Annotated in this window: 52 protein-coding genes and 2 tRNA genes (2 of these 54 cut by a window edge); 40 read left to right on the top strand and 14 right to left on the bottom strand. The window is 65.1% G+C overall.

Annotation, left to right across the window (positions count from 1 at the left end; genetic code table 11):
* From amiB to PNI01S_RS16375, 11 genes are all read left to right on the top strand, one after another.
* Nucleotides 1-631, top strand: partial view of an N-acetylmuramoyl-L-alanine amidase AmiB gene (gene amiB, locus PNI01S_RS16425; RefSeq protein WP_083196183.1) — the end only. Its footprint begins 800 nt before the window's first position; only the last 631 of its 1,431 coding nucleotides appear in the window; its start codon lies off the left edge, out of view; its stop codon occupies nt 629-631.
* Complete coding sequence (gene mutL, locus PNI01S_RS16420; RefSeq protein WP_084358620.1) at nt 628-2,529, top strand: DNA mismatch repair endonuclease MutL; 1,902 nt, start codon at nt 628-630, stop codon at nt 2,527-2,529. Before amiB ends, mutL begins: the two co-directional genes overlap by 4 nt.
* A gap of 78 nt (nt 2,530-2,607) precedes the next feature.
* Nucleotides 2,608-3,570 carry a tRNA (adenosine(37)-N6)-dimethylallyltransferase MiaA gene (gene miaA, locus PNI01S_RS16415; protein ID WP_065085564.1) on the top strand — a complete coding sequence of 321 codons (963 nt, stop codon included), beginning with the start codon at nt 2,608-2,610 and terminating at the stop codon, nt 3,568-3,570.
* A gap of 106 nt (nt 3,571-3,676) precedes the next feature.
* Nucleotides 3,677-3,925: an RNA chaperone Hfq gene (gene hfq / locus PNI01S_RS16410; protein WP_017520393.1), complete on the top strand. Its 249-nt coding sequence runs from the start codon at nt 3,677-3,679 to the stop codon at nt 3,923-3,925.
* Between the two features lie 12 nt (nt 3,926-3,937).
* On the top strand, nt 3,938-5,239 hold the full coding sequence (gene hflX / locus PNI01S_RS16405; protein WP_024764326.1) for a ribosome rescue GTPase HflX: 1,302 nt from the start codon (nt 3,938-3,940) through the stop codon (nt 5,237-5,239).
* Between the two features lie 95 nt (nt 5,240-5,334).
* Nucleotides 5,335-6,507 carry an FtsH protease activity modulator HflK gene (gene hflK / locus PNI01S_RS16400; protein ID WP_024764327.1) on the top strand — a complete coding sequence of 391 codons (1,173 nt, stop codon included), beginning with the start codon at nt 5,335-5,337 and terminating at the stop codon, nt 6,505-6,507.
* Nucleotides 6,507-7,376, top strand: coding sequence for a protease modulator HflC (gene hflC / locus PNI01S_RS16395; RefSeq protein WP_024764328.1), 870 nt, complete (start codon nt 6,507-6,509; stop codon nt 7,374-7,376). Before hflK ends, hflC begins: the two co-directional genes overlap by 1 nt.
* Nucleotides 7,377-7,483: 107 nt before the next feature.
* Nucleotides 7,484-7,669: a DUF2065 domain-containing protein gene (locus PNI01S_RS16390; protein WP_037012084.1), complete on the top strand. Its 186-nt coding sequence runs from the start codon at nt 7,484-7,486 to the stop codon at nt 7,667-7,669.
* Nucleotides 7,670-7,703: 34 nt separating this feature from the next.
* Nucleotides 7,704-8,882, top strand: coding sequence for an ATP phosphoribosyltransferase regulatory subunit (locus PNI01S_RS16385; protein WP_024764329.1), 1,179 nt, complete (start codon nt 7,704-7,706; stop codon nt 8,880-8,882).
* A gap of 64 nt (nt 8,883-8,946) precedes the next feature.
* Nucleotides 8,947-10,242 carry an adenylosuccinate synthase gene (locus PNI01S_RS16380; protein WP_038803347.1) on the top strand — a complete coding sequence of 432 codons (1,296 nt, stop codon included), beginning with the start codon at nt 8,947-8,949 and terminating at the stop codon, nt 10,240-10,242.
* Between the two features lie 148 nt (nt 10,243-10,390).
* Nucleotides 10,391-12,325 carry a methyl-accepting chemotaxis protein gene (locus tag PNI01S_RS16375; RefSeq protein WP_024764330.1) on the top strand — a complete coding sequence of 645 codons (1,935 nt, stop codon included), beginning with the start codon at nt 10,391-10,393 and terminating at the stop codon, nt 12,323-12,325.
* 176 nt (nt 12,326-12,501) lie between these two features.
* On the opposite strand, the gene PNI01S_RS16370 is transcribed toward PNI01S_RS16375, so the two are convergent.
* Nucleotides 12,502-12,588 (bottom strand) — tRNA-Leu (locus PNI01S_RS16370).
* 145 nt (nt 12,589-12,733) lie between these two features.
* Nucleotides 12,734-12,820 (bottom strand) — tRNA-Leu (locus PNI01S_RS16365).
* A 205-nt stretch (nt 12,821-13,025) separates the two neighbouring features.
* Between PNI01S_RS16365 and rnr the strand changes: the two genes are divergently transcribed.
* From rnr to alr, 8 genes are all read left to right on the top strand, one after another.
* Complete coding sequence (rnr, locus tag PNI01S_RS16360) at nt 13,026-15,767, top strand: ribonuclease R (RefSeq protein ID WP_084358619.1); 2,742 nt, start codon at nt 13,026-13,028, stop codon at nt 15,765-15,767.
* Nucleotides 15,764-16,516 (top strand): 23S rRNA (guanosine(2251)-2'-O)-methyltransferase RlmB, encoded by a 753-nt coding sequence (gene rlmB / locus PNI01S_RS16355; RefSeq protein WP_084358618.1) that lies wholly within the window; start codon nt 15,764-15,766, stop codon nt 16,514-16,516. Before rnr ends, rlmB begins: the two co-directional genes overlap by 4 nt.
* 203 nt (nt 16,517-16,719) lie before the next feature.
* Nucleotides 16,720-17,136, top strand: coding sequence for a 30S ribosomal protein S6 (gene rpsF, locus PNI01S_RS16350; protein ID WP_015479136.1), 417 nt, complete (start codon nt 16,720-16,722; stop codon nt 17,134-17,136).
* A 29-nt stretch (nt 17,137-17,165) separates the two neighbouring features.
* Nucleotides 17,166-17,396: a 30S ribosomal protein S18 gene (rpsR, locus tag PNI01S_RS16345; RefSeq protein ID WP_003095634.1), complete on the top strand. Its 231-nt coding sequence runs from the start codon at nt 17,166-17,168 to the stop codon at nt 17,394-17,396.
* Nucleotides 17,397-17,430: 34 nt separating this feature from the next.
* Complete coding sequence (locus tag PNI01S_RS16340) at nt 17,431-18,300, top strand: hypothetical protein (protein ID WP_037012089.1); 870 nt, start codon at nt 17,431-17,433, stop codon at nt 18,298-18,300.
* A 21-nt stretch (nt 18,301-18,321) separates the two neighbouring features.
* Nucleotides 18,322-18,768 carry a 50S ribosomal protein L9 gene (gene rplI / locus PNI01S_RS16335; RefSeq protein WP_015479134.1) on the top strand — a complete coding sequence of 149 codons (447 nt, stop codon included), beginning with the start codon at nt 18,322-18,324 and terminating at the stop codon, nt 18,766-18,768.
* Nucleotides 18,769-18,909: 141 nt separating this feature from the next.
* The gene (gene dnaB / locus PNI01S_RS16330) at nt 18,910-20,304 is read left to right on the top strand and encodes a replicative DNA helicase (RefSeq protein ID WP_038803348.1); all 1,395 of its coding nucleotides are present in this window, start codon (nt 18,910-18,912) and stop codon (nt 20,302-20,304) included.
* A 68-nt stretch (nt 20,305-20,372) separates the two neighbouring features.
* Nucleotides 20,373-21,449 (top strand): alanine racemase, encoded by a 1,077-nt coding sequence (gene alr / locus PNI01S_RS16325; RefSeq protein WP_084358617.1) that lies wholly within the window; start codon nt 20,373-20,375, stop codon nt 21,447-21,449.
* Here the strand turns inward: alr and PNI01S_RS16320 are convergent, their stop codons facing one another.
* The gene (locus PNI01S_RS16320; RefSeq protein WP_376784693.1) at nt 21,450-23,336 is read right to left on the bottom strand and encodes a diguanylate cyclase domain-containing protein; all 1,887 of its coding nucleotides are present in this window, start codon (nt 23,334-23,336) and stop codon (nt 21,450-21,452) included.
* A 200-nt stretch (nt 23,337-23,536) separates the two neighbouring features.
* On the opposite strand from PNI01S_RS16320, the gene PNI01S_RS16315 reads away from it, so the two are divergent.
* The gene (locus PNI01S_RS16315; RefSeq protein ID WP_038803350.1) at nt 23,537-25,786 is read left to right on the top strand and encodes a YgiQ family radical SAM protein; all 2,250 of its coding nucleotides are present in this window, start codon (nt 23,537-23,539) and stop codon (nt 25,784-25,786) included.
* 36 nt (nt 25,787-25,822) lie between these two features.
* Here the strand turns inward: PNI01S_RS16315 and PNI01S_RS16310 are convergent, their stop codons facing one another.
* Nucleotides 25,823-26,233 (bottom strand): bacteriohemerythrin, encoded by a 411-nt coding sequence (locus PNI01S_RS16310; RefSeq protein ID WP_084358616.1) that lies wholly within the window; start codon nt 26,231-26,233, stop codon nt 25,823-25,825.
* Nucleotides 26,234-26,410: 177 nt separating this feature from the next.
* On the opposite strand from PNI01S_RS16310, the gene PNI01S_RS16305 reads away from it, so the two are divergent.
* From PNI01S_RS16305 to PNI01S_RS16270, 8 genes are all read left to right on the top strand, one after another.
* A complete protein-coding gene (locus PNI01S_RS16305) occupies nt 26,411-27,658 on the top strand; it encodes a parallel beta-helix domain-containing protein (RefSeq protein WP_024766011.1) in 1,248 nt (415 codons plus the stop codon).
* Nucleotides 27,655-28,791: an SO2930 family diheme c-type cytochrome gene (locus PNI01S_RS16300; RefSeq protein ID WP_024766010.1), complete on the top strand. Its 1,137-nt coding sequence runs from the start codon at nt 27,655-27,657 to the stop codon at nt 28,789-28,791. The genes PNI01S_RS16305 and PNI01S_RS16300 overlap by 4 nt, the downstream gene beginning before the upstream one ends.
* A gap of 110 nt (nt 28,792-28,901) precedes the next feature.
* Nucleotides 28,902-29,753: a mechanosensitive ion channel family protein gene (locus PNI01S_RS16295; RefSeq protein ID WP_024766009.1), complete on the top strand. Its 852-nt coding sequence runs from the start codon at nt 28,902-28,904 to the stop codon at nt 29,751-29,753.
* A gap of 259 nt (nt 29,754-30,012) precedes the next feature.
* Nucleotides 30,013-30,486, top strand: coding sequence for a type IV pilus modification protein PilV (gene pilV / locus PNI01S_RS16290; protein WP_084358615.1), 474 nt, complete (start codon nt 30,013-30,015; stop codon nt 30,484-30,486).
* A gap of 1 nt (nt 30,487) precedes the next feature.
* Nucleotides 30,488-31,441, top strand: a complete 954-nt coding sequence (locus PNI01S_RS16285) for a PilW family protein (RefSeq protein WP_159457348.1) — start codon at nt 30,488-30,490, stop codon at nt 31,439-31,441.
* Between the two features lie 26 nt (nt 31,442-31,467).
* Nucleotides 31,468-31,908 carry a pilus assembly PilX family protein gene (locus PNI01S_RS16280; RefSeq protein ID WP_256576674.1) on the top strand — a complete coding sequence of 147 codons (441 nt, stop codon included), beginning with the start codon at nt 31,468-31,470 and terminating at the stop codon, nt 31,906-31,908.
* A 20-nt stretch (nt 31,909-31,928) separates the two neighbouring features.
* Nucleotides 31,929-35,300, top strand: coding sequence for a PilC/PilY family type IV pilus protein (locus PNI01S_RS16275; protein ID WP_084358612.1), 3,372 nt, complete (start codon nt 31,929-31,931; stop codon nt 35,298-35,300).
* Between the two features lies 1 nt (nt 35,301).
* The gene (locus PNI01S_RS16270) at nt 35,302-35,697 is read left to right on the top strand and encodes a type IV pilin protein (protein WP_024766003.1); all 396 of its coding nucleotides are present in this window, start codon (nt 35,302-35,304) and stop codon (nt 35,695-35,697) included.
* A gap of 7 nt (nt 35,698-35,704) precedes the next feature.
* Here PNI01S_RS16270 and PNI01S_RS16265 read toward each other — a convergent pair whose 3' ends face one another.
* Nucleotides 35,705-36,292, bottom strand: coding sequence for a cytokinin riboside 5'-monophosphate phosphoribohydrolase (locus PNI01S_RS16265; protein WP_084358611.1), 588 nt, complete (start codon nt 36,290-36,292; stop codon nt 35,705-35,707).
* 393 nt (nt 36,293-36,685) lie between these two features.
* On the opposite strand from PNI01S_RS16265, the gene azu reads away from it, so the two are divergent.
* Together azu and trhA are read left to right on the top strand one after the other, a co-directional pair.
* The gene (gene azu, locus PNI01S_RS16260; protein WP_024766001.1) at nt 36,686-37,132 is read left to right on the top strand and encodes an azurin; all 447 of its coding nucleotides are present in this window, start codon (nt 36,686-36,688) and stop codon (nt 37,130-37,132) included.
* A gap of 124 nt (nt 37,133-37,256) precedes the next feature.
* Nucleotides 37,257-37,883: a PAQR family membrane homeostasis protein TrhA gene (trhA, locus tag PNI01S_RS16255; RefSeq protein ID WP_024766000.1), complete on the top strand. Its 627-nt coding sequence runs from the start codon at nt 37,257-37,259 to the stop codon at nt 37,881-37,883.
* Between the two features lie 45 nt (nt 37,884-37,928).
* On the opposite strand, the gene nadE is transcribed toward trhA, so the two are convergent.
* The 3 genes from nadE to PNI01S_RS16240 are packed head-to-tail and all read right to left on the bottom strand — an operon-like array spanning nt 37,929 to nt 40,637.
* Nucleotides 37,929-38,756: an NAD(+) synthase gene (nadE, locus tag PNI01S_RS16250; RefSeq protein WP_024765999.1), complete on the bottom strand. Its 828-nt coding sequence runs from the start codon at nt 38,754-38,756 to the stop codon at nt 37,929-37,931.
* A 31-nt stretch (nt 38,757-38,787) separates the two neighbouring features.
* A complete protein-coding gene (gene pncB, locus PNI01S_RS16245) occupies nt 38,788-39,987 on the bottom strand; it encodes a nicotinate phosphoribosyltransferase (protein WP_084358610.1) in 1,200 nt (399 codons plus the stop codon).
* A gap of 2 nt (nt 39,988-39,989) precedes the next feature.
* Complete coding sequence (locus tag PNI01S_RS16240) at nt 39,990-40,637, bottom strand: nicotinamidase (RefSeq protein WP_084358609.1); 648 nt, start codon at nt 40,635-40,637, stop codon at nt 39,990-39,992.
* Nucleotides 40,638-40,806: 169 nt separating this feature from the next.
* Here PNI01S_RS16240 and PNI01S_RS16235 point away from each other — a divergent pair, with 169 nt between their 5' ends.
* On the top strand, nt 40,807-41,499 hold the full coding sequence (locus PNI01S_RS16235) for an NrtR DNA-binding winged helix domain-containing protein (protein WP_024765996.1): 693 nt from the start codon (nt 40,807-40,809) through the stop codon (nt 41,497-41,499).
* Nucleotides 41,500-41,534: 35 nt separating this feature from the next.
* Here the strand turns inward: PNI01S_RS16235 and PNI01S_RS16230 are convergent, their stop codons facing one another.
* Nucleotides 41,535-42,428, bottom strand: coding sequence for a LysR family transcriptional regulator (locus PNI01S_RS16230; protein ID WP_024765995.1), 894 nt, complete (start codon nt 42,426-42,428; stop codon nt 41,535-41,537).
* 120 nt (nt 42,429-42,548) lie between these two features.
* On the opposite strand from PNI01S_RS16230, the gene amaB reads away from it, so the two are divergent.
* From amaB to PNI01S_RS16185, 9 genes are all read left to right on the top strand, one after another.
* Nucleotides 42,549-44,039: an L-piperidine-6-carboxylate dehydrogenase gene (gene amaB / locus PNI01S_RS16225; protein ID WP_024765994.1), complete on the top strand. Its 1,491-nt coding sequence runs from the start codon at nt 42,549-42,551 to the stop codon at nt 44,037-44,039.
* A gap of 86 nt (nt 44,040-44,125) precedes the next feature.
* Nucleotides 44,126-45,409: an L-pipecolate oxidase gene (amaA, locus tag PNI01S_RS16220; RefSeq protein ID WP_024765993.1), complete on the top strand. Its 1,284-nt coding sequence runs from the start codon at nt 44,126-44,128 to the stop codon at nt 45,407-45,409.
* Between the two features lie 419 nt (nt 45,410-45,828).
* Nucleotides 45,829-46,965, top strand: a complete 1,137-nt coding sequence (locus tag PNI01S_RS16215) for a branched-chain amino acid ABC transporter substrate-binding protein (RefSeq protein ID WP_024765992.1) — start codon at nt 45,829-45,831, stop codon at nt 46,963-46,965.
* A 135-nt stretch (nt 46,966-47,100) separates the two neighbouring features.
* Entirely contained in the window at nt 47,101-48,015 is a 915-nt protein-coding gene (locus PNI01S_RS16210; RefSeq protein ID WP_024765991.1) for an ABC transporter permease subunit, read from the top strand.
* A gap of 5 nt (nt 48,016-48,020) precedes the next feature.
* Nucleotides 48,021-49,322: a high-affinity branched-chain amino acid ABC transporter permease LivM gene (gene livM / locus PNI01S_RS16205; RefSeq protein ID WP_084358676.1), complete on the top strand. Its 1,302-nt coding sequence runs from the start codon at nt 48,021-48,023 to the stop codon at nt 49,320-49,322.
* Nucleotides 49,319-50,194, top strand: coding sequence for an ABC transporter ATP-binding protein (locus tag PNI01S_RS16200; RefSeq protein ID WP_024765989.1), 876 nt, complete (start codon nt 49,319-49,321; stop codon nt 50,192-50,194). The genes livM and PNI01S_RS16200 overlap by 4 nt, the downstream gene beginning before the upstream one ends.
* Nucleotides 50,191-50,907, top strand: coding sequence for an ABC transporter ATP-binding protein (locus PNI01S_RS16195; RefSeq protein WP_037012012.1), 717 nt, complete (start codon nt 50,191-50,193; stop codon nt 50,905-50,907). The genes PNI01S_RS16200 and PNI01S_RS16195 overlap by 4 nt, the downstream gene beginning before the upstream one ends.
* A 75-nt stretch (nt 50,908-50,982) precedes the next feature.
* Nucleotides 50,983-51,906: a bifunctional Delta(1)-pyrroline-2-carboxylate/Delta(1)-piperideine-2-carboxylate reductase gene (gene lhpI, locus PNI01S_RS16190; RefSeq protein ID WP_024765987.1), complete on the top strand. Its 924-nt coding sequence runs from the start codon at nt 50,983-50,985 to the stop codon at nt 51,904-51,906.
* A 515-nt stretch (nt 51,907-52,421) separates the two neighbouring features.
* A complete protein-coding gene (locus tag PNI01S_RS16185; protein ID WP_084358608.1) occupies nt 52,422-53,186 on the top strand; it encodes an SDR family oxidoreductase in 765 nt (254 codons plus the stop codon).
* Between the two features lie 149 nt (nt 53,187-53,335).
* Here PNI01S_RS16185 and PNI01S_RS16180 read toward each other — a convergent pair whose 3' ends face one another.
* From PNI01S_RS16180 to PNI01S_RS16160, 5 genes are all read right to left on the bottom strand, one after another.
* The gene (locus PNI01S_RS16180; protein WP_084358607.1) at nt 53,336-53,908 is read right to left on the bottom strand and encodes a HupE/UreJ family protein; all 573 of its coding nucleotides are present in this window, start codon (nt 53,906-53,908) and stop codon (nt 53,336-53,338) included.
* Nucleotides 53,909-53,934: 26 nt separating this feature from the next.
* On the bottom strand, nt 53,935-54,549 hold the full coding sequence (gene ureG / locus PNI01S_RS16175) for an urease accessory protein UreG (RefSeq protein WP_037012004.1): 615 nt from the start codon (nt 54,547-54,549) through the stop codon (nt 53,935-53,937).
* Nucleotides 54,550-54,559: 10 nt separating this feature from the next.
* Complete coding sequence (locus PNI01S_RS16170) at nt 54,560-55,228, bottom strand: urease accessory protein UreF (protein WP_084358606.1); 669 nt, start codon at nt 55,226-55,228, stop codon at nt 54,560-54,562.
* Nucleotides 55,225-55,725: an urease accessory protein UreE gene (gene ureE, locus PNI01S_RS16165; protein ID WP_024765983.1), complete on the bottom strand. Its 501-nt coding sequence runs from the start codon at nt 55,723-55,725 to the stop codon at nt 55,225-55,227. The genes PNI01S_RS16170 and ureE overlap by 4 nt, the downstream gene beginning before the upstream one ends.
* A gap of 205 nt (nt 55,726-55,930) precedes the next feature.
* Nucleotides 55,931-56,384, bottom strand: partial view of a TetR family transcriptional regulator gene (locus PNI01S_RS16160; RefSeq protein WP_024765982.1) — the 3' portion only. The gene runs 182 nt beyond the window's last position; 454 of the gene's 636 nt are visible here — the last part of the coding sequence; the start codon falls outside the window, past its right edge; the stop codon is at nt 55,931-55,933.

Genomic DNA, 56,384 nt, shown 5'->3' with positions numbered 1-56,384 from the left:
GGTATTCGCCCTGTCCGACCGTGGCGCTACCTCCGAGACCGCGCGCTGGCTGGCCGACACGGAAAACCGCTCCGACCTCATCGGCGGCGACGGCGGCGTGAACCTCGACGACAAGGACAAGATGCTCGCCGGCGTGCTGCTCGACCTGTCGATGACCGCCACCATGTCTTCCAGCCTGGACGTCGGCCACAAGGTGCTGACCAGCGTCGGCCGCGTCACCCCGCTGCACAAGCGCCGTGTGGAGCAGGCCGGCTTCATGGTGCTGAAGTCCCCGGACATCCCGTCGATCCTGGTGGAAACCGGGTTCATCTCCAACCCGAACGAATCGGCCAAGCTCGCCAGCGGCTCGCACCAGCAGGCCCTGGCGCGCTCCATCGCTGCGGGCGTGCGTCAGTACTTCGTGCAGACCCCGCCGCCGGGCACCTACATCGCCTCGCTGCGCGACGGCGGCCAGTTGGCTTCCGGTCCGCGTGAATACGTCGTGCGCAGTGGCGACAGCCTGGCGATGGTTGCCAGCCGCTTCGATGTCAGCACGGCCTCGATCCGCAGCGCCAACTCGCTCAAGAGCGACGAGCTGAAGATCGGTCAGGTGCTGAAGATCCCGGGCACCTCCCTGGCGTCGCAGCAATGAGTGACGTTCGCCGAATCCAGCTGCTGACTCCGCGGCTGGCGAACCAGATCGCTGCCGGCGAAGTGGTCGAGCGGCCCGCCTCGGTCATCAAGGAACTGCTGGAGAACTGCCTGGACGCCGGTGCCAAGCGCATCGACATCGAGGTCGAACAGGGCGGCGTCAAGCTGCTGCGCGTACGTGACGATGGCAGCGGCATCCCGGCCGACGACCTGCCCCTGGCGCTGGCGCGCCACGCCACCAGCAAGATTCGCGAGTTGGAAGACCTGGAGCGGGTGATGAGCCTGGGCTTCCGCGGCGAGGCGCTGGCTTCGATCAGCTCCGTCTCGCGTCTGACCCTGACCTCCCGCACCGCCGATGCCGAGCAGGCCTGGCAGGTGGAGGTCGAAGGCCGCGACATGGAGTCCACCGTGAAGCCGGCGGCACACCCGGTGGGCACTAGCATCGAGGTACGCGACCTGTTCTTCAACACCCCGGCGCGACGCAAGTTTCTGCGCGCCGAGAAGACCGAATTCGATCATCTGCAGGAAGTCATCAAGCGTCTGGCGCTGGCGCGCTTCGACGTGGCATTCCATCTGCGCCATAACGGCAAGACCATCCTCTCGCTGCATGAAGCCAAGGACGAAGCCTCCCGTGCCCGCCGCGTCGGCGCCGTGTGCAGCGCTGGTTTCCTTGAACAGGCCCTGCCCATCGAAGTGGAGCGCAACGGCCTGCACCTGTGGGGCTGGGTCGGTCTGCCGACCTTCTCCCGCAGTCAGCCTGACCTGCAGTACTTCTACGTGAACGGCCGCATGGTGCGCGACAAGCTGGTCGCCCACGCCGTGCGCCAGGCCTATCGTGACGTGCTGTACAACGGCCGGCATCCGACCTTCGTGCTGTTCTTCGAAGTCGATCCCGCGGTGGTGGACGTCAACGTCCACCCGACCAAGCACGAAGTGCGCTTCCGCGACAGTCGCATGGTCCACGACTTCCTCTACGGCACCCTGCACCGGGCGCTGGCGGAAGTACGCCCCGACGACCAGTTGGCTCCGCCGGGCGCCACCACCCTGACTGCGCCGCGCCCCACGGGTGCGGAGGCCGGCGAGTTCGGTCCGCAGGGCGAGATGCGCCTGTCCGAGACCGTGCTGGAGGCTCCGGTCGCCGCGCGTGCCTGGCAGCCCAGCCCATCTTCCGGCGGATCCGGTGGCGGTGGCTTCAGCTACCAGCCGACGCGCCCGGAAATACCGCCGATCCAGGAGGCCCAGGGCGCCTACCAGGCCTATTTTGCTCCGCTGCCCGACCAGGTGCCGCAGGCGTTGCCGGAAAGCAGCCAGGATGTGCCGCCGCTGGGCTATGCCCTGGCGCAGCTCAAGGGTATCTACATCCTTTCGGAGAACGCCCACGGCCTGGTGCTGGTGGATATGCACGCGGCCCACGAGCGCATCATGTATGAGCGCCTGAAGACCGCCATGGCCAGCGAAGGCCTGCGTGGTCAGCCGCTGCTGGTGCCTGAATCCATCGCTGTCAGCGAGCGTGAGGCGGACTGCGCGGAGGAGCATGGCAGCTGGTTCTCCAAGCTCGGCTTCGAACTGCAACGGCTCGGTCCGGAGACCCTGGCGATCCGCCAGATTCCCGCGCTGCTCAAGCAGGCCGAGGCCACCCAGTTGGTGCGCGACGTGCTCGCCGACCTGCTGGAGTACGGCACCAGCGACCGTATCCAGGCGCACCTCAACGAGCTGCTCGGCACCATGGCCTGCCACGGCGCCGTGCGCGCCAATCGCCGCCTGACGCTGCCGGAGATGAACGGCCTGCTGCGCGACATGGAAGTGACCGAGCGCAGCGGCCAGTGCAACCACGGCCGGCCGACCTGGACACAACTGGGGCTCGACGAGCTGGACAAGCTGTTCCTGCGCGGACGTTGATTTCCGTAAGGTTGCGTTCAGGAAAGTGCAGTAAACTGCGCGCCAATCGATTCAGCAGTGCGCAATAACGAGCTCCCGATGTCCTTGCCTCCCGCCATTTTCCTCATGGGCCCCACCGCCGCCGGCAAGACCGACCTGGCGCTGGAGCTGGCGCGTCTGCTGCCGGTGGAGCTGATCAGCGTGGACTCGGCGCTGATCTATCGCGACATGGATATCGGCACCGCCAAGCCACCGCGCGAGGTGCTGGAGGAATTCCCGCACCGACTGATCGATATCCGTGACCCCAGCGAGGCCTATTCGGCAGCGGAGTTCCGCGCCGACGCCCTGGCGGCCATGGCCGAAATCACCGCGGCCGGAAAGATCCCGCTGCTGGTCGGCGGCACCATGTTGTATTTCAAGGCGTTGCTGGAAGGCCTGGCCGATATGCCCAGTGCCGACCCCGTCGTACGTGCCGAACTGGAAGCCTGGGCGGCCGCCGAAGGCTGGAGTGCCCTGCACTCGGAACTCGCCCGCGTCGACCCGGAGTCGGCGGCGCGCATCCACCCCAACGACCCCCAGCGGCTTGTCCGGGCGCTTGAGGTCTTCCGTGTCAGCGGTATGTCCATGACTGCACACCGCCTTCGCCAGGCTAGTGAAAATGCGGGTCTTGGCGCGCAAGGCGGTGGACAATTACCGTATACTGTGGCTCACCTGGCGATTGCGCCTCTGCAGCGCCAGGTGTTGCACGAGCGTATCGCGCAACGTTTTGACCAGATGCTGGAACAGGGCTTCATCGCCGAGGTCGAACGCCTTCGCGCAAGAAGTGACTTGCACGTGGGGCTGCCGTCCATAAGAGCGGTGGGTTACCGACAGGTATGGGATTACCTCGAGGGCAAACTGTCCTACGCTGAGATGGTGGAGCGTGGCGTCATCGCCACGCGGCAGCTGGCCAAGCGCCAGTTCACCTGGCTCCGCAGCTGGAGCGATCTACACTGGTTGGACAGTCAGGCAAGCGACAATTTGCCGCGTGCCTTGAAATACTTTGAGGCGGTCTCCATATAGGCTCGAGACCTTAATTCCGGCCGTCTATCCTTGGGGTTCAGGACGGCGTTAAGCCAAATTCGACTACTACTAAATCAGTATTTTACCCTTACAAGGAGTGCGGCATATGTCAAAAGGGCATTCGCTACAAGACCCTTACCTCAATACCCTGCGCAAAGAACGCGTTCCGGTTTCCATCTACCTGGTCAACGGCATCAAGCTGCAGGGTCAGATCGAATCCTTCGACCAGTTCGTCATCCTGCTGAAGAACACTGTCAGCCAGATGGTCTACAAACACGCTATTTCCACCGTGGTCCCCAGCCGCCCCGTGCGCCTGCCCACCGGTGATCAACCGGCCGAGCCGGGCAACGTTTGACGGGAGTCCGCCTTGTTCTTTGAGCGCCCGGGTGGTGGGGAACGGGCCATTCTGGTCCATCTGGAAGGTCAGGACCCCGAGGCGCGCGAAGACCCGCAGGAATTCCAGGAGCTGGCCCGTTCGGCAGGCGCGGAATCGGTTGCTTTCGTCAGCATTTCGCGCCATCAGCCCTCAGCCAAGTACCTGATCGGCAGCGGCAAGGTCGAAGAATTGCACGACCTCGTCCACGCCGAGAAGGTCGAGCTGATCATCTTCAATCACACCCTCACGCCGAGCCAGGAGCGCAACCTCGAGCGAGCGCTCGAGTGCCGCGTGCTCGATCGTACGGGTCTGATTCTCGATATCTTCGCCCAGCGCGCCCGCACCCACGAGGGCAAGCTGCAGGTGGAGCTCGCCCAGCTGGAACACATGAGCACGCGTTTGGTGCGCGGCTGGACTCACCTTGAGCGCCAGAAAGGTGGTATCGGCCTGCGTGGCCCGGGTGAAACCCAGCTGGAAACCGACCGCCGCCTGCTGCGTGGGCGTATCCGACAGATCAAGTCGCGCCTGGAAAAGGTTCGCAGCCAGCGCGAGCAGGCCCGCCGTGGCCGCCGCCGTGCGGAGATTCCGGCGGTGTCCCTGGTGGGTTACACCAACGCCGGCAAGTCCACGCTGTTCAATGCGCTAACCACATCCGAGGTCTACGCGGCCGACCAGTTGTTCGCCACCCTCGACCCGACCTTGCGCCGTCTGGAACTCGATGACGTTGGGCCGATCGTGCTGGCTGACACCGTAGGCTTCATTCGCCACCTGCCGCACAAGCTGGTGGAGGCGTTTCGGGCTACCTTGGAAGAGTCCAGCAACTCCGACCTGCTGCTGCATGTGATCGACTCCCACGAGCCGGATCGCGATGCGCAGATCGAGCAGGTGCTGGCAGTGCTCAAGGAGATCGGCGCGAACGAGTTGCCGATGCTTGAGGTGTACAACAAGATCGACCTGTTGCCGGACCTGCAGCCGATGATCCAGCGCGACGAGTTGGGTAAGCCGGTCCGTGTCTGGCTGTCGGCGCGTGAATCGCGTGGGCTGGAATTGCTGGAGCAGGCGATTTCCGAGTTGCTGGGGGAGGACATGTTCGTGGGAACGCTCTGCCTGCCGCAGCGCCTGGGACGACTTCGGGCTCAGTTCTTCGAGCTGGGTGCGGTACAGTCTGAGAATCACGACGAACAAGGACGCGCCGTTTTGCAGGTCCGCCTGCCGCGTGTCGAGTTGAACCGCATGGTGAGCCGCGAAGGCTGGCAGCCGTCGGAGTTCATTGCGCAACACACTTTGCAATAAAGCCCGGCACACTGTTTTTGGCAGGGTAATGGGCATTCGGTAGCATAGGTGGGCGCGCCGTAGGCGCGTTTTCGCGTTATCAGATGGAGAGCGCTATGGCTTGGAATGAGCCGGGTGACAACTCGAACAAGAACGACCAGGACCCCTGGGGTGGACGCCGTGGTGGTGGTCGCCAGGGCCCGCCTGATCTGGATGAGGCCTTCCGCAAGCTGCAAGACAGCCTGAATGGAATTTTCGGCAAACCCAAGCGCGGCAGTGGTTCGGGCGGTGGCGGCAGTGGTCGGGGCGGTAGCCTCGGTCTGTTCGGTATCGGCTTGGCTATCCTCGCCGTGCTGTGGCTGTACAACGCCATTTACGTCGTGGATGAGCAGGAGCAGGCGGTGATCCTGCGCTTTGGCCAGTACCACGACACCGTGGGCCCCGGCCTGAACATCTACTTCCCGCCGATCGACAAGAAGTTCCAGGAGAACGTCACCCGCGAGCGTGCCTACAGCAAGCAGGGTCAGATGCTCACCGAAGACGAGAACATCGTCGAGGTTCCGCTGACCGTGCAGTACAAGGTCAGCAACCTGAAGGACTTCGTGCTCAACGTCGACCAGCCGGAAGTGAGCCTGCAGCACGCCACCGAAAGCGCCCTGCGTCATGTGGCCGGCTCCACCACCATGGACAAGATCCTCACCGAGGGCCGCGAACAGATGGCCACCGAGGTGCGTGATCGCCTGCAGCGTTTCCTCGATACCTACAAGACCGGTATCACGGTGACACAGGTGAACATCCAGAGTGCCGCCGCGCCGCGTGAAGTACAGGAAGCGTTCGACGACGTGATCCGTGCCCGCGAGGACGAGCAGCGCGAGAAGAACCAGGCCGAAGCCTACGCCAACGGCGTGGTGCCCGAAGCCCGTGGCCAGGCCCAGCGCATCATCGAGGAAGCCAACGGCTACCGCGATGAAGTGGTTTCCCGCGCCCAGGGTGAGGCAGACCGCTTCACCAAGTTGGCCAGTGAGTATCACAAGGCTCCGGAAGTCACCCGTCAGCGTCTGTACCTGGACTCCATGCAGGATGTCCTGAGCCAGACCAGCAAGGTGCTGGTCACCGGCCAGCAAGGTCAGAACAACCTGATCTACCTGCCGCTGGACAAGATGATGGATGGCCGTGGTTCGGCAGCTCCGAGCACCGCGCCCAGCGCGAGCAGCAGCACGCCGGATATCGGTTCGCGGGTCGCCAGCGACCTGCAGCAGCGTGACACGCGTACCCGGGAGAGCCGCTGATGAGTAACAAGTCCCTGATCGCCCTCATCGCGGGTGTGGTGGTTGCTGTTGCCGTCTGGAGCAGCGTCTACGTGGTGCAACAGACCGAGCGCGCCGTCATGCTGCGCTTCGGTCGCGTGGTCGAGCCGGACGTGAAGCCCGGTCTGCACTTCAAGATTCCGTACGTCAACACGGTGCGCAAGTTCGATGGCCGCCTGCTGACCCTGGACTCGCCGACCCAGCGCTTCCTGACGCTGGAGAAGAAAGCGGTGATGGTCGACGCCTACGCCAAGTGGCGCGTCTCCGATGCCGAGCGCTTCTACACCGCGACTTCCGGCATGAAGCAGATTGCCGACGAGCGTCTGTCCCGTCGTCTGGAAGCCGGCCTGCGCGACCAGTTCGGCAAGCGCACCCTGCACGAAGTCGTGTCGGGGGAGCGTGATGCGCTGATGGGTGACATCACTGCGTCGCTGAACCGCATGGCGCAGAAGGAGTTGGGTATCGAAGTGGTCGACGTTCGCGTCAAGGCCATCGACCTGCCCAAGGAAGTGAACCGTAGCGTGTTCGAGCGCATGAGCACCGAGCGTGAGCGGGAAGCTCGCGAGCACCGCGCCAAGGGTCGCGAACTGGCTGAAGGTATCCGCGCAGATGCCGACCGTCAGCGTCGTGTGCTGCTGGCCGAGGCCTATCGCGAATCGGAAGAAACCCGTGGTGACGGCGATGCCAAGGCGTCGGCGATCTATGCCAAGGCCTACTCTGCCGATCCGGAGTTCTACGCCTTCACCCGCAGTCTCAAGGCTTATCGCGAGAGCTTTGCGGACAAGAAGGACGTGCTGGTGCTCGATCCGAGCAGCGAGTTCTTCCGCTATCTGGAAAAAGCTAAACCGTAAGTCAAAGTCTCCGGCGGGCGGCAGCGCCCGTCGGAGAAATCGTGTTATCATGGGTCAGCCGGGAAATCCCGGCTTTTTTGCGTCCGCGAGAATGATGTACGAGAGCCATGTGGCAGGAATTCGGCAAGGCGTTCTGTCTGTTGCTGGTGCTGGAAGGCATCCTTCCATTCCTGTACCCGCGTGGTTGGCGCGACGCCGTGAGCGGGCTCGGGCGCCTTGGCGACCGCAGTCTGAGACTCATCGGGCTGGGCAGCATGCTGCTCGGCACCGTCCTTCTTTACTGCATTCATTGAAGTGCCGCCCGGCCTAAAAAAGGAGAGAGGCGACATGGCAACGGTAGACCGCTGGCTGCTGCCAGATGGGATCGAAGAAGTGCTGCCACCGGAGGCGGCTCGCGTTGAAGCAGCCCGCCGTCAGGTGCTGGACCTGTTCCAGCGCTGGGGTTACGAGTTTGTCGTCACCCCGCATATCGAATACCTGGAATCCCTGCTGACCGGTGCCGGCCAGGATCTGGACCTGCGTACCTTCAAGGTCACTGATCCGGCGTCCGGCCGTCTGATGGGCTTCCGTGCGGACATCACGCCGCAAGTGGCACGCATGGACGCCCACAGCCTGCGTCGCGAAGGGCCGAACCGCCTGTGCTACGCCGGCAGCGTGCTGCATGCCCGCCCGCGTGCGCTGGCGACTTCGCGCAGCCCGATCCAGCTGGGTGCCGAGCTTTACGGCAATACCGGCTCGGCGGGTGACGTCGAAGTCATCAGCCTGCTGCTCGACATGCTCGAGATGGCCCAGGTGCCGGACGTGCACATGGACCTCGGTCATGTTGGCATCTACCGTGGCCTGGCCCAGGCTGCCGGGCTGTCCGGCGAAGTCGAGCAACTGCTGTTCGACGCCTTGCAGCGCAAGGCCGTGGATGAAATCGCGGCGCTGACCGAAGGCCTGCCGGGCGATCTCGCCGGCATGCTGCGTGCGCTGGCTGAGCTGTGTGGTGGCCGCGAGGTGCTGAGCCAGGCGCGTGAAGTGCTTGCCGGGGCTCCGGCTCCGGTGCAGGCCGCCCTGGCGGACATCGCGGCCATCGCCGACTCGCTGGCTGCGCGCTTCCCGCAGCTGCCGCTTTATTTCGACCTCGGCGAGTTGCGTGGCTATCACTATCACACGGGCGTGGTGTTTGCCGCGTTCGTGCCTGGGGTTGGCGAGTCCATCGCCCAGGGCGGTCGTTACGACGACATCGGCGCTGATTTCGGCCGTGCCCGTCCGGCGACCGGTTTTTCCACCGACCTCAAGACCCTGGTCACTCTCGGCCGCGCCCAGCTCGACGAGCCGCGCACCGGAGTCTGGGCGCCGGCCGATGGCGCCGGCTTGTGGCAGGCGGTGCAGCAGCTGCGCCGTCAGGGCGTGCGCGTGGTGCAGGCGCTGCCCGGGCAGGATGCGGCTTCGGCTACCGAAGCGGGCTGCGACCGGCAACTGCTGGTTCGCGATGGCAATTGGCAGGTGGCCGCGCTCTGAGGCGCGTCACTCGAGTTTCTGCCGGCCGCGGCCGGCACCGAACATCCACGATGGGGACAAGTTTATGGGTAAGAATGTCGTAGTCCTGGGCACCCAGTGGGGTGATGAGGGCAAAGGCAAGATCGTCGACCTGCTGACCGACCAGGCTGCTGCCGTGGTGCGTTACCAGGGCGGCCACAATGCCGGTCATACCCTGGTGGTCGCTGGCGAGAAGACCGTGCTGCACCTGATTCCGTCGGGCATCCTGCGCGAAGGCGTGCAGTGCCTGATCGGCAACGGCGTGGTGCTGGCGCCCGATGCGCTGATGCGCGAGATTGCCAAGCTGGAAGAGAAGGGCGTACCGGTGCGCGAGCGCCTGCGCATCAGCCCGTCCTGCCCGCTGATCCTGTCCTTCCACGTGGCCCTGGACCAGGCCCGCGAGAAGGCCCGTGGCGACGCCAAGATCGGCACCACCGGTCGCGGCATCGGCCCGGCGTACGAAGACAAAGTGGCCCGTCGTGGTCTGCGCGTGGGCGATCTGTTCCACCGCGAGCGCTTCGCTGCCAAGCTGGGCGAGCTGCTGGACTACCACAACTTCGTCCTGCAGAACTATTACAAGGAACCGGCCGTCGACTTCCAGAAGACTCTGGACGAGTGCATGGCCTACGCCGAAGAGCTGCGTCCGCTGATGGCCGACGTGACCTCGACCCTGCACGACCTGCGCCGTGCCGATGAGAACATCATGTTCGAAGGCGCCCAGGGTTCGCTGCTGGACATCGACCACGGTACCTATCCGTTCGTCACCAGCTCCAACACCACGGCCGGCGGCACCGCCACCGGTTCGGGCTTTGGTCCGCTGTTCCTGGATTACATCCTGGGGATCACCAAGGCCTACACCACTCGCGTGGGTTCCGGCCCGTTCCCGACCGAGCTGTTCGATGAAGTCGGCGCCCGCCTGGCCAAGGTCGGTCACGAGTTCGGCGCCACCACCGGGCGTGCCCGTCGTTGCGGCTGGTTCGATGCCGTCATCCTGCGTCGCGCCATCGAGATCAACAGCCTGTCCGGCCTGTGCCTGACCAAGCTGGACGTCCTCGACGGCCTGGAAACCGTGCGCATCTGCACCGGCTACCAGAATGCCGCCGGCGAACTGCTGACCGATGCGCCGACCGATGCCGACAGCTACATCGGCCTGCAGCCGGTCTACGAAGACCTGCCGGGCTGGAGCGAGTCGACCGTCGGCGTACAGAGCCTGGAAGGCCTGCCGGCCAATGCGCGCGCGTACATCAAGCGCATCGAGGAGCTGGTTGGCGCGCCCATCGACATCATCTCCACCGGCCCGGACCGCGCCGAGACCATCGTCCTGCGTCATCCGTTCGGCTGATCCACACGCTGTACCGCGACGGGCCGCTCATGCGGCCCGTTGTCGTTTCTGCCCTCCGTGTTTTGCTGCCCGGCACGGGCTTTGCTGGTGAAATGGATCGGCGCGCCATCTGCGCCAGAGTTCCGTTGCCTCCCGGAGGAAGCCTGCCGTGTCCGCCGTCCTGTCGCTTCTGCGCAGCCGCTTGCTGCGCCCCGCATTCATTGCCTTGGGCATCGCACTGCTGGTGCAACTGGCGATTGCCCTGTGGCTCACTCGCAGCACCGTCGATGGCCTGGTCAGCAATCTGGGGGATCACCTGGGTAACGAATCGCAACGCCTGGCTGGTGAGCTGGAGCAGGCCGGTCGCGAAGTGACCTCCGGTTTGAATGATCTTTCCGCGCGTACCCGCGAGCGCCTGGGCTCGGCGCTCTCCGCGCGGCTGGAAGAAGAGCAGGGCGAGTTGCGCCAGAGCCTGGAGCAGAGCCTGCGCCAATCCGCCACCGAATTGGCGCAGTTGTTGGCTGCCGTGGCGCCCAAGGCCATGTGGGATAACGACGTGCCGCTGCTCTCCGATTACGCTCGGCGCGCTCAGGCCAATCCCAATGTGCTCTTCGTGGTCTACGACGATCCGCAGGGCCAGCACCTCACCCGTTACCTCAATCGCGAGGATGAGCGGGTCAAGGCGCTGCTGGAAAAAGGCAAGGGTGAGCGGGCGCTGGACAAAGTACTGGAGGCCGCGAGCCACGACAGCTCGGTGTTTCTCGTTGAAGCGCCGATCAGCCCGAATGGCGTGGAAATCGGCAAAGTGCGCCTGGGTGTTTCCACCGATGCGATCGAGAAGCGGATCGCCGCGCTGGATCAGCGCTTCTCTGCCCTGGTCGCCAGTGGTGATCAGTTGGTGGGGGGCAGCCTTGCCGGCGCAGCTGCCGACAGCGCCAGGGCGCTGACTGCGCGTCTGCAGTCGGCGAAACAGGCGGCAGACGGCATGAGCCTGGGCGCGAAGACTTCCATCGAGGAGGCCGCGAGTACCCTGCGTTGGCGCATCGGTATGGGCTTGGTGCTGGTGGGTCTTGGTGTGCTGTTGTGCCTGGCAGTCGTGCTCGGTCATCGCGTGGTGAATCGTCTGCGCCTGCTGATCAATGCCTTGAATGACCTGGCGGCGGGTGAGGGTGACCTGACCCGCCGGGTGCGCCTGGATAGTCGTGATGAGCTGGGCGAGATGGCGACAGCGGTGAATCGCTTCGTCGACAAGCTTCAGCCCATCGTGCGGGAGGCCGGGCAGGTTGCTCAGCAGACCGGCAGTGAAATTGCCGCGCTGGCCACTCGCAGTGCCAGTGCCGAGGCGGCAACGGACCGGCAGCGCAATGAAGTCGCCGGCAGCCTGGAGGCGCTTTCCGGGATGGCGGCGGAAGCGGAAATAGAGAGCCGCTCCATGGAGGCGGCCTTGGCTCGGGTCGGAGAGATCCGCAAGGCGGCGCAGGACAATGCAGCCATTGCCCGCAAGGTCGGTGGCCTGATCGAAACCCTGGAGTCCCGTGTGCAGAGCGGCGCCGGCGTGATCGAGCGCCTGGCGCGGCAGAGCGAGCAGATCGAAGTGGTGCTCTCGGTGATCCATGGCATCGCCGAACAGACCAACCTGCTGGCACTGAACGCCGCCATAGAAGCGGCCCGCGCGGGTGAAAGTGGGCGCGGTTTCGCCGTGGTGGCGGACGAGGTGCGAGCGCTGGCGAGCAAGACCCAGCAGTCCACGGGCGATATCCAGTCGCATATCGGTGCGTTGCAGCAGGGTGCACGGGAGGCAGTCTCGGCTATCGGGCAGGCTCGTGAGCAGGCTGTTCAGGGGTTGGCCGCGTTGCAGGATAGCGAGCGGCTGCAGCGTGAAGTGCAGAGTGCGGTGGAGGAAGTGCACGGGGCCATCGAGGCGGCGACCCATTCGGCGCAGCAGCAGGCGGTTGGTGCTGCGGCGGTGCGCGGCCGGGTCGAGGTGATCCATGCCGAGGCAAGTCGAGCCGCGGAAGCGGTGAGTGCGACGGCCAGCAGTGGGCGAGTGCTCGATGGGTTGGCCGGTCAGTTGCGCGCCAGCCTGGGGCAGTTCAAGGCGTGAAGGTGCGCACGGCCACGGTGTTTGTGTGGAGGCGAGCGCTGTCCGCGATGGGATCGGGCTGGGCGCGGGGCTGATATCGCCGGCAGAGCTCGCTCCTGCGCCTGGTTTGAATTCTTGGCGAGGCGGAAAGCCGAAAACGAAAAAGCCGAGCAGTGCTCGGCTTTTTCGTTTGAAGATGGTGCCCAGGAGAAGACTCGAACTTCCACGGTGTTGCCACCGCTAGGACCTGAACCTAGTGCGTCTACCAATTCCGCCACCTGGGCATGCTTTTCAGCATGGGGTGCGATGATCGCTCATCGTCTTGCGGTGATGCAACCCTTGGTTGCATCCAGCGGTCTATCGTTCGGTTTCAGGGTTCCGAACCCGCCTGACAAAGCCCGTAAATGACTGACTTTATCCTTGAATAAGTGGTGCCCAGGAGAAGACTCGAACTTCCACGGTGTTGCCACCGCTAGGACCTGAACCTAGTGCGTCTACCAATTCCGCCACCTGGGCACTGGAGTCGATGATTACTCATCGTTTCCGTGTTACAACGTCTGTCTGACGCTGTGGGCGCGAACTATACGGAGAGCGTTTTCGCTTGTAAACCCCTGATGCGATAAAAAATTTATTCTTGCCCGAAGCTGACCGACGAGCGGATTTCGCGCTTCAATAAGCACATGGCGATCCATACCCCTATATATAAGGTGACCGCACTTTAATGGCCGATTGGCAAAACCTCGATCCCGAGGCCGCCCGCGAGGCGGAAAAATACGACAACCCCATCCCCAGCCGTGAACTCATCCTGGCGCACCTCGCCGAGCGCGGCGCTCCCGCGACGCGGGCCCAGTTGCTGGATGAACTTGGCCTCTCCGGCGAAGAGCCGGAAGAAGCGCTGCGCCGCCGACTGCGCGCCATGGAGCGCGACGGCCAGCTCATCTATACCCGCCGTGGCGCCTATGCGCCGGTGGACAAGCTCGACCTGATCCTCGGCCGCATCGCCGGCCACCGCGACGGCTTCGGCTTCCTCATCCCCGATGACGGCAGCGACGACCTGTTCCTCAGCCCGACGCAGATGCGCCTGGTGTTCGACGGTGACCGCGCCTTGGCGCGTGTGTCGGGCTTCGATCGCCGCGGCCGCCGTGAAGGCGCCGTGGTGGAGGTGGTCGAACGCGCCCACGAGACCATCGTCGGCCGCTATTTCGATGAAAGCGGCATCGGCACGGTGGTGGCCGACAACCCGAAGATCCAGCAGGAAGTGCTGATCCCGCCGGGCAAGGCCGGCAAGGCCAAGCACAATCAATTCGTCCAGGTGCGCATCGACGTCTGGCCGAGCGTACATCGCCAGGCCCAGGGTGAAGTGGTGGAAGTGCTCGGCGACTACATGGCGCCGGGCATGGAGATCGAAGTCGCGCTGCGCAGCTACGACATTCCCCACACCTGGCCCGAGGCAGTGGAGAAGGAAGCGGCCAAACTCAAGCCTGAAGTGCTGGAGAAGGATAAAGAGAAGCGCGTCGACCTGCGCGCCCTGCCTTTCGTCACCATCGATGGCGAGGACGCCCGCGACTTCGACGACGCGGTCTACGCCGAAAAGCGCAAAGGTGGTGGCTGGAAGCTGTTCGTCGCCATCGCCGACGTCTCTCATTATGTGAAGGTCGGTTCCGCCCTGGATGAAGAGGCGGCCAAGCGCGGCAACTCGGTGTACTTCCCCGAACGCGTGATTCCGATGCTGCCGGAGATTCTCTCCAACGGCCTGTGCTCCCTGAATCCGCTGGTCGATCGCCTGGCCATGGTCTGCGAGATGAATCTCTCCAAGGCCGGCAAGATGACCGACTACCAGTTCTACGAGGCGGTCATTCATTCCCACGCGCGCCTGACCTACACCAAGGTTAGTCAGTACCTGGAAACCCCGGACAGCCCCGAAGGCCAGCGCCTGAAGGAACAACTGCCGGCGGTGGTGCCGCACCTCAACACGCTTTATGACCTGTACAAGGTCCTGGTCGGTGCGCGCCATGTGCGTGGAGCCATCGATTTCGAGACTCAGGAAACCCGCATCGTCTTCGGTGCGGACCGCAAGATCTCAGAGATTCGTCCGACCCAGCGCAACGACGCACACAAGCTGATCGAGGAATGCATGCTGGCGGCCAACGTCGCCACCGCCAAATTCCTCGAGAAGCACGCGATTCCGGCGCTGTACCGCGTCCACGACGGCCCGCCGCAGGAGAAGCTGAACAACCTGCGCCAGTTCCTCGGCGAGCTGGGGCTGACGCTGTACCGGGGCAAGGGCGATCCGACCCCGGCGGACTACCAGAAGCTGCTGGAGTCCATTCAGGGTCGCCCGGACCTGCAGCTGATCCAGACCGTGATGCTGCGTTCGCTGAGCCAGGCGGTGTACAGCCCGGAGAATGCCGGCCACTTCGGCCTGAACTACGAGGCCTATACCCACTTCACCTCGCCGATCCGTCGCTACCCGGACCTGCTGACCCATCGTGCCATCCGTGGCCTGATCCGCTCCAAGGCGGCTTCCGAGCATGTGCAGCGCGTCGGCGCGGCCAGCATGCCCAAGGCGCGAATCTATCCGTACGACGAGGCGCGTCTTGCCCAGCTGGGTGAGCAGTGCTCGATGACCGAGCGCCGCGCTGACGAGGCGACCCGCGACGTCACCAACTGGCTGAAGTGCGAGTTCATGCGCGAGCGCGTGGGCGAGACCTTCCCCGGCGTGATCACCGCAGTGACCGGCTTCGGCATCTTCGTTGAACTGACTGACATCTACGTCGAAGGCCTGGTCCACGTCACCGCGCTGCCGGGCGACTACTACCACTTCGATGCCGTGCATCACCGCCTCGCGGGCGAACGTACTGGCCGCAGCTTCCGCCTGGGTGACGCCGTGGAAGTGGTCGTGGCGCGCGTCGACCTGGATGAGCGCAAGATCGATTTCGAGCTCTCCGACAACGTGCTCAGTGCGCCGATTGGCCGCAAGAAGCGTGGCGAGAAGGCCGAGCCGGTTGCCAAGGGCAAAGTGGCCAAGGGCAAGGCGCCCAAGGGCGCAGTTGCCAAGGAGAAGTCGGCCAAGGCCCGCGCCCAGGTGGCGGATGATCCGTTCTTCGCTCCCGACGTGGCCGTGGTGCCGTCGCACCAGCCGCGCAAGCGCAAGGTTGGCGTGGTCCAGGCGCTGCCGTCGGTGGCGCCGGATATGCTCGCCAAGGCCGAGGAGATGCTCGGCAATACCGATGTGCGCAAGAGCCGCGAAGTGAAGAAAGCGCTGCTCGAAGAGGCCAAGGTCGGCGGTAACAAGCCGGCGACCGGCAAGGGCAAGTCTGCGTCCGCCGCTGGCAAGCCGCGCAATCCGTCGAAGCAGAAGGCCCGGTCCGGCAAGTCAACCAAGCACCGCAAGGGGGCGTCGCAGCCCAAGGCGGGTGCATCGACCGGCGCTCCGGCAGGCAAGGGTAAGGCGAAGAAATGAGTCAGTGGGAAAAGGTCTACGGGGTCCATGCCGTAGAAGCGTTGCTGCGCCATCACCCGAAGCGGGTCAAGCAACTGTGGTTGGCCGAAGGTCGGCATGATCCGCGCGTCCAAACGCTGGTCGAGCTGGCCGGCCAGGTGCGCGTGCCGGTGGGTACGCGCGACCGCAAGGAGCTGGACGAGTGGGCCGAGGGCGTTCACCAGGGAGTGGTCGCCGAGGTCAGCCCGAGTCAGGTGTGGGGCGAAAACATGCTGGAGGAGCTGCTGGAGCGCTCCACCGGTCCCGCACTGCTGCTGGCACTGGACGGCGTGACCGATCCGCACAACCTCGGCGCCTGCCTGCGCACCGCCGATGCGGCGGGCGCGCTGGCGGTGATTGTGCCTAAGGACAAGTCTGCGACCCTCAACGCCACCGTGCGTAAAGTCGCCTGCGGCGCCGCCGAGGTGATCCCGCTGGTCGCCGTGACCAATCTCGCGCGCACCCTGGAGAAGCTTCAGCAGCGCGGGCTGTGGATCGTCGGCACTGCCGGTGAGGCGACCCAGATGCTCTACGAACTCGATCTCACCGGGCCGACCGTGCTGGTGATGGGCGCCGAGGGCAAGGGCATGCGCCGCCTGACCCGCGAGCACTGCGACTACCTGGCCAAGTTGCCGATGCAGGGCAGCGTGAGCAGCCTGAATGTCTCGGTGGCTACCGGTGTGTGCCTGTTCGAGATCGTCCGCCAGCGCCAGATCAAGGCTGGCGCCTGACGTCCCCACGCAAGGCGGCCGGCGCCGCCTTGCGCTGTTCAAAGTTTCACCAGTTTTCCTTGCGCCCCCCGGCACGCTTCTCTAGAATGTCGGCCCTTGCCGTCCTGGCAGGCGCTCGTGCGCCTTCTCTGGTGGCAAGGAAAAAATCATTCACTCCTTGTCTGACCGCTTAGTCGGCAGGCTGCAATCCGTAAGGAGCATTTATGCGTCATTACGAAATCGTGTTCCTGGTTCACCCGGACCAGAGCGAACAAGTCGGTGGCATGGTCGAGCGTTACACCAAGGCCATCGAAGAAGACGGCGGCAAAGTTCACCGTCTGGAAGACTGGGGCCGTCGTCAGTTGGCTTACGCCATCAACAACGTGCACAAGGCTCACTACGTTCTGATGAACGTCGAGTGCACCGCCAAGGCCCTGGCCGAGATGGAAGACAACTTCCGTTACAACGACGCCGTGATCCGTAACATGGTCATCCGTCGCGACGAAGCCGTTACCGGCCAGTCCGAAATGCTGAAGGCCGAAGAGAGCCGCAACGAGCGCCGTGAGCGCCGTGAGCGTCCCGAGTCGAACGAGGGCGAGTCCGCTGACGGCGAAGATAGCCGCGACAGCGCTGACGAGTAATCCCGGACCAGTATTGAGGAGCCACACACATGGCACGTTTCTTCCGTCGTCGTAAATTCTGCCGTTTCACCGCTGAAGGCGTGAAAGAGATCGATTACAAAGATCTGAACACCCTGAAGGCCTACGTTTCCGAAACCGGCAAGATCGTTCCGAGCCGTATCACCGGCACCAAAGCCAAGTACCAGCGTCAGCTGGCGACCGCTATCAAGCGCGCCCGTTACCTGGCCCTGCTTCCCTACACCGACAGCCACGGCCGTTGATCGGGCAGTCGACTGGAATTGATGGATAGATCGCATGCGCGCATTGGCTGAATTTGTCATGCGAGGCCGCATGCAGGCGACCCTGGTGGTCGTCGCAGCCGCGGTACTGCAGCCTTTGTTCTGGCTCGGTGCCGCAGCAGGCAGTCTGGTGCTGTTGCGCCGTGGCGCCGGCGATGCCTTTGGCATCCTGGTGTGGGCGCTGCTTCCGGCACTGGCCTGGTGGTACCTGGGTGACCCCAGCGTGAGTCTGGTTCTGGTGGGTAGTGCCGTGCTGGCGCAGGTTCTGCGCAGCAAGGTGTCCTGGAACCAGGTGATGCTGGCGAGCGTTGTGCTCGGTGCGGTGTTCGTGCTGCTGCTCAGCACGGTGTCGGCCGGGTTGGTCGCAGGTCTGGCCGATGCATTCGGCAAGGCACTGCCGCAGGTTCTGGCCGAAGCCAAGCTTTCGCCGGAACAGATGGCCGCCTTGCAGGCGGAGATGGTTCCGACCATCACCGGCCTGATGGCAGCCTCGCTGCAGACGATCAGCCTGTTGTGCCTGATGCTGGCGCGTTATTGGCAAGCAGTACTGTTCAACCCGGAAGGGTTTGGCCGCGAGTTCCGCGCACTGCGCCTGTCGCCGGGCACGGCTGTAGCGCTGCTGGTCGGCGTTGTGGCACTGCCCTTCGCAGGGCCCGCGGCCACCATGCTGGCGCCGCTGTGCATGATTCCGCTGCTGTTCGCCGGGATCGCACTGGGGCACGGCCTGGCCGCGCTGAAGAAGCTTCCGGGCTTCTGGCTGGCACCGCTGTACCTGCTGGTATTCGTACTGGGCAATGTGATCTGTCTTGTCGCCGTCGTCGACAGTCTGTTTGATTTTCGCGGTCGCCTGGCCAAGCGCCAGAAAGCTGCGAACGGTGAAGGTTAAAAGTTAAGAGGTAAGACTCAAATGGAAGTCATCCTGCTGGAAAAGATCGCCAAACTGGGCAACCTGGGCGACAAGCTGAACGTAAAGGGCGGTTACGCTCGTAACTACCTGCTGCCGCAGGGCAAAGCCACCGCTGCCACCGCTGCCAACGTCGCTGCTTTCGAAGAGCGCCGCGCAGAGCTGGAAAAAGCCGCTGCTGAGAAAAAAGCCGCTGCTGAAGCTCGTGCTGCCCAACTGGCCGAACTGATCGTGACCATCGGCGCCCACGCTGGCGACGAAGGCAAACTGTTCGGTTCGATCGGCACCCGCGACATCGCCGACGCCGTTTCGGCTGCCGGCTACCCGCTGGAAAAGAGCGAAGTTCGCCTGCCCGACGGCGCCCTGCGCGCTGTAGGCGAATACAACATCGAAGTGCAACTGCACATGGATGTTGATGCAACCCTGCACGTGGTTGTAGTCGCCGAGTAAGCGATCCGTCGCTAGGACGTTTCGCACATCTTGCATGGGCGAATCAGTCCGCTAACATCGGGCACGGTACTGAAATTCGGTACCGTGCCCTTTGTTTTTTTCCGCCTTTGAATTTCTACGAAGAGCCCGCACGAAGCGCCCATGAACGACATCACCGTCCCCGAGCAATACGACCTGCAGACCGCTTCCCTCAAGGTGCCGCCGCACTCGATCGAAGCCGAACAGGCGGTGCTGGGTGGCCTGATGCTCGACAACAACGCCTGGGAGCGCGTCTCCGACGCCGTGTCCGATGGTGACTTCTACCGCCATGACCATCGCCTGATCTTCCGCGCCGTCTACAAACTCGCCGAAGCCAACCAGCCGATCGATGTGGTGACGCTCTCCGAGCAGCTCGAACGCGAAGGGCAACTGCCCCAGGTGGGCGGCCTTGCTTACCTCGCCGAGCTGGCGAAGAACACGCCTTCGGTGGCGAACATCAAGGCCTACGCGGGCATCATCCGCGAGCGGGCCACCTTGCGGCAGCTGATCGGCATCAGCAGCGATATCGCCGACAGTGCCTTCAACCCCGAAGGGCGCAGCGCCAACGAAGTGCTCGACGAAGCCGAGCGCAAGATCTTCGAGATCGCCGAAGCGCGGCCCAAGACCGGCGGCCCGGTGGGCATCGGCGATATCCTGGTCAAGACCATCGACCGCATCGACCACCTGTTCAACACCTCGGACGCGCTGACCGGCATCACCACCGGCTTCACTGACCTCGACGAGAAGACCAGCGGCCTGCAGCCGTCCGACCTGATCATCGTGGCCGGCCGACCCTCCATGGGCAAGACCACCTTCGCCATGAACCTGGTGGAGAACGCCCTGATGCGCAGCGACAAGGCGATCCTGGTGTACTCGCTGGAGATGCCCTCCGACTCCATCGTGATGCGTATGCTCGCCTCGCTCGGGCGCATCGACCAGACCAAGGTGCGTACCGGCAAGCTGGACGACGAGGATTGGCCGCGACTGACCTCGGCGGTGAACCTGCTCAGCGACCGCAAGCTGTTCATCGACGACACCGCCGGCATCTCGCCCTCGGAAATGCGCGCGCGGACCCGTCGCCTGGCGCGCGAACACGGCGAGATCGGCATGATCATGGTCGACTACCTGCAGCTCATGCAGATCCCCGGTTCCGCCGGCGACAACCGGACCAACGAGATTTCCGAGATTTCCCGCTCGCTCAAGGCGCTGGCGAAGGAATTCAACTGCCCGGTGGTGGCGCTCTCCCAGCTCAACCGCTCGCTGGAACAGCGCCCCAACAAGCGCCCGGTGAACTCCGACTTGCGCGAATCCGGAGCGATCGAGCAGGACGCCGACGTGATCATGTTCGTCTACCGCGACGAGGTGTATCACCCGGAGACCGAGTTCAAGGGCGTCGCCGAGATCATCCTCGGTAAGCAGCGGAACGGCCCCATCGGCACGGTGCGCGTGGCCTTCCTCGGTCGCTACAGCCGCTTCGAGAACCTCGCGCCCGGCATGTACAACTTCGAAGACGAGTAACGATGCCGCATTCCGCGTGACGGACGGGCGCCTTAAGATAGGCGCCCGTTTTCATTTCAGAGGCCGCCATGCGCCCGCTCGTCGCCCACGTCGATCTTGCCGCCATTCGCCACAACTACGCCGTTGCCAAGCGCTGCGCGCCTGGGCGCGAGGCTTTCGCAGTGGTCAAGGCGAACGCCTATGGGCACGGCGCTCGGGAGGTGGTGAGCTGCCTGCACGACGAGGCTGACGGCTTCGCGGTGGCCTGCCTGGAGGAGGCCGCCGAGGTACGCGCTCTGCATGCCGGCGCCCGCATCCTGCTGCTGGAGGGCTGTTTCGAGCCGGCGGAATACCTGATCGCTGTCCAGCTGCGCCTGGATGTGGCGGTGCAAGGCCCTGAGCAGGCCCAGGCGCTGCTCGCCGCGCAACTGCCCAGCGCGCTGAATGTGTGGATGAAGCTGGATACCGGCATGCACCGCCTGGGCTTCTCGCCCGAGGCGCTGCGCGACTGGCATTCGCGCCTGCGCCAGGCGCCGCAGGTGGCGGAGCTGAACCTGATGAGCCACTTCGCCAATGCCGATGTGCGCGGCGACGAGCTGACCGAAGACCAGGTGGCCTGTTTCCTCAGTGTGCTGGACCTGGATTTCGACCTGCGCTCGCTGGCCAACTCTGCCGCCGTGCTGACCATTCCCGCCGCACACATGGACTGGGTTCGCCCCGGCATCATGCTCTATGGCGCCACGCCCTTCGCCGACATCGGCGCCGCTGAACTGGGCCTGCGCCCGGCCATGAGCCTGGAGGCGCGACTGATCGCCGTGCGCGAGGTGGCGGTGGGTGAGAGCGTTGGGTACGGCGCGACCTGGGTGGCCGAGCGGCCGTCGCGTATCGGCACGGTGAGTTGCGGCTACGCCGATGGATACCCGCGCCACGCGCCGAGCGGTACGCCGGTGCTGGTGGATGGGCGGCGCGCATCGCTGGCCGGGCGTGTCTCCATGGATATGCTTGCAGTGGACCTGACCGATCTGCCCGGCACCGCAGTGGGTGATCGCGTTGAGCTGTGGGGCGCCAGCCTGCCGGTGGACGAGGTCGCCGCCCATGCCGGGACCATCGGCTATGAGTTGCTGACCAAGGTCACCGCCCGCGTGCCGCGCCGTTACCGCAGCTGATCAGGCACGGTCTTCGCTTTCCAGCCGTTCGTTTTCCAGCCAGAGATCGCTGGTTTCGCCGGCGGCCTCGCTGGCCATGGCGTAGGCCGCCCGGCCATTGCCCTTCACCTCGTAGAGCGCCTGGTCGGCGGCCTTGTAGAGCTTGCTGAACTGCATGGCGTGGCTGGGATAGATGGCCACGCCGATGCTCGGCGTGACGCGCAGCTCCAGGCTGTCGAACTTCACCGGCCGCGACAGTTCATTGAGGATGCGGCAGGCGATCTCCTTGGCGTGGCTCTCGGCATCGGGCCCGGAAATCAATGCTGCGAATTCGTCACCGCCCAGGCGCGCCACGCAATCACTGCCGCGCACGCACTGGCGCAGGCGGTTGCCGACGTTCTGCAGCATGAAGTCGCCCGCATCGTGCCCGTGGCTGTCGTTGATCGGCTTGAAGTGGTCGAGGTCGATCAGCATCAGCGCCAGGGTCTCGCCGTTCTGCTGGGCATGGGCCAGGGCGTGTTCGGCATGTTCCACCAGGTAGCGACGGTTCGGCAGGCCGGTCAGCGGGTCGTAGTGCGCGGCGTGTTGCAGCTGCACTTCGCGCTCGCGCAGCAGCTGGTTGCTCTGGGTGAGTTCGGCGGTGCGCTCGGCCACGGCTGTCGCCAGGTCTTGCTGGGCGCTTTGCATGAGGGTCAGGCGCGCGCTCTTCTCCCGATCCGCCTGCTCCAGTGCCTGCGCGCGCTCGCGCTTGAGGCCCTGGATTCGCGAGGTGAGGGCGAAGGAGAACAGTACCGACTCCATCGCTACGGCGATGGGGAAGATGTACGAGGTCAATGGCGAGGGCTGCACCATGCCGGTGGCGCGCATCACCGAGATGCTCACGCTGGTCAGTACCAGGCCGAAGCCGAGCAGGTAGAGGAAGGCCGGGAACGAACCCTGGCGCCAGCGCACCACGGCACCGCCCAGTGCAGCCGGCACGCCGATCAGGGTGATCGCCACCAGCATCCAGCCGGCCACGCCGCGCAACTGCAGCGCGCCGAGGACGATGGTCAGCACGTACAGCGCGCAGTTCAGGTTCAGCAGCCAGTGCGACCAGCGCACGTAGCGGCGGGTCTGCAGCAGGGTGATGGTAAAGCGGTGTACGCAAAGGCCCCAGAGCGAGGGCAGAGTGATGCGGTCGAGCCACCAGGGCACCGGGTGATCGGGCCAGAAGTACTCGAAACCGTGGCCGCTCATGCCCAGGCTGAACAGCAGGGCGCTGGCGGTCGTCAGCACGTACCAGAAGTACGCCGGGTCGCGCAGGGTCAGCAGGATGAACAGGTTGTACAGCAGCAGGGCGGCGATCAGGCCGTAGATGAAACCCAGGAACAGGCTGGTATCGGCGCGATGGTCCTGCAAATCATCCAGCGACCAGATGCGCAGCGGGAACGAATTGCCGGCGGGGTCGTAGACGCGGGCATAGATGCGCACCGGGCCGGTGCCTTCGGGCAGGTGGAAGAGCGGTCGGCGGTAGTCGCGGTCACGGCCCTGGGCGAACGGCACGGCCTCGCCGGACAGCGTTTCCCGGTAGATGCCCCGTTCGTCGGGTATGTAGAGGCGCAGGTCCTTCAGGTTGACGGCATCGACTTCCAGCCACCAGCCGCCCAGCGGCGCGGTACGGCGGTCCAGGTCCAGGCGCAGCCACCAGCCGTCAGGACTCTGGCCAACGCTGGTGCGGCCGTTGGCCGGAATGAAGTCGCGGCTGGTCTGCACGGCTGCCAGCGATAGAGGGCCGTCGCGCTCCTGCAGCAATTCGAGGTGATCATTGAGCCAGGCGCCGCTGGCCTTGTCGTCGAGTTCGAAGGCTAGCGCCGTGTGGCAGAACAGCAGGGTAAGCAACAGTACGATGGCACGACACACGACAGGCACTCCCTGGCCTGGGCGGGTTGGCCAGGCGTACTGCGGATAGTGGCTGAAGTATAGCCAGATGATGGCATTGGCAATCTACCGTCGGAAGGTTAAATCCCCCGTAAATCTGAGTTCGCTGGTCGGATTTGTACACTTTTTGTGCTATATTCCGCGCCCGCGTTTTTCCGCGATCCCTACTAGAGATACCCACGGTGCCCGTGATGCAAGCCGCCAAGCCGCTGTTCGACTATCCCAAGTTCTGGGCCGAGTGTTTCGGCCCGGCGCCGTTCCTGCCCATGAGCAAGGAAGAGATGGATCAGCTGGGCTGGGATTCCTGCGACATCATCATCGTCACCGGGGACGCCTACGTCGACCATCCGTCGTTCGGCATGGCCATTATCGGCCGCCTGCTGGAAGCCCAGGGCTTCCGTGTGGGCATCATCGCCCAGCCGGACTGGCGTTCGAAGGACGACTTCATGAAGCTCGGCCAGCCGAACCTGTTCTTCGGCGTGGCGGCGGGCAACATGGACTCGATGATCAACCGCTACACCGCGGACAAGAAGATCCGCAGCGATGACGCCTACACCCCGGGAGGCCTGGCCGGTCGTCGTCCGGATCGCGCCAGCCTGGTCTACAGCCAGCGCTGCAAGGAAGCCTTCAGCGATACCCCGGTCATCCTCGGCGGCATCGAGGCTTCGCTGCGCCGCATCGCCCACTACGACTACTGGCAGGACAAGGTGCGCCGCTCCATCCTGATGGACGCCACCGCCGATATCCTGCTGTACGGCAACGCCGAGCGCGCCGTGGTGGAGATCGCCCAGCGCCTGGCGGCCGGCGAGCGGGTCGAGCAGATCACCGACGTGCGCGGTACCGCCTTCGTGCGCCGCGACACTCCCGAAGGCTGGTTCGAGGTGGACTCCACCCGCATCGACCGCCCGGGCAAGGTCGATAAGATCATCAACCCCTACGTGAACACCCAGGACACCGCCGCCTGCGCCATCGAGCAGGAAAAGGGCGAGCAGGAAGACCCGAACGAAGCCAAGGTCGTGCAGCTGCTGGCACACCCGCGCCTGGAGCGCGAGCGTACGGTGATCCGCCTGCCGTCGTTCGAGAAGGTGCGCAGCGACGCGGTGCTCTATGCCCATGCCAACCGCGTGCTGCACCTGGAGACCAATCCGGGCAACGCCCGCGCCCTGGTGCAGAAGCATGGCGAAGTGGACGTGTGGTTCAACCCGCCACCCATCCCGATGAGCACCGAGGAAATGGACTATGTGTTCGGCATGCCCTATGCGCGCGTGCCGCACCCGCTGTATGGCAAGGAGAAGATCCCGGCCTACGAGATGATCCGTTTCTCGGTGAACATCATGCGCGGCTGCTTCGGCGGCTGCACCTTCTGCTCGATCACCGAGCACGAGGGGCGAATCATCCAGAACCGCTCCCATGAGTCGATCCTTGCCGAGATCGAGGAGATGAAGAAGGTGCCGGGCTTCACCGGTGTCGTTTCCGACCTGGGTGGCCCGACCGCCAACATGTACCGCATCGCCTGCAAGGATCCGGAGATCGAGCGTCACTGCCGCAAGCCGTCCTGCGTGTGGCCGGGCATCTGCGAGAACCTCAATACCGACCACTCTTCGCTCATCGAGCTGTACCGCAAGGCCCGCGCCCTGCCGGGCGTGAAAAAGATCCTGATCGCCTCCGGCCTGCGCTACGACCTGGCCGTGGAGTCGCCCGAGTACGTCAAGGAACTGGTGACGCACCACGTTGGCGGCTACCTGAAGATCGCCCCGGAGCACACCGAGGAAGGCCCGCTGTCGAAGATGATGAAGCCGGGCATCGGTACCTACGACGCCTTCAAGCGCATGTTCGAGAAGTTCTCCAAGGAGGCGGGCAAGGAGCAGTACCTGATCCCGTACTTCATCGCGGCGCATCCGGGTACCACCGACGAGGACATGATGAACCTCGCCCTGTGGCTCAAGCGCAATGGCTTCCGCGCGGACCAGGTGCAGGCGTTCTATCCCTCGCCCATGGCCAGCGCGACCGCCATGTACCACTCGGGCAAGAACCCGCTGCGCAAGGTGACCTACAAGAGCGACGGCGTGACCATCGTCAAGAGCGACCAGCAGCGCCGCCTGCACAAGGCCTTCCTGCGCTACCACGACCCGAAGGGCTGGCCGATGCTGCGCGAGGCGCTGGAGCGCATGGGCCGCGCCGACCTGATCGGCAACGGCAAGCATCACCTGATCCCGACCTACCAGCCGCAGACCGACGAGTACCAGAGCGCGCGCCGCAAGAACTCCACCCCGGCCGGCAGCAAGAAGACCGGCAAGCCGCTGCTGACCCAGCACACCGGCCTGCCGCCGCGCGCCAGCAACGGCTCCAAGCCGTGGAACAAGGCCGAGGAAGGCAAGGCCAGCGGCTACGCCAAGGGCAAGAAGCGCACCACCAAGCGCCAGCCCAATATTCCGCGCTGACCCCTGGTTTGCTGCAATCGAGAAAAGGCGTGCCCGCTAAGCGGTCACGCCTTTTCCTTTGAAGAACGCCACGTAAGCCTTGTCCACCTTCAGGATATGGTGGATCAGCCAGGACTTGAGCAGCTCCAGGGCCTCGACCGAGACGACCTCGCCATCCTCGTGGCGGTACAGCAGGTCGATGATCTGCCGATTGAAACGATCGTGCTCGGCCCGATGCGCGTCCTCCTCGGGATAGCCCAGGCGCTGGAACAGCACTTCCTCGACGATGAAGTGATTCATCGTGTACTCCACCAGTTGCTCCAGCAGCTCGCCGATGGGCTGACCCTCGCCCTCCGGGCCGTTCAGGCTGTCGTACAGCGCATTGGTGAGGTCGACCAGCCAGCGGTGCTGTTCATCGATCCGCTCGATTCCGATCACGAATTCGTCGTTCCAGGGCATGAAGCTCATCCGTGCACTCCTTGGGTTGGAAGCGCAGATCATCCCGATCCGCCACCGCTAAACCCTGACGTCAATCAATCAAAGTGCGATGTGTCTGAAGGGCTGGCGTGGCGCGGGGTGTAGGAGTATTCTCGGCCTTATTTGGCACCATAGTTCCATATCATAAAAACAAGACCGGAGCCCGCCATGCGCCTCGCCACTCTCTCCCTTCTCGCTCTCTCCGTTGCCCTGGCCGCCTGCGGCGAAGGTGACAAGCCCACCGCTGCCGTCAGCGCCGACTTTCAGAAAGACCTGCAGGCGCGCCTGATCAAGGCCAAGGCCGGCGATGTCATCGACATTCCCGCCGGCACCTACCACCTGGACCGCAGCCTGAGCCTGAAGGTGGACGGTGTGACCATCCGCGGCGCCGGGATGGACAAGACCATCCTCAGCTTCAAGAACCAGAAGGCCGGTGCCGAAGGCCTGTTCGTCGACGCCTCCGACTTCACCATCGAGAGCCTGGCCATCGAGGACGCCAAGGGCGACGGCCTGAAGGTCATCGGTGGCAAGAACATCGTCATCCGCAACATCCGCACCGAATGGACCAACGGCCCGGCTACCGAGAACGGCGGCTACGGCATTTACCCGGTACAGACCGAAAACACGCTGCTCGAAGGCAACGTCGCGATCGGCGCCTCCGACTCGGGTATCTATGTCGGCCAGTCGCGCAACGTGGTCGTGCGCAACAACCGCGCCGAGCGCAACGTCGCCGGTATCGAGATCGAGAACACCATCGGCGCCGACGTCTACAACAACGTCGCCACCGACAATACCGGTGGCATCCTCGTCTTCAACATGCCCAACCTGCCGCAGCCGGGACGCGGCACCCGCGTCTTCGACAACGATGTGCAGGGCAACAACCACGAGAACTTCGGCCACAAGGGCACGCCAGTGGCCAGCGTGCCGGCGGGCTCGGGCGTGGTGGTGAACTCCAACGATGACGTGGAGATATTCGACAACAAGATCGGCAACCACAAGACCGCCAACGTCATCGTCAGCAGCTACTTCAGTACCGGTTATTCGGGCAAGGCTACCCAGCCCAACTTCGACCCGTACCCCGAAGGCATCTTCATCCACGGCAACACCTTCGGCCCGGGCGGCGACAGCCCCGACCACCTGGAACTCAAGGCCCTGAAGATCGCCAAGTTCGGTCTCAACGGGCGCCTGCCGGATATCCTCTGGGACGGCTACTTCAACGACAAGAAACTGGTCGACGGCAAGCTTCCGGAAGCCCTGGCCATCTGCATCGACAACGGCAACGCCGGTATCGTCAACGTCGACGGTCCCAACGGCTACAAGAACATCAGCACCGACATGAGCAGCCACCAGTGCAAGCTCAAGCCGCTGCCGAAGATCGAACAGGCCGGCCTCGGCGAGAAGGGCAACAAGGCATGACGAAACCCGCTCCGTTCCTGTTGTCGCTCGCCCTGGCCGCTGCCCTTGCTGGTGCACTGGCCGGGTGCGGGCAGGAGAGCAAGCCGCGTTATCAGCCCGAAGGTGATGATTACCCGGAAAAGCTCAGCGGCTGGGGCATGCTGCACCTGGCGGACGGCCACCTGACGCCGGCCGCCGAGGTGCTGCCGTATGACCTCAACACCCCGCTGTTCACCGACTACGCGCACAAGCTGCGCACCGTATGGATGCCCGAAGGCCTGTCGGCGCAGTACGCCGAGGATCGCTTCGACTACCCCGTCGGCACCGTGCTGACCAAGACCTTCTATTACCCCAGGGACGCCCAGGGCAACCTGCTGCAGAACAGCCAGGACGACCGCGACCCCAAGGCCGGACTGGACATGGGCAAGGTCCACCTGGTGGAAACCCGTGTGCTGGTGCGGCAGAAGGACGGCTGGGCGGCGCTGCCCTACGTGTGGAATGCCGACCAGAGCGAGGCGACGCTGGAACTCGCCGGCGACAGCCCGGCGCTGGAGTTGACCGCCGAGGATGGCAAGAAGACTGCCTTCACCTACATGGTGCCGGACGCCAATCAGTGCTCCGAATGCCACGCCGAGCAGAAGGGCGGCGGCATCGCTCCGCTGGGGCCCAAGGCGCGGCACCTGAACAAGGACTTCGCCTACGCCGAGGGCAGCGACAACCAGCTGCAGCACTGGCAGGCGCGCGGCTTCCTCAAGGGCCTGCCAGCGTTGGCGCAGGTTCCGCAGAACGCCTTGTGGGGCCATCCGCGTCCCGGTGAGGGGCTGGAGAAACAGGCGCGCAGCTACCTCGACGCCAACTGCTCGCACTGCCACAACCCCAAGGGCGCGGCACGCACTTCGGGCCTGCACCTCGACCCGCACACGCCGGTTTCCATCGCCTATGGCCTCTGCAAACCACCGGTGGCGGCGGGCGGCGGCACGGGCGGGAGGCTGGAGGACATCCACCCCGGCAGCCCGGAAAAATCGGTGCTCAGCTACCGGGTCGGCAGCGACAAGCCGGGCGACATGATGCCCGAGCTGGGCCGCACCCTGGTGCACCGCGAGGGGCTGGAACTGCTCAATCGCTGGATCGCCTCGCTACCCGGCGACTGTTAGCTCCATGGCGCCCGGAGCCCGCCGTGGCTCTGGGCTGCGCACTGCGACGAGCAAACCGCTGGGGCCGTGCTAGCGTTCATCTGGTCCCTTTCTCTCGCAGGTGCGCTTCCATGGACGATACGAACATCATCAACGTGGGTACGGAGAAGATCAACGCACTGTGGGCGACGGTTTCGCAGTACGCGCTCGCGTTCGGTGTGAAGATTCTCGTCGCCATTCTCTTCTGGGTGCTCGGTCGCTGGCTGATCAGCTTCGCCGTCAACCTGGTGGAAAAGGCGTTGGCCAAGCAGAGCGTCGATCCGACGGTGCTGCGCTACGTCGGCTCCTTCATCACCGTTACCCTGAACATCCTTCTGGTCGTCGGCATCCTCGGCTACTTCGGCGTGCAGACCACCAGCCTCGCGGCGCTGATCGCAGCCATCGGCCTGGCCATCGGCATGGCCTGGTCGGGCCTGCTGGCCAACCTCGCCGCCGGCGGCTTCATCATCGTACTGCGCCCGTTCAAGGTCGGTGACTTCGTCACCGCCGGCGGTGTCACCGGCACAGTGAAGGAGATCGGCCTGTTCGCCACCGCCATCAACACCCCGGACAACGTCCTGACCCTGGTGGGCAACAACAAGATATTCAGCGACACCATCCAGAACTACACCCACAACCCCTACCGCCGTGTGGAGCTCAAGGCCCAGCTCTCCGGCGCCGCCGATTATGCGGCCGCCGTGGCGGTGCTCAAGCAGCGCGTCGCGGCGATTCCCAACGTGCTGAGCGACCCGCCGGTAGACGTGGAAATCCTCGAGTTCAACCTCGTCGGCCCCGTGCTTGCCGTGCGCCCCTACTGCCATAACGATGTCTACTGGCAGGTCTACTTCGACACCAACCGCACCATCAAGGAAGCCCTGGGCACCGACTTCCCGGCGCCGATGCCGGCGCAGACGGTGATCGTGCAGCAGTCGGCCAACGGCTGATCGCTACGGGATCGGAAAAGGCCACCGCACGGTGGCCTTTTCTTTGGGCCCGCCGTGATGAGCGGTCGTGCCTACGGGATCGGTGGTTTCCGCCGTCGAAAGCCTTCCCGCGCCTGCGCCTGATCGCCTATTCGCGCGGAAATTTCCCGGCGATTTCGGCGTGCAGTCTGGCTGACCCGGCCCTGAAACACCTCGCACTCTAGAGATCGGAGCGCCGTCCCACGACGCCGCACAATCCGCTCAGCAGCGAGGTGAAACCATGCAAAGTCGCTTGCCGGCCAGGGGCTTCACCCTGGTCGAACTGCTCGTTTCGGTGGTGATCCTGTCCATCGGCCTGCTGGGGCTGGCGGGCCTGCAGAGCGTCGGAGTCGCCGCCAGCCACAGTGCGTTGCAGCGCTCACAGGCTTCCTGGCTGGCCAGCGAGATGAGCGACCTCCTGCGGGCGAACCTGCCGGCGGCCCGCGCGGGCGCCTACGACCTTGCCTTTGCCGAGCCGACCGGAGATTGCCCGGCGGTTTCCGGCAGCAGTCGTGCGCAACTCGATCTCAGCCAATGGCGCAATACGGTCTGCACCGCGCTGGGCGGATCAGGCGGCGGCTCGGTGCGGTTGTTCCGCGGCGGCGAGCTGTACCGCGTGGAGATCGCTATCCGTTGGGACGACAGTCGTGCGCGAGGTCGGTGGCCCAGCGATGGCGAACGCTGGGAAACCTTTACCTATCGCACCTCACTCTGACATGGACGCCACTGCCCAGCGCGGCCTGTCGTTGGTGGAATTGCTGATCGCCATGGCACTCAGCCTGCTGCTCATGGCGGGTGTGATCGAAGTGCTGCTGAGCAGCAAGCAGACCTACCACGTCAGCCTTGCCCTGGCCGAGCTCCAGGAAAGCGGGCGTTTCGCCTTCGACATTCTCGCACAGGACCTGCGTACTGCCGGGTTCGTCAGTGCTTGCCCGTCCGGCGTGGTGAATGCCAGCGGGGCTGGCACCACGCAGTTCGCCCTGGAAAGGGCGGGCATCGAAGGTTACGGCAGCGGCATGGCGGCGCCGGCCTGGTTGCCCTCCGGGAAACTGGCGAACACGGATGCGTTGTTGCTGCGTTATGTCGGCGAGCCCGCGCTTGCGGCGCGCTCGGTCGTCGGCAACCAGGTCACCCTGGCCTCCGCTGGTGCCTCGGCCGGGGCGTATTACCTGCTCTCCGATCTGCAGTCCTGCCTGCTGATTCGAAACGCCGGCAGTGCGAGCACCCTGGTCGCTAACCGCGCGTTGGGCCACTTCCTGGTCTCGGCCACTCGCGTCTATCCCTATCGCTACGCCATCTACTGGATCGGCAAGGGGGAAGGGGGTTCGCCGGGCCTCTTCGTCACCTACAACAGCGAGAGCAGCGACAAGCAACAGACCGACGAACTGGTCTCCGGCGTGGCGGGGCTAAGCCTGCGCTATGGCGTTACCGGCGAGGGCGGCGACGCCGTCGCAATCTACAAGGCCGCGAGGGAGATGGCCGCTACCGACTGGCGCAGGGTACGCACGGTGCGCGTCAGCCTGTTGTTGCAGAGCCTGACCCGCAACGTCGACGAGGCGTCGACTGCGCTGGTGTTCGACGGACGAACGCTGACCGCCAATACGGAGCGTCGCCTGCGTTTGGTGATGAGCAGCACCACTGTGCTGCGCAATGCCGTGCGGGCCGAATGAGGCGTTGGCGCGCCGAGCGCGGCGCAGTGTTGCTGGTCACCCTGGTGATGCTGTTGCTGCTGACGCTCATCGGGTTGGCCGGTATGCGCCTGGCGAGCCTGGAGGAGCGCATGGCGGGGAATCTGCGTGATCGTCAAATGGCATTTCAGGAAGCCGAATCTGCGTTGCGTGCGGGCGAACTGGCGGCACGCGACCTCTACAGGCGCGTTCATCTCGACGCCGTTGCTTATGACGTTGCCGCGGAAATTTCGTCAGGTGACGCAGGCGCTCCGGATCTGGCGCGCCAATCGCGTTACCAATTGAAGTTCCTGCGGCTGCTGAATAACGAAGGATTGGAAGTGGGCATGGGCAGGGCTGCGTATGGCGTGGCAGTGGAGGTGAGCGCAGCGGGCTACGGTGTGCGCCGCCAGCCCTCGGGCGAGCCGGTCTCCAGTGCGCGGTTGCGCAGCATCTACTTCATTCGCTGACGGACGACAGGGAGGTGGTGGTGGCACGAGGGAAATACGCGTCGCTGGCGCTCATGGCAGGGTTGCACGGGCTGGCAAGCGCCACGCCGATCAGCCAGGTGCCGTTACAGGTTGGTGGCGGCGCTCCGGGCAATCTCGTGTTGCTGCCATCGACGGCTCACTCGTCCGTTGCGGCGGCTGCCCACTCGGGGGATACCTACGTTCCCGAGCGGACGTACGTCGGCTATTTCGATCCTGCGAAGTGTTATGGCCAGGAGCCTGCACAGCAGTACTTCCAGCCCCTGCTGGCGGCGCAGGAACATCTCTGCTCTGGCGCCTGGAGCGGCAACTTCCTCAACTGGGCAACGGCGCAGCGGCTCGATGTCGTGCGCTCCGCGCTGACCGGCGGGGACCGTTACATCGATACCGCCGGCACAACAGTGCTGCAGAAGGCGCGTAATACGGAAGCTGACGGCAGCTTCCCGGACCGCCATTTATCCACGGCGCTCGCGGGCGGAGCCACGCCGTTTTCCGGGCTGTCCTTGTCGTTCCGCATTGCCGGGCAGGACCGCAGCCTCCTGTTCAGCCGCAGCCCGGCGTTTGCCGGTGAGCCGCAGGATTACCTCGCCGGGACGGTTGTGCAGGCCACGGAAACCTATCGCCTACCCGTCCGGGTACAGGTCTGTGTGGCTGGGCTGCTCGAGCGCAACTGCCACCGCTATGGCGGCCAGTCCAAGCCCGAAGGTCTATTGCAGCAGTACGCCAGCAGGCTGCAGGTCAGCGTGCTTGGCCGGGCTGATAGCGACGGAACGAGCAATGTCGTGCTGCGCGCCCGACACAAGTTCATCGGCCCGCAACTGGGCGACGGCGCGGATAATCCGCAAGCGGAATGGTCGGCACGCAGCGGCATATTTCTCGCCAACCCGGACCGGGATGCGTCCGGCCGCAGCGGCGTAATCGACTACCTCAACCGCTTCGACGAGGCGCAGTTGCGCCGCGGGGATGACCTGGGCGAGTCGTTGCATGCGGCGACCCGCTACCTGAGAAACCAGGGCAGCCTTGCGGCGCCGGCCGATGCTGGCGCCGTCCGTGTTTTCCCTGCCGTCGCGCCCTGGGGCGACCCGATCAGCCATGTCTGCCAGCGCAACAGCGTTCTCGGGCTGGGTGGTGCGGGGGAGGCGCGAATTGGCGAGAGCCTGCCTCGCCTCGCGGGGAAGGACCTGGCCGTGGATATGGCCCAGGCCGGTCGCCGCGTGGCCGCCATGGAGGGGGTAGGTGCCGACGACGCGACCCTGGACTTCGCCGGCCTCGCCTACGACGCGCACACCCGCGATCTCCGCCCGGACCTTCCAGGGCGACAGACGCTTTCCACCTACTGGCTGCCCCACGAGTCGGCAGGCCAGGGCAGCGCCCTCTGGCTGGCGACGAAATATGGCGGCTTCTTCGTGCCCAAGGGCTACAGCGATGCGCGGGATGCGCCGCTGCCGGCGGCCTGGTGGCACGATGCAGCGATCTCCCTTGCCGTGCGCCCGGACAACCTGCTGGACGCCACGGAGCCGGCGCGCTGGCGTGATGAGCTGCAGCGGGCGTTCGCACGCACTGCCGAGAGCGGCGCGGGAGCGTTCAGCCAGTTCATTGCGGGCGGGCGTTTCGACGAGGTATTCAGCACGACATTGAACCCAGCGAGGTGGAGCGGTGACCTGCTGCTTTGGCAGGGGAGTTCCGCGAAGCCTGTCTGGTCGGCGGCGCAACGATTGGATGAGCTGGACGAGGCGCGATTGGGCGGGAGAAATATCTTCACTGTACGCACGCCGGACGGCTCCGGTATTGCGCGGCAGGGACTCGCCTTCGCCTGGTCTGCGCTGGACGATCGACAGCGTGAGGCGCTGGCCGCCGAAGGCAACGACGGTGAGCGCCTGGTCGACTACCTGCGTGGTTCCAGGCTGGAGGAGCGCGACTCGGCGGCAAGCCCCCGACCATACCGGCAGCGCGGCAGCCGGCTGGGCGACATCGTCCATTCGCGCCCGGCTTACTCCTGGCATGACCCTCAGCCGTATGCCGCGCTGCCCCAGCCGCTCGCCAACGGGCAGACCCTGGGCAGCGCCTATCGCGACTTCCTCGACAATGCGACCTACCGGCAGCGTGCGCCCCTGGTGGTGGTCGGCGCCAATGACGGCATGCTGCATGGTTTCGATGCACGCGATGGGCGTGAGCTGTTTGCCTATGTGCCGGCGGCGGTCTTCGCCCATCTGCGCGAACTGGCCGCTCCGGGCTACGTGCACCGCTACTTCGTCGATGGCTCGCCGAGCATTGGGAATGCCTGGATCGAAGGGCGCTGGCGCACCTTGCTGGTAGGCACTCCAGGAGCGGGAGGCAACAGCGTCTTCGCCCTGGATATCAGCGATCCGCAGCGTATGCAGCCAGGCAGCGTGCTGTGGGAATTCAGCCACCCGGAGCTCGGCTACAGCCTGGGCCGCCCGGCCTTGCTGGCGTTGGCGTCGGGAAGGTTCGTGGTGGCGCTGTCCTCCGGCGCCCGTGACCCGCAGGGCAAGGATGGCGAACTGTGGCTGCTCGATGCAGCGGACGGTCGTCCGCTCAAGCGCGTCAGGCTGCCCGGCGCCGGAGACCTGGGGCCGGTGACGGCGATCAGCAGCACGGGCGATGTCACGGCTGACCGTCTGTACCTCGGGGATAGTCGCGGCAACCTCTGGCGAGTGGATCTCGCAGGCGATGACGGCCAGGATTCGGCCATTCCCGCGTCCCTGGCCGGAGGGGCCCTGTTCAAGGCCGTTGACGCAAAGGGAGTGGCACAGGTGATTTCTGCGCCCGTGGTCGCGGCGCGAGATGGCAGTGGTGCGGTGCGAGTGATGTTCGGCACCGGGCGGTATTACCGCGTGGGCGACAACCTGCCCGCCGAGCCTGAGAAGGTCGAAAGCCTGTATGGCGTTCTCGACGACGGTACCGCGACGGTCGGGCGTATCCGGCTATCGGCGCAAAGCCTCGACGTGGGGTCGCTGGCGCGGTCCGCCGATTCGCCAGGCGACGGCAGCCGGGGCTGGTATCTGGACCTGCCCGCCGACGGCACCCGTGTCATCGAACGCGCGCAGCTGCGTGCGGATCGCTTCGTGCTGTTCAATCTCATGACACCTGGGGACGACCCGTGTGACGATCCGCTGCGCTACGGCTCCGTCGCGCTGGATATTGCCAGTGGCGGCGACCCGGGTACGGCACTCCCTGTGGTGTCCGCGGCAGGCAATGTGGTGTTCGGGCGGCCCGGCGGCCTGCTGGTGCGGCCGGGGGAGGGGGAAAGCGGTGTGCGGCTCACGACGCTGGATGAAGACGGACGCCCCCGCTCGCGTGATCTCGACTGGCCGGGCGACAGCGGGCGCAAGGCCTGGCAGGAGCTGCGCTGAGATGAAGTCTGCCGTGCGTCGCAATGGTTTCACGCTGCCGGAAATGCTCACGACAGTAGCGCTGATCGGCATCCTGCTGGCCATCGCGGTACCGACCTACCAGGATTATATTCGCCGGGCTCACCGGGTGGATGCACAAAAATCCCTGGTGGAATTGGCGCAGTACCTGGAGCGCTATCACACCAGCCATGGCAGCTACGTGGGTGCGGCCCTGCCGTATCAGCATTCACCACGAAACGGGCCGGCGCGCTATCGCCTGGGCTTCGCCGACGAGCCGGAGTCCGCGAGCTTCACGCTGATGGCCGAACCTCAGGGCAGCATGGCGGGCGATGATTGCGGAACACTCACGCTGGCCAGCAGCGGGCTCCGTGGCGCGGCCTCGGAGCGCTGCTGGTAGCGGTGCGTCAAGTCGGCGTGCGATCCACCCACTTGGGCGCCGCCAGGGGCTTCCACGCGGCCAGGGCATCGACCAGTTCAGCGGGCGAGGCGGCGCGCTGCAGCATGTCGCGATGGGGCTGGCGCACGAAGCGCTCCTGCACCAGGTGGTCGAGGAACGCCAGCAGCGGGTCGAAGAAGCCGTTCACCTCCAGCAGGCCCAGGGGCTTTGCATGGTAGCCGAGCTGGCCCCAGGTCCAGACTTCGAACAGCTCTTCCAGGGTACCCAGGCCACCGGGCAGGGCGATGAAAGCGTCGCTCAGCTCCGCCATGCGGGCCTTGCGCGCGTGCATGCCGTCGACCACTTCCAGGCGCGTCAGGCCGCTGTGGCCGACTTCGGCGTCCTTCAGGCTCTGCGGGATGATGCCGATGACTTCGCCGCCGGCGGCCAGCGCGGCATTGGCGACCATGCCCATCAGGCCCACGGCCCCCCCGCCATAGACCAGCTGGATGCCGTTCTCGGCGAGGTGACGGCCGAGGGCTTCGGCGGCTTCCTGGTAGATAGGGGTGGCGCCGGGGCTGGCGCCGCAGAATACGCAGATGGAACGCAAGGGCATGGAACTTCCTCGATTGGCTGCCTCGTTTTGCAGGCCGTCAGGGTAGCGGCAGCCTCGAGTGCGACCAAGTCCGAATTTTCCTAGTCCATTTCAGCTCGTCGGCCGCCCCCGCCGCAGGTGCCGAGTGCGTAGCAGGCGAGCAGGTTTCGCAGCAACTGGCTTTGTAACATCGGAAGACGGTGCATGGCGCTAACTCCTGTTGGGCCGGGGGATGGCGTCTATGCTAGGCGGGGTGCGCTGTTCTGCCTCGTTGATCCTGCCGATCGACCTAATAGACAGTTTGAAGCTTGGCTCGTGGCCGATGGCCATTGATGCAGATCAGGGGAACCCGGATCGCCTTCGGGCAGTCTTCCCCTTCAGGATTCTCCGCCCAACCTGCCTAGGAGGCATGTCATGTTCCGTAAACTCGCCGCTGTATCCCTGCTTGGCCTGTTCAGTGCCCCGCTGCTGGCCGCCGAATGCTCCGTGGACATCCAGGGCAACGACCAGATGCAGTTCAGCACCAACGCCATCAGCGTCGACAAGAGCTGCAAGACCTTCACCGTGAACCTCTCCCACCCGGGCAGCCTGCCGAAGAATGTCATGGGCCATAACTGGGTACTGACCACCGCCGGCGACATGCAGGGCGTGGTGACCGACGGTATGGCCGCTGGTCTGGACAAGAACTACGTGAAAGACGGCGACACTCGCGTCATCGCCCACACCAAGATCATCGGCTCCGGCGAGAAGGATTCGGTGAGCTTCGACGTTTCCAAGCTCAAGGAAGGCGAGCAGTACACCTTCTTCTGCTCCTTCCCGGGCCACTCGGCCATGATGAAGGGCACCCTCACCCTGAAGTGATCCGGCTTTGCTAAAAAGCCTGTGATTCGAAAAGCCCGACTATTGGTCGGGCTTTTTATTTCACGCTTTTTAGTTCAAAAAACGAAGTCAGGGTGTCGGTTGCTGGAATTTGAATGGGGGACCCATGTACCACGGTGAACGCTTCAACGCCTGGACCCACCTGATCGGTGCCTTGCTGGCGCTGGTGGGCGGCATCTGGCTGCTGGTCGCCACCAGCCTGCTGGGCGAGCCGCTGCGCATCGTCAGCGTGGCGATCTATGGAACGACGCTGCTGTTGCTCTACAGCATCTCCACGCTGTACCACAGCGTGCGCGGGCGGGCGAAGGTGATCCTGCGCAAGCTCGACCACCTGTCGATCTATCTGCTCATCGCGGGGAGCTATACGCCCTTCTGCCTGGTGACGCTGAAGGGGCCCTGGGGCTGGACGCTGTTCGGCATCGTCTGGTCGATGGCGGTGATCGGCATGCTGCAGGAGATCAAGCCGCGCTCCGAGGCGCGGGTGCTGTCGATCATCATCTACGCGGTGATGGGCTGGATCGTGCTGATCGCGGTCGGGCCGCTGTACCGCGCCCTGGGCGGCGCGGGTTTCGCCTGGCTGGTGGGCGGCGGGGCCTTCTACACCATCGGCATCATCTTCTTTGCCTATGACAGCCGCTTCCGCCACTGGCACGGCATCTGGCACCTGTTCGTGATCGCCGGCAGCCTGCTGCACTTCATCGCCATCTGGCGCTACGTCATTCCCCAGCATTGAGTCGGGCGGCGCAGGACCTCTCCCGCGCCGCTGGTTGTCGACGGCTTACGGGGCGGTCGGCAGGGCGCGCTTGTGATGGGTCTTCTCGAAGGTGCGGACGATGATGTCGAAGGCTTCCTGGCTGACCTCCTGGCCGTGCAGGAAAGCGTCGATTTCCTTGTAGGTCACACCGTGGGAATGCTCGTCCGGCTTGCCGGGGGCGAGGTCTTCGAGGTCCGCAGTCGGCACCTTCTCCACCAGATGCTCCGGCGCGCCCAGGCTGCGGGCGATGCTGCGCACCTGGTTCTTCACCAGGCCGGTGAGCGGGGCGAGGTCGCAGGCGCCGTCGCCGAACTTGGTGAAGAAGCCCATCACTGCCTCGGCGGCGTGGTCGGTGCCGACCACCAGGCCGGCGCGGGCATTGGCGATGGTGTACTGGGCGACCATGCGAATCCGCGCCTTGGTGTTGCCCAGGGCGAAATCGCGGGTGGCCGGCGCCAGGCCTTCCAGCGCCTGGGTTTCCGCCGCCAGCGCCTGGACCGACGGGCCGATGTTCACGGTGTGGCGCTCGTCCGGGGCGATGCAGTCCACCGAGTCCTGGGCGTCCTGTTCGTCACCCTGGACGTTGTAGGGCAGGCGCACGGCGAGGAAGCGGTAGTCCTGGTTGCCGGTCTCGGTGCGCAGGCCTTCCACGGCGCGCTGGCAGAGCATGCCGGCGGTGAGCGAGTCGACGCCGCCACTGATGCCCAGCACCAGGGTCTTCATCCCCGAACCCTTCAGGCAGTCCTGGATGAAACGAATGCGGCGCTGGATCTCGGCCTGCAGCTCGGCGTCGGACTGGAAGGGCGGCTGCACGTTGAGTTCTCTGGCGATGGCGGCCTGTCTGTCTTTCATCTGATGGGCTCCTGGTCGGATGCGAAAAGGGTTACACCGGCACCTTGAACACATGGCGCAGGTAGGCGACGAAATTCTCGTCGCGGCATTGGGTCTTGCCGGGTGTGTCGGAAATCTTCGCCACGGGGTGGCCGTTGCAGGCCGTCATCTTGAGCACGATGTTCATCGGTTCCACCCCGGGGATGTCGCAGGTCAGGTTGGTACCGATACCGAAGCTGGTGTTGATCTTGCCACGCAATGCACGGAAGAGCTGCAACGCCTTGGGCAGGTCGAGACCGTCGGAGAACACCAGGGTCTTGGTCATCGGGTCGATCCCTAGCCGGCGGTAATGGGCGATGGCCTTCTCGGCCCAGACCAGCGGGTCGCCGGAGTCATGGCGCAGGCCGTCGAAGAGCTTGGCGAAGTACAGGTCGAAGTCGCTGAGGAAGGCGTCCATGGTAATGCAGTCGGTGAGCGCGATGCCCAATTGACCGCGGTACTCGCGCACCCAGCAGTCCAGCGCGGCGATCTGGCTGTCGATCAGCCGTGGGCCGAGCTGTTGGTGTGCCATCAGCCATTCGTGGGCCATGGTGCCGATCGGTTTCACGTCGAACTCGCGGGCCAGGTGGACGTTGCTGGTGCCGACGAAGCGGCCAGGGAAGTCGCGCTTCAAGATGTGTACGACTTCTTCCTGGGTGCGGTAGGAAAAGCGCCGGCGGGTACCGAAGTCCGCCACCTGGAACTCCTTCAGCTCCTCTTTGCTGGCATTGCCGGCAAGCCAGTCGAGCTTGCGGTAGAGCTGCTCGCCGACCTGCTCCAGCACTACCTCGCGGTAGCGATAGCGGTTGCGCACTTCGCTGACGATGGCCAGCAGCGGCACTTCGAAGAGGATCACATGCAGCCACGGCCCGCGCAGGCGGATGGCCAGTTGGTCGTCCTCGATGCTGGTGTGCACGTAGCGCAGGTTGAAGCGGAACAGGCTGAGGAAGCGGATGAAGTCCGGCTTGATGAACGGGATGCGTTCGAGAAAGGCCAACTGGTCCGGCGTAGCCTCCAGCTCGGCCAGGCGCTCGATCTGGTAGCGGATTTCCGCCAGGTACGGGCGCAGGTCCTCGGCGTTGCGGCAACGGAATTCCCACTCCACTTCGGCGTTGGGGTAGTTGTGCAGCACCGCCTGCATCATCGTCAGCTTGTAGAAGTCGGTGTCCAGCAGGTTCTGCACGATGCTCTCGGCAAACACGCTTTCGGCCATGATCAATTCTCCCTGATGCCCATGAGGGCCTCGTCCAGCTCGTTCTCGTCCGCGCAGAGGGTGACCCCGGCGGCGCGCATCTCGGCGCAGGCGGCCCTGGCGGTTTCCTCCGCGATGGCGCGGCAGGCCGGCAGGTACAGCAGCACCTGGAAGCCGGCGCGGCGCAGTTGCAGTGCGGTGGTCTTGACGCAGTAGTCCAGCGCCAGGCCGCCCACCAGTACGTGGCTGACCGCGTTCTGCCGCAGGTACTCGATGGCTCCGGTACTGCGCCGTTCCGCCAGGTCGTGGTAGCACGCACCGTAGGGGTGCAGATCCGGCTCGACGCCTTTCCAGATGAAGAAGTCGTAGTCCATCGGTTGGGGCAGTTCGTCCAGCAGTTCGAAGCCCGGCGTGCCCGGCACACAGTGGCTGACCCAGGTGAGGTCGGCGTTGGGCAGGGAGAGCGGCTGCAGCATCTGTGCCGGCTCGCTCACTACCCAGGGCGCTTGCGCAGTGTGCGCGTCCTTGCTGCCCAGGCGCAGGCTGGCGCGCTGGGCCAGAAGGTTCAGGGCGCCGCCGATGGCATCGCCGCCGGGCACCGGCAGTTCGTTGGGGCAGAGCGGGGTGAAGCCCTTCTGGGCATCTACATCGAAGCTGGCGATCAGGTTCATGGAAGCCTCCGCTTGACCGTTGGTGGCCTGTCGTGACTACATAATTCACGACGTGAAATAAGTCGTCAAGTAAAAATAACGGAAATGATCGGCAGTGGAAGATGCTTTCTATGCGTGATGAAATAAGTCGCAGGATTTTCCCCGGCGAAAACCTTTTCAAGGAGCTTCGATGAGTACCGCTGAAGTGCTGGCCACCGTGGATATCGTGGCGCTGCGCCTGAACCCGGAGCGCGGGCTGGAACTGCTGCTAATCCGTCGCGCCCACGGGCCGTTCGAGGGGCAGTGGGCGTTGCCCGGCGTGCTGATCAACGGCCGCTGCGCGGATCACGGCCTGGACGATGCGGCTCTGCGCGCGTTGCGCGAGAAGGCGCGGGTGCAGCCGGCGTACATGGAGCAGGTGGCCACGGTCGGCAACGCAGTGCGCGACCCGCGCGGCTGGTCACTGAGCGTGTTCTATCTCGTGCTGGTGGCGCCGGAGACCGAACTGGCCGCCGACGATCTCGACTTCGTGCCGCTCGACGCCGTGCGCGGCGAGCGCCTGGCCTTGCCCTTCGACCATGCCCATCTGGTGCAGCAGGCCTGTGAGCGGCTGGCCAGCAAGTCGGTGTACAGCGCGTTGCCGCTGCACCTGTTGCCGGAGCGCTTCACCGTGGCGGAGGCGCTGAAGGCCTTCGAGCTTTCCATTGGCGAGGAAATCCAGCATTCCAGCCTGCGCGGGCGGTTGGAGCGGATGAAAGCGGCGGGCTGGGTACAAGACACCGGTGAACGTCACCAGCCACCCATGGGGCGACCGCAGCATGTATTGCGCTTCACGCCGCAGGGGGAGGGGGCGTTCATGTTTGATCGGAGTTTGTTGGTTTAGGGCGGCTCCGGACAGTCCTGAGCCTTGCGGCCCCCTCACCCCTCCATCCGCTCCCCAATCCACTCCACGAACGCCCTGATCTTGGGCACCGCCGCTGCATGTTCGGGGTACGCCAGGTAATACCCGCTGCGACTTTGCAGCCCGTGCTCCCAGGCGATCACCAGCTTGCCCTCGCTCAGTTCCTCTTCCACCAGGAAGCGCGGCAGCAGCGCCACGCCGCAACCGGCCTGGGCGGCGCGGATGCACATGTAGAACGTGTCGAAGCGCGGCCCGTGGTAGCTGTGCTCGCTGTGCTGGCCGAGGCTGAGGAACCACTCGTGCCAGGCCTCCTGGCGCGTGGCGTTCTGCAGCAGGACAAGGTCGGCCAATTGCGTCGGCTCGCTCAGCGGCTGTGCCGGCAGGATCGTTGGTGAGCACACCGGCACCATCTCTTCGCCGAACAGCGCCATGCACTCCGCGCCGGGCAGGGTGCCGGCGCCGAAGAAGAAGGCGATGTCGCAGCGCGATTGCAGCAGGTCCCCGGGCTCCAGCTCCTGGCGCAGGTCGAGGTGGATGTTCGGGTGGCGATGACGCCAACCGTTCAGCCGCGGGATCAGCCAGCGTGCGCCGAAGGTCGGTGGTGTGGCCACGCGCAGTACTTCAGTCTCGCCGCCATAGGAGAGCAGGTAGTGGGTGGACATCTCCACCTGGGTGAGGATCTTGCGCACTTCCACCAGGTACAGGTCTCCCGCCGGGGTTAATTGCAGGCGGCGTCGCACGCGACGGAACAGCAGGTGCTGGAGCATCTCTTCCAGCTGAGCCACCTGCTTGCTGACCGCGCTCTGGGTCAGGTTCAGCTCTTCGGAAGCACGGGTGAAACTCAGGTGCCGAGCCACCGCTTCGAAGCATTGCAGGGCGGTCATGGACGGCAGATGGCGTTTGCTCAGCATGGCGGGCAGTTCATGAATTTACGGAATGATGTGCATAGGAAACGTCGTTTGTTGTGCCTCGGCAAGCCGTTTATTACTGCTGGCATTCCGTCAGGTCATCTGAAAAGAACTGGAGTCCGCATGATTTCCGCACTGCTCGAATCCCTCGGCGTCGACGCCCGCCTGGTTACCGGTGGCGATCAGGTCATCCACTCTCCCATCGACGGCAGCCGCCTGGGCGCGGTGCGCCTGCAAAGCGCCGCCGAGGTGGAGCAGAAGATCGGCCGCGCCGCCCATGCTTTCGACGCCTGGCGCAAGGTGCCGGCGCCTCGTCGCGGCGAACTGGTGCGGCTGTTCGGCGAGGAGTTGCGGGCAAGCAAGGCCGCCTTGGGCGAACTGGTGTCCTGGGAGGCCGGCAAGATCACCCAGGAAGGCCTGGGCGAAGTGCAGGAAATGATCGACATCTGCGACTTCGCCGTCGGCCTGTCGCGCCAGCTCTACGGCCTGACCATCGCCTCCGAGCGCCCTGGCCACCACATGCGCGAAACCTGGCATCCGCTGGGCGTGGTCGGGGTCATCAGCGCCTTCAACTTCCCGGTCGCCGTGTGGTCGTGGAATACCGCGCTGGCGCTGGTGTGCGGCAACTCGGTGGTGTGGAAGCCGTCGGAGAAAACCCCGCTCACCGCGTTGGCCTGCCAGGCGCTGTTCGAGCGCGCGCTGAAGAAGTTCGGTGATGCGCCGGAGTATCTGAGCCAGGTGGTGATCGGCGATCGCAGCGCCGGTGAAGCCCTGGTGGACGACGTGCGCGTCGCTCTGATCAGCGCCACCGGCAGTACCCGCATGGGTAGCGAAGTCGGCCCGCGCGTAGCGGCTCGCTTCGGCCGCAGCATTCTCGAACTGGGCGGCAACAACGCGATGATCCTGGCGCCCAGCGCCGACCTCGACATGGCCGTGCGCGCCGTGCTGTTCAGCGCCGTCGGCACGGCCGGGCAGCGCTGCACCACGCTGCGTCGGCTGATCGCCCACGAGTCGGTGAAGGACGAATTCGTCAGCCGCCTGAAGACGGCCTACTCCAAGGTGCGCATCGGCCATCCGCTGGAAGGCAACCTGGTCGGCCCGCTGATCGACGAGCGCAGCTTCCTGGCCATGCAGGGCGCGCTGGAGCAGGCCCGCGGCGAAGGCGGCGTGGTGTTCGGCGGCGAGCGCCAACTGGCCGATAAATTCCCCAACGCCTATTACGTGGCGCCGGCCATCGTCGAAATGCCCGAGCAGAGCGATGTGGTGCGCAGCGAGACCTTCGCGCCGATCCTCTACGTGGTGCCCTACAAGGACTTCAACGATGCAGTGGCGCTGAACAACGGCGTGCCCCAGGGGCTGTCGTCCTGCATCTTCACCACCGACCTGCGCGAGGCGGAAGCCTTCATCTCGGCGGTGGGCAGCGACTGCGGCATCGCCAACGTCAACATCGGCCCCAGCGGCGCGGAGATCGGCGGCGCCTTCGGTGGCGAGAAGGAAACCGGCGGCGGCCGCGAGTCCGGCTCCGACGCCTGGAAGGGCTATATGCGCCGGCAGACCAACACCGTGAACTACTCGCGGGAACTGCCGTTGGCCCAGGGCATAGTCTTCGATTGATGACCAACGCGCCGGCCCCGTCAGAGGGCCGGCGCTGCACCACGCTTCGCCTGCCATTCACAAGATTCACCGATAAGGATCGCTGGATGTCGCTTCGCCAAGAATGTCTGTGGGAATACCTGACCCCCGACCGCCCGGAAGCTCCGGAGCTGCGCGGGGATCGCAAGGTCGACGTGTGTGTCATCGGCGCGGGCTTCACCGGCCTCTCCGCGGCGCTGCATCTGCTGGAGCGCGACCAGACGGTCTGTGTGCTGGAAGCCCACACCACCGGGCATGGCGGCTCGGGGCGCAACGTCGGGCTGGTCAACGCCGGCCTGTGGATTCCCCCGGACGAAATCGAAGCGGGCATGGGGGCGGAGGTCGGCCAGCGAGTCAACCGCATGCTCGGCAACGCGCCCTCGCTGGTGTTCTCTTTGATCGACAAGTACGGCATCGATTGCCAGGCGCGCCGCGAAGGCACCCTGCATATGGCGCACAACGCCCGTGGCCTGGCCGACCTGCGTAGCCGCTGCGAGCAGTGGGGGCGCCGTGGCGCTCCGGTGGAACTGCTCACCGGCAGCGAATGCGAACAGGCCTGCGGCACCGACAAGATCGCCGGCGCGCTGCTCGATCGCCGCGCCGGTACGCTCAACCCCATGGCCTACGTCAGCGGCCTCGCCCGTGCGGTCGTTGGGCTGGGCGGTGAGCTGTACCACCATTCCCCGGTGGTTGGCCTGGTGCGCGTCGGTAACGCGTGGAACGTGATCACTGCCGGGGGCGTGGTCACCGCCGAGCAGGTGGTGATCGCCTCCAGCGCCTACACCGAAGGTGAGTGGACAGAACTGCGCCGCACCTTCTTCCCCGGTTACTACTACCAGGTTGCCTCGCGTCCGCTGGAGGGCGCGGAAGCCGCGCGCATCCTGCCGGGCGGGCAGGGCTCCTGGGATACCCGCCAGGTACTGAGCAGCATCCGCCGCGATGCCGATGGCCGCCTGTTGCTCGGCAGCCTCGGCAAGGGCACCGGCAAACCGGCGTGGTTCCTGAAGAGCTGGGCGGATCGCATCCAGCAGCATTACTTCCCCAGGCTGGGCAAGGTGGACTGGGAGTTCACCTGGACCGGCTGCATCGACTTCACCCCCGACCACCTCATGCGCCTGTTCGAGCCGGCGCCGGGGCTGGTCGCCATGAGCGGCTACAACGGCCGCGGTGTCACCACCGGCACGGTGGTGGGCAAGGCCTTCGCCGACTTCCTGCTGGACGGGGATGCCAGCGCCTTGCCGATGCCGCTGCGGCCGATGGAGGAAATCTCCGCCGTGGGCCTGCGCAGCTGTCTGTACGAGGCCGGCTTCTCCCTTTACCACGCCGGGCAATGCCTGCGGGTGGTGATCTGAGCCTGCCGCGAAGGCGGCGCAAGCCGCCTCCGGGGTTGCCCGCCAACGCTCGCTGCACTTTGGTCTAGCCTCTTATGGTGCGTTACCCCGACGGGTCTGCACCGCGGATGTGCAGTTCGGTGACAGCGATGGTTACGGTTGGGGTTGCGCCTGTGGTGGCTGGAAAAAGACAGCTCACGGGAAGGCTGGTTGCACCCTTTCGGCTTCCGGGTTGCACCTTATGCTTTCAATGGGTTGCACGTGTCTAGGGCTTGATATCTGCCAGCTCGAGCTGTTTTCGCTGTAGGACTTGGTTAATAACAAAAACGAATGGCACGCCGCTTGCTGTTGATTGATCGCTAAGTCGCTGAATCGCACACGAGAAATCGCCAACAAGAAATACAACGCGCCATTACAAAAACCCTCAGGAGCAAAACTCCATGTCGCAGAAGATTTACAGAAAAGGTTTTCTGGCTCTGGCGGTCACCACCGCGCTGGGCATGTCTTCCGTAGTACAGGCCGATGTCGTTATCGGGGTCGCAGGACCGCACACCGGGGCCAACGCCTCGTTCGGGGAGCAGTACTGGCGTGGGGCTAGCCAGGCCGCGGAAGACATCAACGCCGCCGGCGGTATCAATGGCGAGAAGATCAAGCTGGTGAAGGCGGACGACGCCTGCGAGCCGAAACAGGCCGTGGCCGTGGCCAACCGCCTGGTGGACCAGGACAAGGCAGTCGCCGTGGTCGGCCACTTCTGCTCCTCCTCCACCATCCCCGCCTCGGAGGTCTACGACGAGGCCGGCATCATCGCCATCACCCCTGGTTCCACCAACCCGCAGGTCACCGAGCGCGGTCTTTCCGGCATGTTCCGCATGTGCGGCCGTGACGACCAGCAGGGCGTGGTCGCCGGCGACTACATCGTTGACGTGCTCAAGGCCAAGAAAGTCGCGGTGATCCACGACAAGGACACCTACGGCCAGGGCCTGGCGGACGCTACCCGTGCCCAGCTGAACAAGCGCGGCGTGAAGGAAGTGCTTTATGAAGGCCTGACCCGCGGCGAGAAGGACTTCAACGCCCTGGTCACCAAGATCCGCGCCTCGGGCGCAGAGGTCGTCTATTTCGGCGGCCTGCACCCGGAAGCCGGCCCGCTGGTTCGTCAGATGCGCGAGCAGGGCCTGACTGCCAAGTTCATGTCCGACGACGGTATCGTCACCGACGAACTGGTCACCACCGCTGGCGGCCCGCAATACGTCAAGGGTGTGCTGATGACCTTCGGCGCCGACCCGCGCCTGATTCCGGACGGCAAGGCCGTGGTGGAGAAATTCCGCGCCAACGGCTTCGAGCCCGAAGGCTACACCCTCTATGCCTACTCTTCGGTACAGGCCCTGGCCGCCGCCTTCAATGGCGCGGGCAAGACCGACCCGGCCAAGGCCAGCGCCTGGCTGAAGGCTAATCCGGTGCAGACCGTGATGGGCAAGAAGGAGTGGGACAAGAAAGGCGACCTGAAAGTCTCCGACTACGTGGTCTACGAGTGGGACGACAAGGGCAAGTACCACCAGCTCGACGCGTTCAAGAAGTAACCGCCTGACCCGGCCGGCGCCGCTACCCGCGGCGCCGGCTTCCCCGCAGGTCGGCGGTACGCGCGCAGCTGGTCACGAGCCGGTGATTGCGCGAGCCGTCAGCCTTTCCTGCCCTGCTTGCGCGAGTACCCAATCGTGGACGGTATCTTCCTTCAGCAAATGATCAACGGGCTGACCCTGGGGTCGGTCTACGGGCTGATCGCCATCGGCTACACGATGGTTTACGGCATCATCGGCATGATCAACTTCGCCCACGGCGAGGTCTACATGATCTCCGCCTATCTCTCGGCAGTGGCCCTGGCCCTGCTGGCCTTCTTCGGCCTGCAGTCGTTCCCGCTGCTGATCCTGGGCACCCTGGTCTTCACCATCTTCGTCACCGGCGTGTACGGCTGGGTGATCGAGCGCATCGCCTACAAGCCGCTGCGCAACTCCACGCGCCTGGCGCCGCTGATCTCCGCCATCGGCATGTCGCTGATCCTGCAGAACTACGTGCAGCTGGCCCAGGGCCCGCGCCAGCAAGGCGTGCCGACCCTGCTCGACGGCGCCTTCAAGTTCCATATCGGCGAAGGCTTCGTGCAGCTGACCTACACCAAGGTGTTCATCCTCATCGCCGCCTTCGTCGGCATGGGCGTGCTGACTTACGTGATCCAGTACACCAAGCTCGGGCGCATGTGCCGCGCCACCCAGCAGGACCGCAAGATGGCCTCGATCCTGGGGATCAACACCGACCGGGTGATCTCCTACGTGTTCATCATCGGCGCCGCCATGGCCGCGCTGGCCGGCGTGCTGATCACCATGAACTACGGCACCTTCGACTTCTACGCCGGCTTCATCATCGGCATCAAGGCGTTCACCGCCGCGGTGCTCGGCGGCATCGGCTCGCTGCCCGGCGCCATGCTTGGCGGCCTGATCCTGGGCGTGGCCGAGGCGCAGTTCTCCGGCATGGTGAACACCGACTTCAAGGATGTGTTCGCCTTCGGCCTGCTGGTGACCATCCTGATCTTCCGACCGCAAGGGCTCCTGGGTCGTCCCCAGGTATCGAAGGTGTAAGCATGATGTCCGCAACCCAGACCTCAGCCGCGCCGAAGCCGGCGCGCATCGATATCAGGAAGAGCCTTGTCGACACCGTTCTCGCCGGGCTGATCGCCCTGATCGTGTTCGGCCCCATCGTCGGCATCGTGCTCGATGGCTACAGCTTCAAGGTCGAACCGGTTCGCCTGGCCTGGATGATCGGCGCGGTGATGCTCGGTCGCCTGCTGCTCAGCCTGTTCCTGCAGACGCCCGCCGGCCTGCGCATCATGGACCGCTTCGAGAGCTCCGACTCGGGCATCAGCGTACTGCCGCCGGGCTACAAGACGCGCCTGCGCTGGATAGTCCCGATCGTCATCGTGGCCGCGGTGATCTTCCCGTTCTTCGCCAGCAAGTACCTGCTCACGGTGATCATCCTCGGGTTGATCTACGTGTTGCTGGGCCTGGGCCTGAACATCGTGGTCGGCCTCGCCGGCCTGCTCGACCTCGGCTACGTGGCCTTCTACGCCATCGGCGCCTACGGCCTGGCGCTGGGCTACCAGTACCTGGGCCTGGGCTTCTGGACGGTGCTGCCGCTGGCTGCCATCGTTGCCGCGCTGGCGGGGGCGCTGCTGGGCTTTCCGGTACTGCGAATGCACGGTGACTACCTGGCCATCGTGACCCTGGGCTTCGGCGAGATCATTCGCCTGATCCTCAACAACTGGCTGTCGTTCACTGGTGGCCCGAACGGCATGCCGGTGCCGGCACCGACCTTCTTCGGCCTCGAATTCGGCCGCCGGGCGAAGGACGGCGGCACGCCGATCCACGAGTTCCTCGGCATCGATTACAACCAGAACTTCAAGTTCCTGTTCATCTACATCGTGCTGTTCCTGGTCGTCATGCTGGTGCTCTACATCAAGCACCGGCTGACTCGCATGCCGGTGGGCCGTGCCTGGGAAGCGCTGCGCGAGGACGAGATCGCCTGCCGCGCCATGGGCCTGAACCACGTGCTGGTGAAGCTCTCGGCGTTCATGCTGGGCGCCTCCACCGCAGGGTTGGCGGGCGTGTTCTTCGCCAGCTACCAGGGCTTCGTCAACCCGTCGTCCTTCACCTTCTTCGAGTCGGCGCTGATCCTCGCCATCGTGGTGCTGGGCGGCATGGGGTCGACGGTGGGCGTGGTGATCGCCGCCTTCGTCCTCACCGTCGTGCCAGAACTGCTGCGCAGCTTCGCTGACTACCGCGTGCTGCTGTTCGGCATCCTTATGGTGCTGATGATGATCTGGCGCCCGCGCGGGCTGATACGCATCAGCCGCTCGGGCTTCGCCGTACGCAAGGGGGTGGCGCCATGAGCGGCGACAAGATCCTCAGCGTCGAGCACCTGATGATGCACTTCGGCGGCATCAAGGCGCTCAACGACGTCAACCTCGACGTGGAGCGCGGCTCCATCACCGCGCTGATCGGCCCCAACGGCGCCGGCAAGACCACGGTGTTCAACTGTCTCACCGGCTTCTACAAGGCCACCGGCGGCAACATCCTGCTCAACACCCAGGGCGGCACCACCGACGTCATCAAGGTGCTCGGCCAGCCGTTCCAGGGCGGCGACTTCGTCAACCCGGCGCAGTTCGGCAACCGCCTCTACTACAAGATGTTCGGCGGCACCCACCTGGTGAACCGCGCGGGGCTCGCGCGGACCTTCCAGAACATCCGGCTGTTCCGCGAGATGTCGGTGGTGGAGAACCTGCTGGTGGCCCAGCACATGTTCGTCAATCGCAACCTCATCGCCGGTGTGCTCAATACCCCCGGCTACCGCCGCGCGGAAAGCGAAGCGCTGGATCACGCCTTCTACTGGCTGGAAGTGGTGGACCTGGTGGACTGCGCCAACCGCCTGGCCGGCGAGATGTCCTACGGGCAGCAGCGTCGCCTGGAGATTGCCCGCGCCATGTGCACCCGGCCCGAGTTGATCTGCCTGGACGAACCGGCCGCCGGCCTCAACCCGGCCGAAACCCAGGCCCTGGCGCGCATCGTGCGCTACCTGCGCGACCACCACGGCATCACCGTGCTGCTGATCGAGCACGACATGGGCATGGTGATGAACATCTCCGACCATATCATCGTGCTCGACCACGGCGTGGTCATCGCCCGTGGCGGCCCGGAGGAGATTCGCCACAACGACAAGGTCATTGCCGCCTATCTCGGCGCAGACGAAGAGGAGCTGGCATGACGGCGCCGATGTTGGAATTCCGTGAGGTGGATGTGTTCTACGGGCCGATCCAGGCGCTGAAGAAAGTCTCGCTGACCGTCAACGAAGGGGAGACCGTGGCGCTGATCGGCGCCAACGGCGCGGGCAAGTCGACGCTCCTGATGTCGATCTTCGGCCAGCCGCGCGCGGCGGGCGGCGCGATCCTCTACAAGGGCCAGGACATCCGCCAGAAGTCCGCGCACTACGTGGCCTCCAACGGCATCGCGCAGTCGCCGGAAGGGCGCCGGGTGTTCCCCGACATGACCGTGGAGGAGAACCTGCTGATGGGCACCATCCCCATCGGCATGGACCACGCCCAGGACGACATGCAGCGCATGTTCGACCTCTTCCCGCGCCTGAAGGAGCGGCGCAACCAGCGCGCCATGACCATGTCCGGCGGCGAGCAGCAGATGCTCGCCATCGCCCGCGCGCTGATGAGCCGGCCCAAGCTGCTGTTGCTCGACGAACCGTCCCTGGGCCTGGCGCCCATCGTGGTCAAGCAGATCTTCCAGACCTTGCGCGAACTGGCGCAGAGCGGGATGACACTGTTCCTCGTGGAGCAGAACGCCAACCACGCGCTGAAGCTGTCCGACCGCGGCTACGTGATGGTCAACGGCGAGATCCGCCTGAGCGGCACAGGGGCGGAACTGCTGGGCAACCAGGAGGTTCGCAACGCGTATCTGGGCGGGCACTGACGCCTTCGCCTTTCGTAGGAGCGGACGGAGTCCGCTCCTACGATTCCTTCACCGCTTTCCCGAAGAGGGGTTTCCATGCAAGACCTCCGCTTCCTCACCAACGCCGACGTTGCCGAACGACTGAGTTATCCCCAGTTGATCGAAGCCCTGCGCATCGGCCTCGCCGGAGCCTGCGAAGCCCCGGTGCGCGGCTGTCATGAACTGCCCGGCAACGCCTCGTTGCTGACCATGCCGGTGTGGCGGCCGGGGCAGGACATCGGCGTGAAGCTGGTCACCGTATTCCCCGATAACGGCGCGAAGAACCTGCCGGCGGTGGCCGCCTTGTTCTGCCTGTTCGACGGACAGACCGGCCATCCGCTGGCGATGCTCGAAGCTTCGGAAATGACCGCCCGGCGCACCGCCTGCACCTCCGCGTTGGCCGCCGATTACCTGGTACGCCGCGACGCACGGCGGCTGCTGATCGTCGGCAGCGGCACCCTGGCGCCGCATATGGTCCGCGCCCACTGCTCGGTGCGCGAGTACGAGGACATCGCCCTCTGGGGGCGCCAGGAAGACAAGGTGCAAGCGCTGGTGAAGCAGTTGCAGGACGAAGGCTATCCCGTCCACGCCAGTGCCGATCTGCGCGGTGGCGTGGCAGCGGCGGACTGCATCAGTTGCGTCACCACTTCCCGCGAGCCCATCGTCCACGGCGCCTGGCTGCGCTCGGGTTGCCACCTCGATCTGGTCGGAGCCTTCCTGCCGTCCATGCGCGAGACCGACAGCGAAGCCGTGCGCCGTGCGCGCATCGTCGTCGACACCCGCGAAGGTTCACTGGCAGAGGCGGGCGATCTGCTGATTCCCCTGGGCGAAGGCGTGATCGACGAGCGCGCTATCGACTGTCAGTTGGCCGACCTCCTGAACGGTCGCGGCGCGCGCAAGGACGATAGCGAGATCACCCTGTTCAAGTCCGTGGGTTATGCACTGGAAGACCTGGTCGCGGCGCGCCTGCTCCTGCAGTGAAGTTGTCCCGAAATTCTGTGGGCGGCGCTGTGGATAACATCTGGGAGAACCTTGCGAGCCCGCGTGACAACGGGCGCCGGCAGTACCGCTCGTTTTCTGTTCGATTGCCCTGCAACCCCTGTATGGATGGACAGTTACCACTTCGTGGAAAAGTTCCGCAGTTCCGATAGTTGTCCCCGTCAGCCGTTGAAAGACTTGTGGATAACCTTGGGAAGAACGGCTCCAGCGCAGAGGCGACGCGGCCTGTGCTGAAGCGCTTGAAAATCGTCCAGGGGGAATGCGCTCTTCCGCTTGCCCACAGAAACCGTGGAGCAGCCTGTGGACAAGATGGGCGCAACTCTCGGCAGGCCCACAGCCATGGGCCTTTCACGCGGCTGTTCGGGTTTTATCCAGCACCGCTGTAACGCAACGCGGCGAGTTCGGGCTGTTATGCTCGGCCGACCGACAAGAACGCGCACCGCACGACTCCCCGGCATGCATCGGCGACGGCAGTGCCCTGCAAGAGGATATCTGTGATGACCACTCCCACTCTGTTCATTACCGGCGCCACCTCCGGCTTCGGCGAAGCCTGTGCCCGGCGTTTCGCCCGTGACGGCTGGTCGCTGGTGATCACCGGTCGCCGCGAGGAGCGCCTCAATGCGCTGGCCCAGGAGCTTTCCGCCGAGACCGAGGTGCTGCCGCTGGTGCTCGACGTGCGTGATCGCGCGGCCATGACCGCAGCGGTGGACCGCCTGCCGGAGAGGTTCGCCAAGCTGCGTGGCCTGATCAACAACGCCGGCCTCGCCCTGGGGGCCGACCCGGCGCAGGAGTGCGAGCTGGACGACTGGGACACCATGGTCGACACCAACATCAAGGGCCTGATGTACGCCACCCGCCTGCTGCTGCCGCGTCTGATCGCCCATGGTCCGGGCGCGAGCATCCTCAATCTGGGCTCGGTTGCTGGTCACTGGCCCTATCCGGGCGGCCACGTGTATGGCGCGACCAAAGCCTTCGTCGAGCAGTTCTCGCTGAACCTGCGTTGCGACCTGCAGGGCACCGGCGTGCGTGTCACCAACCTCGAGCCGGGCATGTGCGAGAGCGAGTTCTCCCTGGTGCGCTTCGGCGGTGATCAGGCGAAGTACGACAAGACCTATGCCGGCGCCGAGCCGATCCAGTCCGCAGACATCGCCGAGACCATCCACTGGATCCTGAACCAGCCGCCGCACATCAACATCAACACCCTGGAAATCATGCCGGTGAGCCAGGCCTGGGCGGGCTTCTCGGTGCATCGCAAGGGGTGATTTTTGTGCGGGGGGTTACCCTCACCCCAGCCCTCCCCCAGAGGGGCCGTTCGTCCCGGCTGATGGCGTGGTTTCGATCTGCTCCAGACCGTCCCTCTCCCTCCGGGAGAGGGCTGGGGTGAGGTGCTGTTGACCCTACAGATAAGGCGTCAGCCTGCGAGCAACCAGGCACCTGCACCCGCCGAAGCCAGCCCGGCGAAGCGCACCAGCGGCGCCGCCGCCTGAGGCAACACGCGAACCAGACCGTAACCTGCCCCATGCAGCGCAGCCGTTGCGGCAACGAAACCGCCGGCGTACAGCCACGGACTGCTCAGGTCCGGCAGTTCCAGCCCGTGTGCCACGCCGTGGGCGAGAGCGAACAGCGCAGTGACGCCCATCGCCACCGCCAGCGGCGGACGCACCGCCAGCGCCACGCACAGGCCCAGCGCCAATACCGAAGCGGAGATGCCGGTCTCCATGAACGGAATCCCCAGCCCCTCGAAGCCCAGCAGCCCGCCGATCAGCATGGTGCCGACGAAGGTGCAGGGCAGCGCCAGGCGTGCGGCGCCCTGTTGCTGGGCGGCCCAGAGGCCGACGGCGAGCATCGCCAGCAGGTGGTCGAGGCCGGTGATGGGGTGGGCGATGCCGGCGATCAGGCCGTGGTCGCCGTGGCCCGGATGAGCGAAGGCCACTGCCGGGGTGAGGAACAGCGCCAGGCTGTAGAGGGCTTTACGCAGGGTCATGGTCATTCCTTGGTCTGTGGGGCTGTTCAGGCTGCAGTCAGCAGTCCCTGGCGCTCGATGAAGGTGATGATCTCGGCCAGGCCCTGGCCGGTCTTCTGGTTGCTGAAGACGAAGGGCTTGTCGCCGCGCATGCGCGAGGCGTCCTGGTCCATCACTTCCAGCGAGGCGCCCACCAGCGGGGCGAGGTCGATCTTGTTGATCACCAGCAGGTCGGACTTGCAGATGCCCGGTCCGCCCTTGCGCGGGATCTTGTCGCCGGCAGAGACGTCGATCACGTAAAGGGTCAGGTCCGACAGCTCAGGGCTGAAGGTAGCCGAGAGGTTGTCGCCGCCGGACTCCACCAGGATCAGGTCGAGGCCGGGGAAGCGGCGGTTGAGCTGGTCCACCGCCTCCAGGTTGATCGAGGCATCCTCGCGGATTGCCGTGTGGGGGCAGCCGCCGGTTTCCACGCCGATGATCCGCTCCGGCTCCAGCGCCTCGTTGCGTACCAGGAACTGTGCGTCTTCCTGGGTATAGATGTCATTGGTGACCACGGCGATGTTGTAGCGCTGGCGCAAGGCGCGGCACAGCGCCAGGGTCAGGGCGGTCTTGCCGGAGCCCACCGGGCCGCCGATGCCGACGCGAAGAGGTTGAGAGTTCATGGCAGTTCTCCTAGGAGCGGAACAGACGGCTGTATTGGGTTTCGTGAGTCATGCAGGCCAGCGCGAGACCGAAGGGCGCGCCGCCATGGGGATCGTTTTCCAGCGCGGCCTGGCAGGCGACGTCGAGCTCGGGTAGCAATTGCGACGTGAGCTTCTGCGCGGCCAATTGGCCCAGCGGCAGGGTTTTCATCAGTACCGCCAGCTGGTTCTCCAGCCAGCTCCACAGCCAGGCGCCGAGGGCCTGTTCCGGGGAAAGTTCCCAGGCGCGGGCGGCCAGCGCCCAGGCGGCGGCGAAGGAGGGAGCGGCCTGCTCGGCGAGGCACTGGCGAGCGGGCGCGTCCAGCTCGGGCAGGGCTTCGAGCAACTGGCCGAGGGAGAAGCCCATCTGCCGGTTCTCCAGACCCAGCTCGCGCGTTTCGCGGCTGGCGCGGTGGCGCTCTGCGGCGTCGCGCAGGGCGTCCCAATCACCGGCTTGGGCGGCACGCAGCAGCTCGGCCAGCAGCGGGCCTTCGAAGCGCGCGAGGTTCAGGTGCAGTTGATCGGTCAGCCAGGTGCGTGCGCTGTCGGCATCCTTGACCTGGTCCTGGTCGATGGCGCTTTCCAGCCCTTGCGAGTAGCAGTAGCCGCCGATGGGCAACTGCGGGCTGGCCAGGCGCAGCAGTGCCCAGAGGGGGGTCACCGGCGCACTCCGAACTGATGCAGCTTCGGCGCGTAGTTGAATTCTTCTTCGCCCTGATGCGAATGATGATGCCCGCCGCCGTAGGCACCGTGTTCCGGCTGGAAGGGCGCTTCGATGGCCTCCACCGTGGCGCCGAGCTGGTCGAGCATGGCCTTGAGTACGTAGTCGTCGAGCAGGCGTAGCCAACCTTCACCGACCTGCAGGGCAACGTGGCGATTGCCCAGGTGATAAGCCGCGCGGTTCAGCTCGCGGGCGTTGGCGCAGGTGACGTGGAGCAGCTTCTCCGGCGCGGCGCAGACGCGCACCACGCGTCCGTCGTTGGCCAGCAGGAATTCGCCATCGGCCAGCGGCGACTGGCCGCGTTCGAGGAACAGCCCGACGTCTTCACCCCCGGTGCTGAAGCAGCGCAGGCGGCTTTTGCTGCGCGCCTCATAGTTCAGGCGCAGTTCGGCGTCCCAGTGTTCGCGGGGTTCGATTCGTTGGTGGATGACCAGCATGGCAGTGTCCGGCAGTAGCAATGGCAGTGCTACAGCAAGGGGCTTGCCAGTGCAGGCGGCGGTCAGTGCTGGCGCGGCCTGGCGGGGTTGTCCGAGCGATCAGGAATGGTGCGCGTGGGCAAGGATGGTGCGCACGAAAACGGTGCGCACCATGTCGGGGCAATGGGCTCTTTGTAGGAGCGAGGGGGCGCCTACAGGATTTTCGTTAGGGCCGCGAACCGATCCCGGTCCAGTGCTTGGCGCCGATCATGATGAAGCGCAACTGCTGGGTGATCTTCGCCTGGGGCGAGAGGTGCGTCGGCAGGCTCTCCGCCGGCGGGTCGATCAGTTCGGGCAGGGTGGCGAACACCGTCTTGACGACCAGATCGGCGATCACGTCGATGTCCTGGCCGCCCAGGTGCGGCAGCTTGTTGAGTAGCGCCAGGTCAGCGGCCAGGTCGTCGGTGATGCGCTGGCGCAGGGCACCTACGGCCTGGCGGATCGGGTGCGAGCCGCCGTACTGCTCGCGGGCGAGGAAGAGGAACTGGGTGCGGTTGGCGGTGACGGCATCGAGGAAGATGCGCACCGATGCCTCGATCACGCCGCCCAGCTCGAACTCGTTGCGGCGCACCACGCGCAGGGTTTCGCGGAAGGTTTCGTCGACGTCCGCCACCAGCGCA

The organism is Pseudomonas nitroreducens NBRC 12694 (assembly GCF_002091755.1).
GTDB classification, from domain to species: Bacteria; Pseudomonadota; Gammaproteobacteria; order Pseudomonadales; family Pseudomonadaceae; genus Pseudomonas; species Pseudomonas nitroreducens.
The sequence above is the reverse complement of the archived record's forward strand: the minus strand, read 5'-3'. Positions and strand labels throughout refer to the sequence as shown.

Excerpts from the sequence above, each read along its gene's own strand:
- PNI01S_RS16380 (WP_038803347.1), top strand. The coding sequence starts at position 8,947 with ATGGGTAAGAATGTCGTAGTCCTGGGCACCCAGTGGGGTGATGAGGGC.
- rplI (WP_015479134.1), top strand. The coding sequence starts at position 18,322 with ATGGAAGTCATCCTGCTGGAAAAGATCGCCAAACTGGGCAACCTGGGC.
- hfq (WP_017520393.1), top strand. The coding sequence starts at position 3,677 with ATGTCAAAAGGGCATTCGCTACAAGACCCTTACCTCAATACCCTGCGC.
- PNI01S_RS16310 (WP_084358616.1), bottom strand. The coding sequence starts at position 26,233 with ATGAGCTTCATGCCCTGGAACGACGAATTCGTGATCGGAATCGAGCGG.
- pncB (WP_084358610.1), bottom strand. The coding sequence starts at position 39,987 with ATGGCCGAAAGCGTGTTTGCCGAGAGCATCGTGCAGAACCTGCTGGAC.
- PNI01S_RS16200 (WP_024765989.1), top strand. The coding sequence starts at position 49,319 with ATGAGCGGCGACAAGATCCTCAGCGTCGAGCACCTGATGATGCACTTC.
- PNI01S_RS16180 (WP_084358607.1), bottom strand. The coding sequence starts at position 53,908 with ATGACCCTGCGTAAAGCCCTCTACAGCCTGGCGCTGTTCCTCACCCCG.
- alr (WP_084358617.1), top strand. The coding sequence starts at position 20,373 with ATGCGCCCGCTCGTCGCCCACGTCGATCTTGCCGCCATTCGCCACAAC.
- PNI01S_RS16230 (WP_024765995.1), bottom strand. The coding sequence starts at position 42,428 with ATGCTGAGCAAACGCCATCTGCCGTCCATGACCGCCCTGCAATGCTTC.
- ureE (WP_024765983.1), bottom strand. The coding sequence starts at position 55,725 with ATGCTGGTCATCCACCAACGAATCGAACCCCGCGAACACTGGGACGCC.
- PNI01S_RS16300 (WP_024766010.1), top strand. The coding sequence starts at position 27,655 with ATGACGAAACCCGCTCCGTTCCTGTTGTCGCTCGCCCTGGCCGCTGCC.
- PNI01S_RS16270 (WP_024766003.1), top strand. The coding sequence starts at position 35,302 with ATGAAGTCTGCCGTGCGTCGCAATGGTTTCACGCTGCCGGAAATGCTC.
- PNI01S_RS16265 (WP_084358611.1), bottom strand. The coding sequence starts at position 36,292 with ATGCCCTTGCGTTCCATCTGCGTATTCTGCGGCGCCAGCCCCGGCGCC.
- PNI01S_RS16215 (WP_024765992.1), top strand. The coding sequence starts at position 45,829 with ATGTCGCAGAAGATTTACAGAAAAGGTTTTCTGGCTCTGGCGGTCACC.
- mutL (WP_084358620.1), top strand. The coding sequence starts at position 628 with ATGAGTGACGTTCGCCGAATCCAGCTGCTGACTCCGCGGCTGGCGAAC.
- PNI01S_RS16240 (WP_084358609.1), bottom strand. The coding sequence starts at position 40,637 with ATGAACCTGATCGCCAGCTTCGATGTAGATGCCCAGAAGGGCTTCACC.
- hflK (WP_024764327.1), top strand. The coding sequence starts at position 5,335 with ATGGCTTGGAATGAGCCGGGTGACAACTCGAACAAGAACGACCAGGAC.
- PNI01S_RS16185 (WP_084358608.1), top strand. The coding sequence starts at position 52,422 with ATGACCACTCCCACTCTGTTCATTACCGGCGCCACCTCCGGCTTCGGC.
- PNI01S_RS16315 (WP_038803350.1), top strand. The coding sequence starts at position 23,537 with ATGCAAGCCGCCAAGCCGCTGTTCGACTATCCCAAGTTCTGGGCCGAG.
- hflC (WP_024764328.1), top strand. The coding sequence starts at position 6,507 with ATGAGTAACAAGTCCCTGATCGCCCTCATCGCGGGTGTGGTGGTTGCT.
- amaB (WP_024765994.1), top strand. The coding sequence starts at position 42,549 with ATGATTTCCGCACTGCTCGAATCCCTCGGCGTCGACGCCCGCCTGGTT.
- rlmB (WP_084358618.1), top strand. The coding sequence starts at position 15,764 with ATGAGTCAGTGGGAAAAGGTCTACGGGGTCCATGCCGTAGAAGCGTTG.
- PNI01S_RS16305 (WP_024766011.1), top strand. The coding sequence starts at position 26,411 with ATGCGCCTCGCCACTCTCTCCCTTCTCGCTCTCTCCGTTGCCCTGGCC.
- PNI01S_RS16285 (WP_159457348.1), top strand. The coding sequence starts at position 30,488 with ATGGACGCCACTGCCCAGCGCGGCCTGTCGTTGGTGGAATTGCTGATC.
- azu (WP_024766001.1), top strand. The coding sequence starts at position 36,686 with ATGTTCCGTAAACTCGCCGCTGTATCCCTGCTTGGCCTGTTCAGTGCC.
- ureG (WP_037012004.1), bottom strand. The coding sequence starts at position 54,549 with ATGAACTCTCAACCTCTTCGCGTCGGCATCGGCGGCCCGGTGGGCTCC.
- lhpI (WP_024765987.1), top strand. The coding sequence starts at position 50,983 with ATGCAAGACCTCCGCTTCCTCACCAACGCCGACGTTGCCGAACGACTG.
- trhA (WP_024766000.1), top strand. The coding sequence starts at position 37,257 with ATGTACCACGGTGAACGCTTCAACGCCTGGACCCACCTGATCGGTGCC.
- livM (WP_084358676.1), top strand. The coding sequence starts at position 48,021 with ATGTCCGCAACCCAGACCTCAGCCGCGCCGAAGCCGGCGCGCATCGAT.
- nadE (WP_024765999.1), bottom strand. The coding sequence starts at position 38,756 with ATGAAAGACAGACAGGCCGCCATCGCCAGAGAACTCAACGTGCAGCCG.
- PNI01S_RS16195 (WP_037012012.1), top strand. The coding sequence starts at position 50,191 with ATGACGGCGCCGATGTTGGAATTCCGTGAGGTGGATGTGTTCTACGGG.
- dnaB (WP_038803348.1), top strand. The coding sequence starts at position 18,910 with ATGAACGACATCACCGTCCCCGAGCAATACGACCTGCAGACCGCTTCC.
- PNI01S_RS16385 (WP_024764329.1), top strand. The coding sequence starts at position 7,704 with ATGGCAACGGTAGACCGCTGGCTGCTGCCAGATGGGATCGAAGAAGTG.
- PNI01S_RS16235 (WP_024765996.1), top strand. The coding sequence starts at position 40,807 with ATGAGTACCGCTGAAGTGCTGGCCACCGTGGATATCGTGGCGCTGCGC.
- PNI01S_RS16340 (WP_037012089.1), top strand. The coding sequence starts at position 17,431 with ATGCGCGCATTGGCTGAATTTGTCATGCGAGGCCGCATGCAGGCGACC.
- rnr (WP_084358619.1), top strand. The coding sequence starts at position 13,026 with ATGGCCGATTGGCAAAACCTCGATCCCGAGGCCGCCCGCGAGGCGGAA.
- PNI01S_RS16295 (WP_024766009.1), top strand. The coding sequence starts at position 28,902 with ATGGACGATACGAACATCATCAACGTGGGTACGGAGAAGATCAACGCA.
- amaA (WP_024765993.1), top strand. The coding sequence starts at position 44,126 with ATGTCGCTTCGCCAAGAATGTCTGTGGGAATACCTGACCCCCGACCGC.
- pilV (WP_084358615.1), top strand. The coding sequence starts at position 30,013 with ATGCAAAGTCGCTTGCCGGCCAGGGGCTTCACCCTGGTCGAACTGCTC.
- PNI01S_RS16390 (WP_037012084.1), top strand. The coding sequence starts at position 7,484 with ATGTGGCAGGAATTCGGCAAGGCGTTCTGTCTGTTGCTGGTGCTGGAA.
- rpsR (WP_003095634.1), top strand. The coding sequence starts at position 17,166 with ATGGCACGTTTCTTCCGTCGTCGTAAATTCTGCCGTTTCACCGCTGAA.
- rpsF (WP_015479136.1), top strand. The coding sequence starts at position 16,720 with ATGCGTCATTACGAAATCGTGTTCCTGGTTCACCCGGACCAGAGCGAA.
- miaA (WP_065085564.1), top strand. The coding sequence starts at position 2,608 with ATGTCCTTGCCTCCCGCCATTTTCCTCATGGGCCCCACCGCCGCCGGC.